This is a genomic window from Lentibacillus juripiscarius, from assembly GCF_042685205.1.
GTDB lineage: Bacteria > Bacillota > Bacilli > Bacillales > Amphibacillaceae > Lentibacillus > Lentibacillus juripiscarius.
The window spans coordinates 1-57,671 of record NZ_JBHUNA010000038.1; the positions used below are offsets into that span (position 1 = coordinate 1).

At 47.5% G+C, this 57,671-nt stretch carries 51 protein-coding genes, 1 tRNA gene and 2 riboswitches (1 of these 54 running past the window's edge); of the genes, 19 read left to right on the top strand and 33 right to left on the bottom strand.

Translation table 11 applies throughout. The features are described 5' to 3' along the window. The first annotated feature begins 260 nt into the window (after positions 1-260). From ACFSUO_RS14215 to ACFSUO_RS14230, 4 genes are all read left to right on the top strand, one after another. Positions 261-1,043, top strand: coding sequence for an ABC transporter ATP-binding protein (locus tag ACFSUO_RS14215; protein WP_382395241.1), 783 nt, complete (start codon positions 261-263; stop codon positions 1,041-1,043). Further along, positions 1,027-1,788 carry an ABC transporter permease gene (locus ACFSUO_RS14220; protein WP_382395243.1) on the top strand — a complete coding sequence of 254 codons (762 nt, stop codon included), beginning with the start codon at positions 1,027-1,029 and terminating at the stop codon, positions 1,786-1,788. The genes ACFSUO_RS14215 and ACFSUO_RS14220 overlap by 17 nt, the downstream gene beginning before the upstream one ends. A 120-nt stretch (positions 1,789-1,908) precedes the next feature. Next, positions 1,909-2,901 (top strand): ABC transporter substrate-binding protein, encoded by a 993-nt coding sequence (locus ACFSUO_RS14225; protein ID WP_382395245.1) that lies wholly within the window; start codon positions 1,909-1,911, stop codon positions 2,899-2,901. A gap of 187 nt (positions 2,902-3,088) precedes the next feature. Beyond that, entirely contained in the window at positions 3,089-3,649 is a 561-nt protein-coding gene (locus ACFSUO_RS14230; protein ID WP_382395247.1) for a hypothetical protein, read from the top strand. Between the two features lie 86 nt (positions 3,650-3,735). Here the strand turns inward: ACFSUO_RS14230 and trpB are convergent, their stop codons facing one another. The 11 genes from trpB to ACFSUO_RS14285 all read right to left on the bottom strand — a co-directional run bounded on the left by trpB (position 3,736) and on the right by ACFSUO_RS14285 (position 16,394). Further along, positions 3,736-4,902: a tryptophan synthase subunit beta gene (gene trpB / locus ACFSUO_RS14235; RefSeq protein ID WP_382395249.1), complete on the bottom strand. Its 1,167-nt coding sequence runs from the start codon at positions 4,900-4,902 to the stop codon at positions 3,736-3,738. A 217-nt stretch (positions 4,903-5,119) separates the two neighbouring features. Then, the gene (locus ACFSUO_RS14240) at positions 5,120-6,319 is read right to left on the bottom strand and encodes a M20 metallopeptidase family protein (RefSeq protein WP_382395251.1); all 1,200 of its coding nucleotides are present in this window, start codon (positions 6,317-6,319) and stop codon (positions 5,120-5,122) included. A gap of 52 nt (positions 6,320-6,371) precedes the next feature. After that, positions 6,372-7,772, bottom strand: a complete 1,401-nt coding sequence (locus ACFSUO_RS14245) for a YfcC family protein (protein WP_382395253.1) — start codon at positions 7,770-7,772, stop codon at positions 6,372-6,374. A gap of 282 nt (positions 7,773-8,054) precedes the next feature. Further along, a riboswitch (Lysine riboswitch) is annotated at positions 8,055-8,228 on the bottom strand. 329 nt (positions 8,229-8,557) lie between these two features. Further along, positions 8,558-10,105 carry an L-glutamate gamma-semialdehyde dehydrogenase gene (gene pruA / locus ACFSUO_RS14250; protein WP_382395255.1) on the bottom strand — a complete coding sequence of 516 codons (1,548 nt, stop codon included), beginning with the start codon at positions 10,103-10,105 and terminating at the stop codon, positions 8,558-8,560. A 159-nt stretch (positions 10,106-10,264) separates the two neighbouring features. After that, positions 10,265-10,564 carry a hypothetical protein gene (locus tag ACFSUO_RS14255; protein WP_382395257.1) on the bottom strand — a complete coding sequence of 100 codons (300 nt, stop codon included), beginning with the start codon at positions 10,562-10,564 and terminating at the stop codon, positions 10,265-10,267. 126 nt (positions 10,565-10,690) lie between these two features. Beyond that, positions 10,691-11,635: a ribose ABC transporter substrate-binding protein RbsB gene (gene rbsB / locus ACFSUO_RS14260; RefSeq protein ID WP_382395259.1), complete on the bottom strand. Its 945-nt coding sequence runs from the start codon at positions 11,633-11,635 to the stop codon at positions 10,691-10,693. 23 nt (positions 11,636-11,658) lie between these two features. Beyond that, entirely contained in the window at positions 11,659-12,594 is a 936-nt protein-coding gene (locus ACFSUO_RS14265; RefSeq protein WP_382395261.1) for an ABC transporter permease subunit, read from the bottom strand. A 2-nt stretch (positions 12,595-12,596) separates the two neighbouring features. Continuing rightward, complete coding sequence (locus ACFSUO_RS14270) at positions 12,597-14,096, bottom strand: sugar ABC transporter ATP-binding protein (protein WP_382395263.1); 1,500 nt, start codon at positions 14,094-14,096, stop codon at positions 12,597-12,599. An 18-nt stretch (positions 14,097-14,114) separates the two neighbouring features. Continuing rightward, on the bottom strand, positions 14,115-14,510 hold the full coding sequence (gene rbsD, locus ACFSUO_RS14275; protein WP_382395265.1) for a D-ribose pyranase: 396 nt from the start codon (positions 14,508-14,510) through the stop codon (positions 14,115-14,117). Beyond that, positions 14,507-15,403 (bottom strand): ribokinase, encoded by an 897-nt coding sequence (gene rbsK / locus ACFSUO_RS14280; RefSeq protein WP_382395267.1) that lies wholly within the window; start codon positions 15,401-15,403, stop codon positions 14,507-14,509. Before rbsK ends, rbsD begins: the two co-directional genes overlap by 4 nt. A gap of 4 nt (positions 15,404-15,407) precedes the next feature. After that, entirely contained in the window at positions 15,408-16,394 is a 987-nt protein-coding gene (locus tag ACFSUO_RS14285) for a LacI family DNA-binding transcriptional regulator (RefSeq protein WP_382395269.1), read from the bottom strand. A 332-nt stretch (positions 16,395-16,726) separates the two neighbouring features. Between ACFSUO_RS14285 and ACFSUO_RS14290 the strand changes: the two genes are divergently transcribed. Then, positions 16,727-17,878, top strand: coding sequence for a putative glycoside hydrolase (locus ACFSUO_RS14290; protein ID WP_382395271.1), 1,152 nt, complete (start codon positions 16,727-16,729; stop codon positions 17,876-17,878). Positions 17,879-18,152: 274 nt separating this feature from the next. Here ACFSUO_RS14290 and ACFSUO_RS14295 read toward each other — a convergent pair whose 3' ends face one another. Next, on the bottom strand, positions 18,153-18,944 hold the full coding sequence (locus ACFSUO_RS14295) for an SDR family oxidoreductase (protein WP_382395273.1): 792 nt from the start codon (positions 18,942-18,944) through the stop codon (positions 18,153-18,155). Positions 18,945-19,188: 244 nt separating this feature from the next. On the opposite strand from ACFSUO_RS14295, the gene ACFSUO_RS14300 reads away from it, so the two are divergent. From ACFSUO_RS14300 to ACFSUO_RS14315, 4 genes are all read left to right on the top strand, one after another. Further along, positions 19,189-19,261: transfer RNA gene (locus ACFSUO_RS14300), tRNA-Ala, on the top strand. A gap of 247 nt (positions 19,262-19,508) precedes the next feature. Continuing rightward, a complete protein-coding gene (locus ACFSUO_RS14305) occupies positions 19,509-19,757 on the top strand; it encodes a hypothetical protein (protein ID WP_382395275.1) in 249 nt (82 codons plus the stop codon). Between the two features lie 276 nt (positions 19,758-20,033). Then, on the top strand, positions 20,034-20,597 hold the full coding sequence (locus ACFSUO_RS14310) for a nitroreductase family protein (RefSeq protein ID WP_382395277.1): 564 nt from the start codon (positions 20,034-20,036) through the stop codon (positions 20,595-20,597). A 234-nt stretch (positions 20,598-20,831) separates the two neighbouring features. Beyond that, the gene (locus ACFSUO_RS14315) at positions 20,832-21,308 is read left to right on the top strand and encodes a hypothetical protein (protein WP_382395279.1); all 477 of its coding nucleotides are present in this window, start codon (positions 20,832-20,834) and stop codon (positions 21,306-21,308) included. 70 nt (positions 21,309-21,378) lie between these two features. Here ACFSUO_RS14315 and panD read toward each other — a convergent pair whose 3' ends face one another. From panD to ACFSUO_RS14335, 4 genes are all read right to left on the bottom strand, one after another. After that, positions 21,379-21,765 (bottom strand): aspartate 1-decarboxylase, encoded by a 387-nt coding sequence (gene panD / locus ACFSUO_RS14320; protein ID WP_382395281.1) that lies wholly within the window; start codon positions 21,763-21,765, stop codon positions 21,379-21,381. A gap of 157 nt (positions 21,766-21,922) precedes the next feature. Next, the gene (locus ACFSUO_RS14325; RefSeq protein WP_382395283.1) at positions 21,923-23,380 is read right to left on the bottom strand and encodes an amidase; all 1,458 of its coding nucleotides are present in this window, start codon (positions 23,378-23,380) and stop codon (positions 21,923-21,925) included. A 101-nt stretch (positions 23,381-23,481) separates the two neighbouring features. Continuing rightward, the gene (locus ACFSUO_RS14330) at positions 23,482-25,269 is read right to left on the bottom strand and encodes a flavin monoamine oxidase family protein (protein ID WP_382395285.1); all 1,788 of its coding nucleotides are present in this window, start codon (positions 25,267-25,269) and stop codon (positions 23,482-23,484) included. Between the two features lie 48 nt (positions 25,270-25,317). Then, positions 25,318-26,790, bottom strand: coding sequence for an aldehyde dehydrogenase family protein (locus ACFSUO_RS14335; RefSeq protein WP_382395457.1), 1,473 nt, complete (start codon positions 26,788-26,790; stop codon positions 25,318-25,320). Positions 26,791-27,130: 340 nt separating this feature from the next. Here ACFSUO_RS14335 and ACFSUO_RS14340 point away from each other — a divergent pair, with 340 nt between their 5' ends. Together ACFSUO_RS14340 and ACFSUO_RS14345 are read left to right on the top strand one after the other, a co-directional pair. Next, entirely contained in the window at positions 27,131-28,831 is a 1,701-nt protein-coding gene (locus tag ACFSUO_RS14340) for a thiamine pyrophosphate-binding protein (protein ID WP_382395287.1), read from the top strand. A 258-nt stretch (positions 28,832-29,089) separates the two neighbouring features. Further along, complete coding sequence (locus ACFSUO_RS14345) at positions 29,090-30,574, top strand: diguanylate cyclase domain-containing protein (RefSeq protein ID WP_382395289.1); 1,485 nt, start codon at positions 29,090-29,092, stop codon at positions 30,572-30,574. Between the two features lie 99 nt (positions 30,575-30,673). Here ACFSUO_RS14345 and ilvA read toward each other — a convergent pair whose 3' ends face one another. The 8 genes from ilvA to ilvB form a co-directional block, all read right to left on the bottom strand. Further along, positions 30,674-31,621, bottom strand: coding sequence for a threonine ammonia-lyase (ilvA, locus tag ACFSUO_RS14350; protein WP_382395459.1), 948 nt, complete (start codon positions 31,619-31,621; stop codon positions 30,674-30,676). An 84-nt stretch (positions 31,622-31,705) separates the two neighbouring features. Next, complete coding sequence (gene leuD, locus ACFSUO_RS14355) at positions 31,706-32,290, bottom strand: 3-isopropylmalate dehydratase small subunit (protein WP_382395291.1); 585 nt, start codon at positions 32,288-32,290, stop codon at positions 31,706-31,708. Between the two features lie 449 nt (positions 32,291-32,739). Then, positions 32,740-34,152 carry a 3-isopropylmalate dehydratase large subunit gene (gene leuC, locus ACFSUO_RS14360; RefSeq protein ID WP_382395293.1) on the bottom strand — a complete coding sequence of 471 codons (1,413 nt, stop codon included), beginning with the start codon at positions 34,150-34,152 and terminating at the stop codon, positions 32,740-32,742. A gap of 17 nt (positions 34,153-34,169) precedes the next feature. Continuing rightward, positions 34,170-35,276, bottom strand: coding sequence for a 3-isopropylmalate dehydrogenase (leuB, locus tag ACFSUO_RS14365; protein WP_382395295.1), 1,107 nt, complete (start codon positions 35,274-35,276; stop codon positions 34,170-34,172). A 234-nt stretch (positions 35,277-35,510) separates the two neighbouring features. Beyond that, on the bottom strand, positions 35,511-37,055 hold the full coding sequence (locus ACFSUO_RS14370) for a 2-isopropylmalate synthase (protein WP_382395297.1): 1,545 nt from the start codon (positions 37,053-37,055) through the stop codon (positions 35,511-35,513). Beyond that, positions 37,042-38,088, bottom strand: a complete 1,047-nt coding sequence (gene ilvC, locus ACFSUO_RS14375) for a ketol-acid reductoisomerase (RefSeq protein ID WP_382395299.1) — start codon at positions 38,086-38,088, stop codon at positions 37,042-37,044. The genes ACFSUO_RS14370 and ilvC overlap by 14 nt, the downstream gene beginning before the upstream one ends. A gap of 54 nt (positions 38,089-38,142) precedes the next feature. Continuing rightward, complete coding sequence (ilvN, locus tag ACFSUO_RS14380; protein ID WP_382395301.1) at positions 38,143-38,661, bottom strand: acetolactate synthase small subunit; 519 nt, start codon at positions 38,659-38,661, stop codon at positions 38,143-38,145. Further along, positions 38,658-40,361: a biosynthetic-type acetolactate synthase large subunit gene (ilvB, locus tag ACFSUO_RS14385; RefSeq protein WP_382395461.1), complete on the bottom strand. Its 1,704-nt coding sequence runs from the start codon at positions 40,359-40,361 to the stop codon at positions 38,658-38,660. The genes ilvN and ilvB overlap by 4 nt, the downstream gene beginning before the upstream one ends. A gap of 773 nt (positions 40,362-41,134) precedes the next feature. Here ilvB and ACFSUO_RS14390 point away from each other — a divergent pair. Continuing rightward, positions 41,135-41,365, top strand: coding sequence for a hypothetical protein (locus ACFSUO_RS14390; protein WP_382395303.1), 231 nt, complete (start codon positions 41,135-41,137; stop codon positions 41,363-41,365). 38 nt (positions 41,366-41,403) lie between these two features. Here ACFSUO_RS14390 and ilvD read toward each other — a convergent pair whose 3' ends face one another. Together ilvD and ACFSUO_RS14400 are read right to left on the bottom strand one after the other, a co-directional pair. Next, entirely contained in the window at positions 41,404-43,095 is a 1,692-nt protein-coding gene (gene ilvD / locus ACFSUO_RS14395) for a dihydroxy-acid dehydratase (protein ID WP_382395305.1), read from the bottom strand. A gap of 144 nt (positions 43,096-43,239) precedes the next feature. Further along, positions 43,240-44,202 (bottom strand): bile acid:sodium symporter family protein, encoded by a 963-nt coding sequence (locus ACFSUO_RS14400; RefSeq protein ID WP_382395307.1) that lies wholly within the window; start codon positions 44,200-44,202, stop codon positions 43,240-43,242. 185 nt (positions 44,203-44,387) lie between these two features. On the opposite strand from ACFSUO_RS14400, the gene ACFSUO_RS14405 reads away from it, so the two are divergent. Then, positions 44,388-45,494 carry a branched-chain amino acid aminotransferase gene (locus ACFSUO_RS14405; protein ID WP_382395309.1) on the top strand — a complete coding sequence of 369 codons (1,107 nt, stop codon included), beginning with the start codon at positions 44,388-44,390 and terminating at the stop codon, positions 45,492-45,494. A gap of 138 nt (positions 45,495-45,632) precedes the next feature. Here ACFSUO_RS14405 and ACFSUO_RS14410 read toward each other — a convergent pair whose 3' ends face one another. From ACFSUO_RS14410 to ACFSUO_RS14425, 4 genes are all read right to left on the bottom strand, one after another. After that, positions 45,633-46,235 (bottom strand): queuosine precursor transporter, encoded by a 603-nt coding sequence (locus ACFSUO_RS14410; RefSeq protein ID WP_382395311.1) that lies wholly within the window; start codon positions 46,233-46,235, stop codon positions 45,633-45,635. 115 nt (positions 46,236-46,350) lie between these two features. Beyond that, on the bottom strand, positions 46,351-46,848 hold the full coding sequence (queF, locus tag ACFSUO_RS14415; protein WP_382395313.1) for a preQ(1) synthase: 498 nt from the start codon (positions 46,846-46,848) through the stop codon (positions 46,351-46,353). A gap of 92 nt (positions 46,849-46,940) precedes the next feature. Continuing rightward, positions 46,941-46,987: riboswitch (PreQ1 riboswitch) on the bottom strand. 211 nt (positions 46,988-47,198) lie between these two features. Beyond that, positions 47,199-48,197: a proline dehydrogenase family protein gene (locus ACFSUO_RS14420; protein WP_382395315.1), complete on the bottom strand. Its 999-nt coding sequence runs from the start codon at positions 48,195-48,197 to the stop codon at positions 47,199-47,201. Between the two features lie 279 nt (positions 48,198-48,476). After that, positions 48,477-48,773: a hypothetical protein gene (locus tag ACFSUO_RS14425; RefSeq protein WP_382395317.1), complete on the bottom strand. Its 297-nt coding sequence runs from the start codon at positions 48,771-48,773 to the stop codon at positions 48,477-48,479. A 187-nt stretch (positions 48,774-48,960) separates the two neighbouring features. Between ACFSUO_RS14425 and ACFSUO_RS14430 the strand changes: the two genes are divergently transcribed. Continuing rightward, positions 48,961-49,455, top strand: coding sequence for a GNAT family N-acetyltransferase (locus ACFSUO_RS14430; RefSeq protein WP_382395319.1), 495 nt, complete (start codon positions 48,961-48,963; stop codon positions 49,453-49,455). A 52-nt stretch (positions 49,456-49,507) separates the two neighbouring features. Here ACFSUO_RS14430 and ACFSUO_RS14435 read toward each other — a convergent pair whose 3' ends face one another. Then, a complete protein-coding gene (locus ACFSUO_RS14435; protein WP_382395321.1) occupies positions 49,508-49,663 on the bottom strand; it encodes a hypothetical protein in 156 nt (51 codons plus the stop codon). Positions 49,664-49,917: 254 nt separating this feature from the next. Continuing rightward, positions 49,918-50,859 carry a carbohydrate kinase family protein gene (locus tag ACFSUO_RS14440; protein ID WP_382395323.1) on the bottom strand — a complete coding sequence of 314 codons (942 nt, stop codon included), beginning with the start codon at positions 50,857-50,859 and terminating at the stop codon, positions 49,918-49,920. Between the two features lie 115 nt (positions 50,860-50,974). Here ACFSUO_RS14440 and ACFSUO_RS14445 point away from each other — a divergent pair, with 115 nt between their 5' ends. From ACFSUO_RS14445 to ACFSUO_RS14455, 3 genes are all read left to right on the top strand, one after another. Continuing rightward, entirely contained in the window at positions 50,975-51,961 is a 987-nt protein-coding gene (locus tag ACFSUO_RS14445; protein ID WP_382395325.1) for a LacI family DNA-binding transcriptional regulator, read from the top strand. Between the two features lie 336 nt (positions 51,962-52,297). After that, the gene (locus tag ACFSUO_RS14450; protein WP_382395327.1) at positions 52,298-53,719 is read left to right on the top strand and encodes a sucrose-specific PTS transporter subunit IIBC; all 1,422 of its coding nucleotides are present in this window, start codon (positions 52,298-52,300) and stop codon (positions 53,717-53,719) included. A gap of 123 nt (positions 53,720-53,842) precedes the next feature. Beyond that, positions 53,843-55,306: a glycoside hydrolase family 32 protein gene (locus ACFSUO_RS14455; RefSeq protein ID WP_382395329.1), complete on the top strand. Its 1,464-nt coding sequence runs from the start codon at positions 53,843-53,845 to the stop codon at positions 55,304-55,306. A gap of 212 nt (positions 55,307-55,518) precedes the next feature. Here the strand turns inward: ACFSUO_RS14455 and ACFSUO_RS14460 are convergent, their stop codons facing one another. Beyond that, positions 55,519-55,746, bottom strand: a complete 228-nt coding sequence (locus ACFSUO_RS14460; protein WP_382395331.1) for a gamma-type small acid-soluble spore protein — start codon at positions 55,744-55,746, stop codon at positions 55,519-55,521. 265 nt (positions 55,747-56,011) lie between these two features. Here ACFSUO_RS14460 and ACFSUO_RS14465 point away from each other — a divergent pair, with 265 nt between their 5' ends. Continuing rightward, entirely contained in the window at positions 56,012-56,887 is an 876-nt protein-coding gene (locus tag ACFSUO_RS14465) for an ATP-binding protein (RefSeq protein ID WP_382395333.1), read from the top strand. Positions 56,888-56,897: 10 nt separating this feature from the next. Continuing rightward, positions 56,898-57,671: the beginning of a vWA domain-containing protein gene (locus ACFSUO_RS14470; RefSeq protein ID WP_382395335.1), read on the top strand. Its footprint extends 1,143 nt past the window's final position; the window shows 774 of its 1,917 coding nt (coding positions 1-774); the start codon lies at positions 56,898-56,900; its stop codon lies beyond the right edge, outside the window.

Consider the following 57,671-nt stretch of genomic DNA (forward strand, 5'->3'; position numbering starts at 1 on the left):
ATTTATTTGATGAAAATGTAATTTGGCGAAACCGCTTGGGCGACAAACAATTGCACTTTTCTACTAAGTTTCAATGAATAATTCAGGTTTATGGATGACCTTATAAGAAATACTTCGGCACTCGCTATAAAACAAGGCGAATGCCGATTTTTTTTGGGCAATTTACCTATTGGTTTTTTTGTATATCCATGGTAAAATGCTTAAAACACATATTTCCGATAAAGATAATATGAATTAATTCGGAGTAGGGGTGAAGAGGTATGTACCTGGACATTGATAACGTCAGCAAGTCTTTTCAGCGCCATGGAGAACAGCCGCTCACGGCGCTTGAAAATATTAATCTTTCCATTGAAGAGGGGGAATTCGTATCCTTACTTGGCCCATCCGGCTGCGGTAAGTCAACATTGTTGTCCATGATTGCCGGACTGTCTCACCCATCTTCCGGCACCGCCAAGCTTGCCAATCAGGAAATAACGGAGCCGGGGCCGGACAAAAGCATGGTTTTCCAGGAACCGGCTTTATTTCCATGGATGTCGGTAAAAGAAAATGTCACGTTTCCATTGCGCAAAAGTATGAACAAACAGGATAGAGAAAACGCTGCCCGCCTATACCTGAAAATGGTCCACCTCAGCCAGTTTGCCGGAAATTACCCGCACGAACTCTCCGGCGGCATGCAGCAGCGGGTTGCCATTGCAAGGGCACTGGCCATGGATTCCAAACTGCTCCTGATGGATGAACCGTTCGGGGCATTGGATGAACAGACACGCCATGTACTGCAGGAGGAAGTAGACAAAATCTGGCTGGACACCAGAAAAACGATCGTATTTGTCACCCACAGCATCCGCGAAGCTATTAAACTATCGGACCGCGTGATCATTATGAGTGCCCGGCCAGGAACCATCATCTCTGATTTTAATGTGGACTTGAACAGACCAAGGCAGCAAAAAGATATGGCACTTCTTGAGGAAGAAGTTATGGCCATGTTGAAAACAGAAATCGACAACGTCATGAAAGAGGAGTTGCAGCATGCCGGTAATCATTAAACGCACGTTATTTTTTATGGCACTTATTTTGATTTGGGAGGCAGTTTTCCAGCTCGATTTTTGGCCCGATTCCATGATACCAAGTCCATTTACTGTCGCAACAACTATTTATGCGGGGTTCGCGGACATGACGCTTGTCTATGATATTTTGGCCAGTTTCCGGCACCTTCTCATCGGGCTTTCCATTTCACTTGTAATTGGCACACTGCTTGGTGTGCTGCTCGCCAAGGTAAAAATAGCTGATGAAACGCTCGGCACGATGATTTTGGCCTTGCAAAGTGTGCCGAGCATTGTCTGGGTACCATTGGCAATTATCTGGTTTGGGTTCACTGAAGCATCCATCATCTTTGTTGTTATCATCGGTGGGACATTTGTCATGACAATGAACATGCGCATTGGCATTAAAAACGTTGCCCCGATTTATCTGAAAGCAGCAAGAACGATGGGCTCGAAAGGTATGGATCTTTTTATGAAGGTAATCGTTCCTGCCTCCATTCCGCATGCGGTTACCGGTGTTCGGCTGGCGTGGGCCTTCAGCTGGCGGGCATTAATGGCGGGGGAAATGCTTAGCACAGGCCCGGGACTCGGCTACACGCTCAGTTATGCATCTGATTTTAATAATATGAGTCTTGTGATCGGGATCATCATCATCATCGGCGTTATCGGCTCTATCGTCGACCAGCTTATCTTCCAGCGCATGGAAAATAAAGTGCTGAAACGTTGGGGCATGGAAGAGGCAGCGTAACACCAGCATCCGCCCCGCTTTTAAGGGGAATTATCAGCAGCCGATTCATTGAAATCAATCGACCAGCAAAGGCAGGATTCATCGTTTCCATTTCAAAACATCAGAAAGGGGATTTTTAAGTTGAAAAAACTTGTGGGAATTTTTATGATTGGAGCTCTTCTTATCCTGGGAGCCTGCGGTGGCAGCAGTGAAACATCAGGCGATGGCGAAAAAGAAACAGTCACCATCGGCCACTTTCCAAACTTGAATCACGCACCAGCAATGGTAGCCAAGCAAAAAGAAATGTATGAAGACCACCTAGGTGACAATGTCAACGTAGAGTATCAAACGTTTCCGGACGGTTCTACATTTATGAAAGCACTGGCATCCGGTGACATCGAAGGCGGATTAGTCGGGCCAGGGCCTGCCATGAACAGCTTCATTTCCGGTGTAGACGTTCAGATAATCGGCGCATCATCAACCGGCGGGACCGTTATCGTATCCCGTGACGGAAGCGGTATCAAGTCATGGGAAGACATTAAAGGGAAAACATTCATCTCACCGCGCGTCGGATGCACGCATGATGTACAGTTTGAGACATACATGAAAGATAAAGGAATCACCTCAGATCGGATTGGCGGATCTATGAAGCATGTGACCGGCGAACCTGCGCGTTATAAGTCCATGTTCGAAAAAGGAGATGTGGATGTTGCGACAGCACCCGAACCATGGGCGTCCGTTATGGAAGCAAAAGTGGATGCCAACGTCGTCATCCCGACCAGTGAAGTATCCTTTGGTGAAACATTGCCAGCTGCCGTATTCGTAACATCATCTGACATGGCCGAAAACAACAGTGAGCAAATCCAAAAACTAATCGACGCCCACAAAGAAGCTGTCAAGTATGTTAATAATAATCCAGATGAAGCAATCGACATCACCATCAATGGCATTGCCGACATCACCGGCCAGGAACTCGAAAAAAGTGTCATGGAAAACGCCTGGAAACGCACCAACTTCACCTATAAAGTAAACGAAGAAGTCATCCAGGAATTTGGCAACTCTTCCTATGATCTGCAATTCCTGAAAGAAAAACCCGACTTCACCGGATTCGTCAACAAAACCTTTATTCAATAGGGACATGGTGACAGTACATTGTCCCACCAAGAAATATAAATCAAGGCGCCGGTACCGCAAAAAAGCTGTTGATCCAAAAAAGGGTTAGCAGCTTTTTTCTTTATTCTTTTCTCAATCTTTGTGCCCTATTACATAAAATCCCCCGTTACGAACAATCTAATGTTGAAAAAATAAAGGAGGTACTTTGATGAGCAATCAGTTTGAAGACTACGTACAAAATGTAATATCTGCTTGGCCAATCGTGCAAAAAGAAGGTGCCATGCTAACCATTGAAAAATATGGCTACCCCCAGGAGGCTACAGAAAGTCTTTTGATTTGGTATAATAATGGACCGTGGAAACGAACAACGGTATTCCGTGACGCGTACACACACAACTGGCCTTCCCCACATCCGGATTTTCTCGCAAACACTATTGATTATAAATTACCGGAAGAGGCTTATTCAAAAATTGCACGTTATGACGGAAGTGGGTATGCTTTCCGTACAAGAGGAGAGCTAACCGTAAACTGCGATAAGGAAGAAAATAACATTTTATCTTTCAACATCATCCATGATATTGCTACTGGGAAACGATCGGTCGATGAGGCAAAATTGTTTTACACGAACACATGGGATAACTACTATCTCCACAATATACCGTCACCTTATATGGAAAAATTGCTATTTACACCACAAGGGTATACGGCAGATCCTGACGTTCCAACAACACAGGTTGTACCCGGATATCTAAAGGGGAAAAATTTTTAGTAGCATGCAACGGTAATCGTTGGGATTTCATATAAAAATAAAACAATGGAAGAGGGTTTTTTAACCCTCTTCCACACTTTTTCCATTCATCCGAGCTTTTCAAACACTTGCTGGACGTCTTTATCGCCGCGTCCAGAGAGGTTTACAATGATTGCTTCATCTTTGGGCAGTTCTTTTGCCAGTTTCATTGCTTGTGCCACTGCGTGTGAACTTTCCAGCGCTGGGATGATGCCTTCTGTTCGGGACAGTTCCCGGAAGGCTTCTAGTGCTTCCTCACCGGAAACGGTCACATACTCAGCCCGGCCGCTCGTCTTCAAATGGCTGTGTTCCGGTCCGACACCAGGATAGTCTAAACCGGCCGCGACGGAATAAGTTGGCTTCGGTTCGCCATTCTCATCAAGCAGCGTGATGCATTTAAACCCGTGGATCACAGCAGGTTCCCCTTCCGTGATGGTCGGTGCCTCCGCCGGTTCCGCACCGATAAGCCGTACATCCTCTTCGTCAATATAATGTGCAAACGCGCCAATCGCATTGCTTCCGCCGCCGACACAGGCAACAACGGCAGCTGGAAGTTTTCCTTCTGTTTCCAGTATCTGCCGTTTGGACTCCTCACTGATGACCGACTGGAAATACTTTACCATACTTGGATATGGATGCGGACCGACTGCAGATCCCAGAAGATAAAATGTGTTCTCATGGTTCGCCACAAGATCCCCGAGCGCCTCATCGACGGCATCTTTCAGGCGGCCCTGCCCTTTTTCAACCGGGATTACTTCCGCGCCAAGCAGTTCCATCCTGAAAACATTCAGTGCCTGCCGTTCCGTGTCCAGTTTGCCCATATAAACCGTGCATGGCATACCGAACATCGCCGCGGCCGTTGCCGTTGCAACCCCATGCTGACCTGCACCGGTTTCAGCAATAATCCGGCTGGCGCCCATCCGCTTCGCCAAAAGGATCTGGCCAATCACGTTATTAATCTTATGTGCACCCGTATGGTTCAGATCTTCCCGTTTCAAATAAATCTTTGCCCCGCCGATTTTTTCCGTCAGGTTGCCTGCAAACGTAAGCGGATTTTCACGGCCGACATACGCATCCATATAGTACCTGAACTCTGCTTCAAATTCCGGATCATCGCGGTATCGTTCAAATGCATCGGCAACTTCCGATAAAACGTTTTTTAAATCATCCGGGACGTAGCTGCCCCCGAATTCACCGAAATAACCTGTTTCTGCTAGTACCTCTTTGCTCGTCATAACTCAACTCAACTCCTCTAAACTAATCTCGGCATTCCAATTTTACAAAATACTTGTAAACTATTGTATCATGCTGCCTAGATTTTGCAACGTTATTTATGACAGTACCATCCAATCGAGCTAAACGTTTCAATTCGAGCGAGATCCATCCCAAATCGAGCGATGCGCCACTCAATTCGAGCGAGATCCGCCCCAAATCGAGCAACGCACCACCAAACTACTCCCCGTCCGGCTTTATCTCTCCGTCCGACAAATAATTCAATACGGAACTGATGAACACTTTCCCGATATTCAGCATGGCACGCTCATCCGCATTGAACATCGGATGGTGATGCGGGTAGACGGCACCAATATCTGGATTTTGTCCGCCTGCAATAAAGTAAACGCCAGGGATTTCTTCCTGATAATAAGCGTAATCTTCACTGCCCATCATCGGTGCCATTTCATGAACATTGTCTGCTCCAACAACCAGCCTGGCCATTTTTTCAATCCGCCCCGCTTCTTCCGGATCATTATACATCGACGGGCAGTCGCGGATGTAATCGATATTTACACCAGCCCCGACTGCTTCACATGTTGATTTGGCAATCTGTTTCAGTGCATTCTCAACCATATCCCGCACTTCCGCATCATACGTACGGACCGTTCCTCTAATCACGGCTTTATCGGGAATGACGTTATTCGCCCCTCCACTCTGAAAAGAACCGACCGTGACAGCTGCTGCCTGCTGCGGGCTGACGCGGCGGCTGACAATCTGTTGCAGGTTCACAACAAGCTGGCTTGCTGTCACGAGTGGATCAACAGTTGTATGCGGCGATGATCCATGACCGCCCTGGCCCAATACTTCAATTTCAAAATCATCCTGCGCCGATGAAGCATATCCTTCACGGACGCTTACTGTTCCGAACGGCTCATCTGCCATCACATGCGCACCATAAATCATATCCACACCGTCAAGACAGCCATCATCAATCATAAATTTCGCGCCGCCTGGTGTTATTTCTTCAGCAAACTGATGAACAAACACAATCGTTCCCGGAATTTCGTCACGTACACTGCTCAACACCTTTGCCACACCTAACAGTCCTGCCGTATGCAGGTCGTGGCCGCATGCATGCATAACCCCAGGTACCTGAGATTTATAATCGACATCCTTCTCATCCTGGATCGGCAGGGCGTCAAAATCAGCCCGCAGTGCAATTGTTTTGCCGGGTTTACCGCCTTTCAGCGTGCCAACAACCCCTCTGCCGCCGACACCAGTACGGACGTCAATGCCCAGCCCTTTCAGGAATTCGGCAATTTTTTCCGGTGTCCGTTCTTCGTGATGTGATAACTCAGGATGCATATGCAGGTCACGTCGAAAATCAACCATCTCCGGGTATTGCTCTTCCAATTTTGCAAATAAACTTTCTATCATTGCTTGTTCCTCCTCTAAAGTTCGCAACTACCGTTCATTCCTGTCCATTATATCAGGAAACCCAAAGAAACATGTGTGCAATGGTCACAAAAATTGCCCCAATCGCATACTGAATCACAATCAATGGCCAGATCCACTTGAACCATTTCACCCAGGATATGCGCGCCATGGCCAGTCCTGCCAGTAGCAAACCACTTGTCGGAGCGATAATATTGGAAATGCCATCCCCCATTTGATAAGCGAGGACTGCCGTTTGCCGGCTGACACCAAGCAAGTCAGCGAGCGGGGTCATGATTGGCATACTTAATGCTGCCTGTCCGCTGCCGGATGTCACAATAAAGTTTAACAAGGACTGTGTAGCGTACATGCCAATGGCTGCAAACTGGGCTGGCATACCGGAAACAAAATCAGTAATACCATACAAAATCGTGTCAATAACGCTGGCATTTTGCAAAATGACAAGAGCACCATATGCAAAACCAACAACTAGCGCCCCAACAACTAGCTCCTCGCAGCCTTTCACGAATTTTTCCGCGATCTCATTGACTCTCATGCGATTGACAACGCCGATGACCACTCCCATAACAAGAAACAATGCGGCAATCTCCGTCATATACCAGCCATGCTGAATAATGCCATACCCCAGGACAACCAGCGTCATAACCAATACAGCAAGTGTAGCCCAGTGCCGTTTTGTTAGTGTTTGCTGATTGATTCCATCTGTGTCAAGATTCCGCATTTGGTCTTCTTTATAGACAACACTTTTGGACGGATCAGCTTTAATTTTCCGTGCATACAGCATCACATAGACAATGCTGACCACTATGAAAACAATCCCAAAGACAATTCTTGGACCCATTCCCGAAAACAGTGGTAAACCTGCTATCCCTTGAGCGACCCCTATCGTAAATGGATTGGCAAAAGCAGTCGTGAAACCTGCCGAAACCCCAACAAGTACGCTCGCTGTTCCCACAATCGAGTCAAAACCAAGCTTCATCGCAATTGGAATCATAATCAAAATAAAGGGCAATGCCTCTTCAAACATCGCGAAGCTGGCACCGGAAACACCAAAAAAGAGCATAACAACCGGAATCAGATAGATCTCTTTCCCCATAACTTTCGAGGAAATACTGCCAAGTGCCGCTTCAATTGTGTTGGTTGCCTTGAAAATACCAAATGAACCACCAACAATAAAAATAAAGAATATAATAGCTGCAGCGTCCACCATTCCCTGATGAACAGCCTGAAAAATTTCCATAAACCCTGCAGGAATTGCCTCCACTGGATGATAACTTCCATCAACGACAACCGTTTGACCATCATCATTCGTTGTCCGGTCATATTCACCGCCTGGAATGAAATACGTGCTGACGGCTATCAGAACCATTAGCGTAAACAAAATGACAAATGGGTGCGGTGCTGTAAATAGCCTCTTACGCTTAATTTTCTCCATGCCTGTTCCCCCTAAAGATTAGTAAACTGTTATATTTGCATCAGACAAACACATTACTAGCACTATTTATTGCCTTGCTAAAAGGCTCTCGTTGCACTTATGCACTTTCTTAACTGCCAAAAAAAACACCCCCTGAAATTAGGGAGTGCACGGATTTTCTAAGCGGGAGGGGAATTGACAGCTGCCAGATTTCGGAACGGGTGGAAAAACATTCCCGAAATACAAAAAAACAATGACAGGAAAATAACCAATCATTGTTTCACCAACTATCGTTATCCTCCATCGATCAGTAGTTCTCCATGCACTCATAGCATGACAGTACACCCCTTTTTCAGAAATGCACCAGCGATGATAAGCCCGACACTCATCATGCTTCGGCAAACAATCCTTTCCGCAGCGATCACCGTTGTCATCCTCGCACTGCCTACTCATATTGCCTGCACCTCTACCTCACCGAACTGAGGTTGCCTATGTAATTATATCGTTTACTATACGATAGATTTGCTGATGATGCAAGGGTTTTTTTAAAGAAGTCTTTCATTCTCTATGGTTAGCGTAGCAAAGATAACAATCTTTTTAGAAGACAGCCTTAAGAAAGATGTGAACTTTATCATTCTAGTTGTGAACTTTAGCGGGATCTATTGTGAACTTTATCATTTCGCGCGTGAACTTTAGCAAACTTACTGTGAACTTTAGCATCCTGCAGCTAACAGCATAAATGCGGCACCCCTCCGACAAAAAATGAGCGGCAGTTGATTAAACCACCGCTCATTTATTAAATTCACTTACCAGGATTCCGAAATTGTTTTCGGAGCCAGGAAGTTCAAGAGGTAATCCGGTCCGCCGGCTTTGGCGTCAGTACCGGACATTTTGAATCCGCCAAACGGCTGATAGCCAACAATGGAGCCTGTGCAGCCGCGGTTGAAGTAGAGGTTACCCACTTCAAACTCATGACGGGCACGGTTCAAGTGTGCACGGTTGTTGGAAATAACCGCACCAGTCAGGGCATACTCGGTATTATTGGCGATATCCAACAGTTCGTCAAAGTCTTTTGCTTTAGCAAAGCCGACAACCGGGCCAAAGATCTCTTCCTGCATGATACGTGCTTCCGGATCAAGGTCTTTGATCATGGTCGGATAGATAAAGTAGCCTTTGGAATCGTCGGTTTCCCCGCCAAAGACGAGTTCGCCTTCCTGTTTGCCTACTTCGATATAGTCTTTGATTTTATCAAACTGTTTCTGGTTGACGACGGCACCCATGTAGATGTCTTCTTCGCCAGGGTTGCCTACTGTAATGCCTTTTGCTTCTTCAACGGCTTTTTCAAGCACTTCATCATAAACATCCTGATGAATGATGGCACGGGAGCATGCAGAGCATTTCTGACCCTGGAACCCGAATGCAGAATCAACAATTGATTTTGCCGCTAAATCAAGGTCAGCATCTTTATCAACAATAATCGTATCCTTGCCGCCCATTTCTGCGACAACGCGTTTCAGATGTGTCTGGCCTTCGTGTACTTCTGAAGCACGCTTATAAATGCGTGTGCCAGTTGCACGTGAGCCGGTGAAGTTAATGAAATGCGTATCTTTATGATCAACTAGATAGTCACCAATATCTTCCGGATTGCCTGGCAGGAAGTTGACAACGCCACTTGGCAGGCCAGCTTCTTCCAGAATTTCAACCAGTTTGTAAGCAATAACCGGTGTATTTTCGGATGGTTTCATCAGTACCGGGTTACCGGCAACAACCGGTCCTACCGTTGTTCCGCATACAATCGCAAACGCGAAGTTCCATGGCGGAATAACGACACCGGGACCAAGCGGCTGGTAAAAGAATGTGTTATTCTCACCTGGACGGTCATTGATTTCACGGCCTTGTCCAAGACGTAGCATCTGACGGCCATAATATTCCAGGAAGTCTATGCCTTCTGCTGTATCCGCATCAGACTGATCCCATGGCTTGTTCGCTTCATAAGACATCCAAGCAGAGATTTCATGCTTGCGGCGGCGCGCAATGGCAGCGGCCTTGAACAGCACTTCCGCACGTTCTTCAGCAGTCCATTTCTTCCACTCTTTAAACGCATTTTTAGCAGCATCCATAGCTTTTTCGACATGCTCTTTTGTCGCCATTGATGCCCTTCCGATAACCTGTTCTTTATTCGCAGGGTTGACGGAAATCAGCTTATCATCGGTATAAACTTTCTCACCGCCGATAACCAGCGGATAATCTTTGCCTAGTTCACTCTCTACTTTTTTGAGAGCGGCTTCATAATCGGCGCGGTTTTGCTCATTGCTGAAATCAGTAAATGGTTCATGCTTGTATGGCAATACCACATGAATACCCCCTTCTCCTATTTCGATTAGTACGTCGATTCATTAATAGTTTACTATATTTCTATTTGAAAACGCAACCAGAACAGTTTATGATCTTATCCGAAAAAAGCAGCGGTTTGCCCGACATGGCGGCCGCTGCTTTTTTCGATACCACGAACGTTATTCATGCTTCTCACTATGAACTGTTTCCTCATGAAAAATTTCCACGTCCGTATGATCATGAGTATCACAATAATAGACAACTGATTTCAGTTTGTGGGATATGTCACAAGTCCGCGTTCGCTGTATAAGATTTTTCCAGTACGTGTATTCATGGGACCCCGCATCGACCGTTTCGACATGTGTACTGTACTCTACCCAGTTGTGCGCCTCACTGTTTTCCTTCGCTGCTGCTGTACTGAACCCGGGATGAAGGCAGACCAGCATGATCACAGTCATTTGTATGCTAAGCCATCGCATTGTCATCACCACTCTATAGTTTAAACTCCATGCTTAGGTTGGCTTATTGGCGCCAAAATATACCATCACCTTCAAATCAAAAAAAGAGCCACATCACCGTGTGACATGACTCTTCTCAACTTTCACTTATTCCGTTACCATTTTCAGTTCAACCGGGATGAATTCATCGATGTATTCCCCGCCGGCAACGCTCGCTGCTGCTTCAATTGCTTTTTCGCCAATCACTTCCGGCTGCTGGGCAATCGTAGCATCCATAGTACCTTCTTTTACAGCGGCACGGGCGTCATCCGTGGCATCAAAGCCGACAACGATGACATCTTCCAGCATGCCGTTGGATTGGAGTGCTTCTACTGCTCCAAGTGCCATTTCATCGTTGTGAGCAAATACAGCATCCATGTCATCCGAACCCTGAATGATATTTTCCATGACAGTCAGTCCTTCAGAACGGTTAAAGTTTGCTGTCTGTTGGGCAACAACTTCCAGACCATCAATGGAATCCACGATATTATGGAAGCCTTCCCCTCTTTCTCTTGTCGCAGATGCACCGGGTACACCCTGGAGCTCAACCAATTTTCCACTTTCTTCTAACTGTTCAGCGATAAACTCGCCAGCCATTTCCCCGCCGGACACGTTATCAGACGCAATGTGAGTGGCCACTTCTCCGCCGGCTGCACTGCGGTCAACTGTAATGACCGGCACATCTTGTTCGTTCGCTGATTCAATCGCGGTTGCAACAGCCTCGGAATCAACAGGGTTCACCAGTAATACATCAACATTTTGCTGCAGCAGGTCCTCAATATCGCTCAGCTGTGTGGACGCATCATCCTGTGCATCGGTTACCACTATATCATAGCCAGCCTCGTCTGCAGCGGCCTCCGCACCTTCACGCAAGGTAACGAAAAACGGATTGTTCAGTGTAGAAATGGACAGGCCAATTTTAATCGAATCATCTGATTCCCCATCTGAACTTTCTCCACTGTCTTCCGATGAACCCGGACTGTCTGTGGAACAAGCCCCTAATACCAATACCAAAACTGCCAGTAATCCCAAACCTTTCAGCCATTTAGCCATCTTTAACTCCTCCTTCAAATAGTTTAATTTGATTTTCTATCCATCAACACTGCAAGCAGTATGACGCCGCCTTTCACAATCTGCTGATAGAACGACGAGACATTCAACAGGTTCAGCCCGTTATCGATAACACCGATGATCAGTGCTCCGACGAGGGTTCCGAAGATGCGTCCGCGTCCCCCCATCAGACTCGTTCCGCCAATAACGACTGCTGCAATGGCATCAAGCTCAAACATTTGGCCGGCAGTAGGCTGTGCTGAGTTCAGCCGGCTCGTTAAAATGATTCCCGCCAGCACCGAGAGCATTCCGGTCAGCGAGTACACCCATATTTTCACCCGGTCCGCTTTAATACCGGACAATATCGATGCTTCCTCATTGCCGCCGACCGCGTACACTTGCCGGCCGAAGACGGTTTTTGTTAAAATGAAATAGAGTACTAGAAATACACCAAGCATCAAAATGACCGGAAATGGAATGCCGAATACATAGCCGCCGCCAATCATTTCAAACACAAAACTATCGGACAGTCCCGTTATCGGCATGCCATCCGTATAAACAAGCGTCGCACCACGGTAAATGGTCATCGTCGCCAGTGTCGCAATAAACGGCGCTACTTTCCCTTTCGTAATGATCAGCCCGTTGACAGCACCTAAGCCAAGGCCAATCAGCAGTCCGAGGAAAACACCCAGAACCGGATCCATGCCGCTTGCCAGCATGCCCGCTGTCAGTGCACTTCCGAGCGCCAGGAGTGAACCGACAGACAAGTCAATGCCCGCCGTTAAAATAACAAACGTCATTCCAAATGCAATCAGCGCATTAACCGATATTTGCCGCAATAAATTAAGGATATTATCAATTGTAAAAAAGTCCTCACTCAGTACACTTAGAAAAAGAACCATGACGATGAGCCCAATTAACGGCCCCAGTTTAGAAAAATCCTGAAAAAGTTTCGCTTTCATTGTTATTCACCCCCTGCTGCTGCAGCCATAATCTTTTCCTGGTCTGCTTCTTCTCTGTTCAGTATTCCCGCAACGGTTCCTTCGTGGATGACCATAATCTGGTCACTCACACCCAAAATCTCGGGCAGTTCCGAGGAAACCATAATAATGGCCACACCACTTTCCGTCAGTTCATTCATGATTGAATAAATTTCTTTTTTAGCGCCGACATCCACCCCACGGGTAGGCTCGTCCAATATGAGCAGTTTTGGACGGATCCCGAGCCACTTGGCGATGACTACTTTTTGCTGGTTACCGCCGCTTAACGATTTTGTTTCCTGACCTGAGCCGGTCGCCTTCACACCCAGCCGATCCATCAGCTCCTGCACCAGCTGCTGCTCCCTTTTGGAGGCGATGACACCATTACTGGAAACTGATTTCAAATTTGTTAAAGCAATGTTATCGCGGATAGAGAATTCCGTTAATAACCCCTTGGATTTCCGGTCCTCCGTAATGAAGCCAATTCCCGCCTTGATTGCGTCGGACGGATGCCTGATTGTCAGTTCCTCTCCATTAAGACGCACACTTCCACGCTGTTTTTTCGCATAGCCGAAAATCGTTTCCATGATTTCCGATCTGCCGGCGCCCATCAATCCAGCCACACCGAGAATTTCTCCTTCCCGGACCGAAAAGTGTATATCGTGAAACTGCCCTTTCCTTGCCAGATCGTTCACTTCAAAAATAACGTCACCGGCTGTATGCTTCCGCTCCGGAAAACGTTCGCCAAGTTCCCGCCCAACCATCATTTTCACAATCGATTCAAAATCAAGGCTATCAATCGATTCCGTCCCGATATATTGGCCATCACGCAAAACCGTAATCCGGTCGCAGATTTGAAAAATTTCTTCCATCCGGTGGGAAATATAAATAATAGCAACACCCTGGCTCTTCAGGGACTCCACCACCTCAAACAGATTTTCAATTTCACGATCTGTTAGTGCAGCAGTCGGCTCGTCCATCACGATAAGCTCGGCATTCGTGGATATCGCTCTGGCAATTTCAATCATCTGCTGTTTTCCAACAGATAAATCACCGGCTACTTCATCCGGGTCAATGTTGGAAACACCCAGTTTTCTCAAATAGTCCGTGCATTGTTTCTTCATTTCCTTCTTGTTCAGAATGCCTGACTTGCCGTACGTGATATCTTTCCCGAGAAACATGTTTTCTGCAACCGTCAGATGCGGGATTATATTCAATTCCTGGTGGATAACCATGATCCCCTCTTGTTCCGCTTCTTTCGGATGGGAAAAATGCACCTCTTTTCCGTTCAGCTTGACCGTGCCGCCATCTCGTTTATGAATGCCGGTCAGTATTTTGATCAGTGTAGATTTACCGGCCCCATTTTCGCCGACTAATGCGTGCACCTCTCCCTGCTCAATCGAAAGGTCCACCTTTTTCAAGACTTGGTTGCCGGAAAAAGCCTTCGTAATCCCCTGCATATCAATAAATGGTGTTTCCGCCATGATTGCACCTCCATTCATTTAAAAAATGACACCCGAATGCACAATCGCATTAGCGTATGGACTTGCCTCACCGGTTCGAATGACTGCCTTGGCATCGTTTGCAGACCGTTTCAAATCTTTGTGTCCGATATAGCGGATTGGTACATCGTGAAAATATGCGGTTAATTTGTTGTGCACTGGGGAATTGGATAGTTTCACTTCCTCGGCCAGCGTCAGTTCTTCCACAGCCATATGTTCAGAAATGGTCATCAAAACTTCTAAAAAACTAGGCGTTCCAAGTTTTAATGACAAATCAATACAAGGCGTATGTTCCGGGATGGGCAGCCCGCAATCAGCGATCATAATGGTATCGGTGTGTCCCATTCTGGCCAGCACCGAAGCGATATCACGGTTTAATGGCCCTGTTTTCTTCATTCTGATGTCTTCCTTTCCTGTAAAAATGCTTCGACTGCTTGTTTTTCCGGCATGCCGCCTTGTGCACCAACTTTTGTTACTGACAGAGCCGCTGCCGCGTTGGCCGTCCGAATCGCTTCATCCGGTGCCGTTCCCCGGGCAAGTTCTGCTGCCAGCGCGCCGTTAAATGTATCGCCGGCACCTGTTGTATCCATTACAGACATATCATAGCCAGCCACATGCCGCTCCCGGCCGTTTTCAGTAAAACTGGCACCACTGGCACCTCGGGTAATAATCAATTTTTCCCGGATTGTTTCATAGAGCGGATCTTCTGCAAATGCGGCGGCCTCCAGTTCATTCGGTGTCAGCCATGCACAGCCTTTTAGCACACTCTCCGGCAGCTTTTGGTATGGCGCCGGATTGAGGATGACCGGAACACCGATTTCCGCAGCGGCTTCTACCACAGCCACAATCGTTTCCATCGGCACTTCCAGCTGCAGGAGCACAATGTCACTGCCAGCAATCAAGTCACGGTGACGCTTCACCAGCTCTGGCGTTACAAGGTTATTAGCCCCTGGTGCAACAATGATTCGATTATCCTGGTCAGACAGGATGATCGTTGCCGTTCCTGTAGACGTCTCTGCTATCGTATCGATTCCTTCCGTTCGAATCTGCTCGTTTTTCATATTAGCAAGAAGTGTTTGACCAAACACATCATCCCCAACCGCCCCGATAAAATGGACATTGGCACCCATTCGGGCTGCGGCAGTCGCCTGGTTAGCCCCTTTTCCACCAGGGTTTGCAAAAAATTCATTCCCCATAACGGTTTCGCCCTGCTGTGGGACTTTGTCTGTTGTAACGGTTAAATCCATATTCATGCTGCCAACAATGCACACACTCGGCTCAGCATTCATCCAATCAGTCCTTTCGCCTTGTCGATTGCCGTTCCACCAGTTGAACCGGACATTCCTCGGTTATCATTGCCGGTGCCTCATTTTCGATTTGGGTGATGACCATATCGGCAGCCCTTGCCCCAATATCATAAATCGGCTGTGCCATCGTCGTCAGTGCTGGTGTAACCTTTTTACCAATAGAAATGCCGTCAAAACCAATCACCGACAAATCATCCGGCACCTTCCTGCCTAGTGCAGCCGCGGCATGCAGTACACCTACACCCATCAGATCATTGCCGGCAAAAATACCATCCACCTCAGGACAATCGCGCAATAGATTCATAGCCGCTTCCCGTGCCGTGTCAAAATTGTACGCACCCGAAGCCACATAACTGCTGTTAAACCAGTCCTCGTGCATAACCTCATCAAGGTAGCCGCGCAATCGGAAAACCGCATTATCCGCGTGTTCTGGTCCGCAAATATGGGCAATCCGTGTGCAGCCGACCGATTTCAAGTGCTGCACCGCCTGCCTGCTTCCACTGCGGTTATTTACCGTGACAGAGGATATGGAACGGCCAGTGATACGGTCCAAAGCAATCATCGGCACTGTAATTTTCTTCAATTGCTCTTCGGAAATCGAGCTTGAGACAATGACAAACCCATCAGCCGACTTTTGCTGCAATGCGTTCAAATAAGCACTTTCTTTATTGGGGTCATTGTCCGTATTGCAGAGGACAAACGAGTAATCACGCTGGTTTGCAACATCTTCCACCGCCCGGGCCAGCTCCGGAAAAAACGGGTTCGTAATATCCGGAACAAACAGCGCGATCATTTTGGAACGCCCTTTAAAAAGGCTCCGGGCCACATCGTTCGGTACATAATCCAATTGTTCAATCGCTTCTGTTACCCGTTGTTTTGTCTCCGCATTCACATAACCATTTCCATTAATAACCCTGGAGACCGTTGCAGTCGAAACACTAGCAAGCTTTGCCACATCACGGATTGTCGCCATCGTATAGCCCTCTTCGTCTTGTTTTTTTATGTTTATTGTAATGAAATATATCTTCTTGTGTAACGGGTTACACAGCAAGGTAAAAAAATTATTATAGGGGGATGCCTGTAACCCGTTACATATATAGTAAAACGGTTCCACCCACCTGTCAATTATGAAATTGCTGCAGATTTTTCCACTGGACAATCTGCAGCCAATGCTACTACATAAGAACGGCGGCTGATGTCCACGCTACAACTGGGTGAATGAATATGCGAATGAAGTTAACCGTCCTTTGCCTCGCCCTCTTTCTGCCGGGATTTTTGGCAGGTTGTGCAGGCATTGAAACGCAAATGACTAAACAGCTGAACATCCAGCACACCGATTACCACAGCGAAAATACTTCCGAGAACCAATCCAAAAAGCGTCCGGAATTTTTGGCTGCGGACAAAGAAGATAAAGGTCAGACAAATTCGAGCAGCACGAACAACATCAGACGGCAAACGCCCAAGGAAAATATCAAACGTACGGACATCAGGGGAATTTACCTGAACCGCAATGCTATTAAAAGTGATGCCATTGACGATTATATTGATCTTGTTCAATCGACTGATCTAAATGCCTTTGTTATGGATGTAAAAGATGACAACGGTAAACTGACCTATGATTCAAACGTGCCGATTGCCGAGGAAATCAAGGCAGACGGCAATCCGTCAGTCGATGATATGAAAGCACTGCTCGACCGTCTGGAAAAGGAAGGGATTTACACCATCGCACGAATTGTCGTTTTCAAAGATCCATTTCTGGCTGAACAAAAAGAAGAATTTGCGATCAAGCGTAAAAATGGTGGTGTCTGGCAGGATGAGCAGGGAATCAAGTGGATTGACCCGTACAAAAAAGATGTCTGGGATTACATGGTTTCCATTTCCGAGGAAGTGGCATCATACGGATTTGACGAAATTCAATACGACTATATCCGCTTTCCAGCCAATGCAAAAACGGCAGACCAGAACATAACCTTTGATAATCAAGAAAACATGGCCAAAGATGAAAACGTGTTGTCTTTTCTGCAGTATGCGAATAAACGCCTTGAGGATTATTCCGTCCAAGTTTCCGCTGATGTGTTCGGATTGGTAACAACAGCCAAAGATGACATGGGAATAGGACAATTGTGGGAGCGGATCGCACCAAATGTCGACTTTATCTCCCCAATGACTTACCCGTCACACTATGGACCCGGCTCGTACGGTATCGAAAATCCAGATGATCATCCGTACGACATCATGAAACAAGCCATCCAGGATGCAAAAAGACGAAATGAAAAACTTGAGGAAAAAGGCATTAATACAGCATTCATCCGCCCGTGGATACAAGATTTCGACTTTGGACGCAAATACGAAAAACGAGATATCCAAAACCAGATTAAAGCACTGGAAGAACTCGGGATACGGCAGTACCTCGTCTGGAATGCAAGAAGCAAGTATACGAAAAACGCTTATGAATGATGGGCTGATTGAGCGGGGATGCGGGCGGTATTTCCCCACCATATAAGGGCTGTGCTTTGCTCGGGCGGGGACATGCTCGGGGTCTATCCACCCGTTTGTGGTGGATATCGACCTGTTTAGCCGAAGTATCAACCGGTTCGGCAGAGGTATCAACTCGAAAATTAAAGATATCAATCCGAACCGGGAGACAAAAAGCCGGTTCCTCCCTTCTGCCTAACATGCACCAAAAGAGAGTTCCCCGGCTCTGCACCAATAAAATAGCACTTCAACACACTTATAACGCCTTGACCATGCCTCCATCCACAAGCAGCGACTGCCCTGTCATATAGGTGTTCGCTGCTGAGCAAAGGAACACAGCCAGTTTTGCAAATTCCTCAGGCTCCCCATACCGCCCAATTGGGATTTGCTCTTCGATGGAGGCCTTCAAGTCCTTTACCTCCATGTTAAGTGCATCCGCCTTCATATTATCAAGTGATTGCACTCGGTCCGTCGAAATCCTTCCCGGTCCTATCGTGTTGATTAAAATGTTGTCACCGGCCAGTTCCTGCGACAGGCTTTTCGACAATCCGGTTATCCCTGCCCTGAATGTATTGGACAGGATCAAATTATCAATCGGCTGTTTAATGGAAGACGAGGCAAAATTGATTATATGGCCGCCTCCTCCCTTTCGCATATGCGGCAAAACCTCTCGGATAGCCCGGATAAAACTAAGCAAGTTAAGTTCAAAGGCATGCTGCCAAGCCTGATCGTCAACGTCATCAAACGCCCCTGCCGGTGGACCACCCGTATTATTCACTAAAACATCAATCCCATCGTTCGTCCAGGCAGCATCCGCAACAAGCTGTTTGATCGAATCATAGTTCGTCATATCACAACGCCCATACGATACTTGCTTGTTTCCGGTTTCTGCTATAATCGCTTCCGCCGTCTGTTCCAACGCCTTTTCGTCCCGGCTTGCCAAATACACCCGCGCACCTTCTCTTGCAAACTGGGCCGCAGTTGCTTTCCCCAGTCCTTTACTGGAAGCTAATACCAACACCGATTTGTTATTGAGTCCGAGATCCATTAAATCATCTCCTTATTGATTTCCTTTAAGTTGTTTTTACTCTAGCATAAATTGGCAGTTGATAAGATTCCAGTAATCCGAAATACTGAAAACTCGCACCCCGACAAATTCCGACTTTATTTGACATAGATTGCCCGGGAAATAATTGTTGTTAAATCATTGGCTCAGAAACAGAAAATTTAAAATTTATATATCCCCCTTGAAATTATGCGGACAAGTGGCTATAATAAATATCGGAATCGACGGGGCATTAGCTCAGTTGGGAGAGCGCTTCGCTGGCAGCGAAGAGGTCATCGGTTCGAGCCCGATATGCTCCATACCAAAAATTTAACTCCTGTACGCATTAATGAAATGTTGTACAGTACGCTAAAACGTCTCTTTTCATAAGAGGCGTTTTATTTGTGACGTCAGAAAGTATAGATTATCGATGACCTTACTTGGCACTTACTAGGACGAGGGTGGGCCTATAGTTTTTCTAACAGGTCTGGATAAACGAGTAAACAGCCTTTTTATAACAAGAAACTTTTTTGCCATGTTATCGTAATAAGCATAGGAGGCGATAAAATGAAAAACTATATTATTTTCATAGCAAGCTTTCTACTCTTTTTCTTCATTACCCAATGGGCACTCGGTGTCTTGTATACTATGGTATATACCCCAAATATATCAGAAGCTTGGAATAGGAGCGGTGACCTATCGCAAGGAATTGTTATAGCTAAAGGTTCTTCTAATCTCATTACACTTTTAACTGCTGGTGTAGCGGCAACAGCAGCTTATTTCATTCCCAGGGCGTTCAAGCGTTTTTCTAAGTGACAGTTACGTGGCGAGGAGAAGGGTATAACGCCTTTTTCTTTGTGGATCCATACATGCTGCAAAAGGATAGGCGGTCGACGTATTTTTACTTGTTCCTAATTTCGTGTCTAATGTTACCGTTCATGTTTGGCTCAAACGGATATTTTGATTTCAAAATACAATTTCATTATAATGACGGTCAGTTGAATATTTTATTGCAATATAAGAAAACGTTGGTCGATTTATAAAAGAAGACTTAGGGAAAGCCAGGATTTTCAACAGGAGGATGTACATATGATGACTACAGACATACAACAATTCCGCCAGGCGGATCACGATATTGACTCGATTTACGTAAAGCGCTGGTCGCCTCGGTCATTCTTAGAAAAAGAAGTACCTGAGGACGTGCTTTTAAGAGTATTTGAAGCGGCTCGGTGGGCACCGTCTGCTATGAATATCCAGCCGTGGCGGTTCATTATTGCACGCACGCAAGAAGATAAGGAAAAATTTCATTCTTTTATAATGGATGGAAATCGGAAATGGTGTGAAAAAGCACCCGTGCTAGCACTGCTTATTTCCGATAAGCAAAGTAATACGCACGCTTTTGACACCGGTGCAGCCTGGGGCTATTTGTCCCTGCAGGCGGCAAAAGAAGGCTTAATCACTCATGGCATGGGTGGATTTTATAAAGACAAAGCGCGCGAACTGTTAAACATCCCGGATGAATTTGATATCCAGGCACTTGTGGCAATTGGTTACCAAGGGGAGAAAGAAGCCCTAGACGAACAACTGCAGGCACGCGAAAAGCCATCCGACCGCCGACCAGTGCAGGAATCGGTGATGGAAGGAACATTTGTTTAATAAAGGTGTCTTTCGCATCACACACTTGTGATACGGACTCCGCACTTCAGCCCTAAACAGACCGGTATCGTTGCCGGTCTGTTTTGTTTTCGCGGGTATTCCGATACAATATACGCCCACCCCTACAATCGAATTTCCCCTTTAAATTTGTGTGATTTCCAGCACAAATCTATTCAGTGTAGTTGTGCTATAATCGTTTCACCAAAGTTTTGCAATCATGGCCCGGAGGATCTTATGAATAAATGGTTTTATTTTAATTTTCTGTTGCTTGTACTTGGCGTTTGGAATATTATCGAACGCGTTCAGCTCCCGTTTTTCCCTGTGCATATTGCATTCGGGGCGCTTGGGCTGTTCTTTTTCCTGTTTAACTGGACACGGCATGCGGTGTTCTCCACTATGCGCAACACATCGAATAAACAGACGAAAATAAGATTGGCCAATATCTCCAAAAAAATTGTCCCATATCATCGTTGGATTGGAACGACGGCGCTTATTTTAATCAGCATCCACGCATCGCTCGTCATCCGTCTGTTCGGACTGGACCTGACAAACGAGAAACTGACAAGCGGGCTCTTGGCCGGCACTGTGCTGACGGCGATGGTTGCCAGTGGCTGGCTGCGGCTGCTCTGGCCGTCTGTCAAAAAAAGGATGACCCATATATGGCTCGGAATTTCATTGTTTCTTTTGGTTGCAGTTCATTTGATTTTGTGAATTTTCGATGCAGGGGTCCACGCAAAAAATCCAGCCGATCTGCTGTCAGCTGGATTTTTCACCCTTAGGATTAGATTTCTTCCGGCCAGTGTAGCTGATGGTCTTCTACACTCGTAATCTCGTTCTGTTCATTGACAAAAACGACCCGTGGCTTTAGATTGGCTATTTCCTCTTCGGTCATGAGACCCTGGCTGAGTATGATAACCAGGTCGCCCGGGGAAAATAGATTGGCTGGAGGGCCGTTTAGACAAATTTGCTTCGATCCCTCCGGCGCAGGAATGGCATATGTTTTCCACCTGGCCGCATTTTTTAGATTGGTAATCTGCACCATCTCGTATGGCTTAATATCCGCCTCCTTCATTAATTTCGCATCAATTGTCACACTGCCAACGTAGTCAAGATCAGCCTCTGTGACAGTAGCTCTATGGATTTTCCCCTTGCACATCAGGCGCTGCATGCATGGTTCCTCCTCTATAATTTTGATTGATATCTACCATGGTATGATGTAGATCCGAGAATAATACAGTTGTCGAAAATGAAAGTTCTTATCAAGGGTGACTAGGACAGGCTCTACGTCCAGAATTCTTCTTGCCAGGAAACATTGATACAAAAAACTAATCCAGTTTCATACTGCGAACATACCCTCTGACATTATCCTCCACTATTTTGCCCAATTGGAAAATTGCGCTTTCATTACCATTCATACTTATAATCTGAACACCGATTGGCATTTCATTTTCATCTGTGCCAGCCGGAATGGTTAAGGATGGAAGTCCCCAGACATTTGCATACGCAACATATGGCATGTATTGCAGAAATGTTTTACGGATTGAAAAGATCTCCTGATATACTTTTCCATGTGTTGGCGCTCCTGTATGATAAACCGGAAAAATTAATAAACGATTTTTAAGATAATCGGCCAGCCTATCATCACCTTGTTCCACAATATTTTCTATTTCTCTTGTTCTGCTTGCCGATGGTTTGAATAGTTTCGCTCCGATAAGTGCCCATGACAGAAACGGATGAATTTGTGTTTTTTTGGTCAGCTTTTCTTTAGCATAGGCAGCTAATACGTTTAGCCGATCATTATTAAATACTAGCTTTTCCATTTCCCTTCCACCATCCATCGACATGATCTCCTGCCATAATCGCGCACTACTTCCAAAATATGGTGGAATGGAGCGATTTACTGAAAAAGAGGTACGTAAAAATTGTTCCATTCTATCAAGCATGTCTTTTGTTTTTTTGGATAAAGGAACATTCGTGTCTTCAGATAAAATCTCAATGTTGACATCATCGAGTGATTGTTCAGCAGGAGGTGTATCAGCAATAATCCCATACAACAGTTCCATATCACGGACTGATTTCCCCATCGGTCCCATTCCCGACATTCTTTCTTGCAGCGCATGACTATTTGAGGGAAAATGCCCGTCAGCTGATACTTGGAATTTGCCTGGTTTAAACCCAACAACACCGTTAAAATGGCTTGGAAAACGAATGGAGCCCCCAATATCGGAACCAATTCCGGCGGCTGCTCCCCCCGCTCCGAGCAATGCACCTTCTCCGCCGCTGGAACCGCCCGGAGTTCTTGTCACGTCCCACGGATTATTCGTTCTGCCATATAATTTATTATCCGTTTCCTGGCAAAAACATAACATTGGTGTGTTTGTTTTTCCTAAAATAATAGCACCAGCACTTTTTAATTTCTTAATAACCTTGGCGTCTTCTCTAGCTATTAAATGCTTCCTGCTTACTAATCCGCCAGTCATTTTCATGTTTGCAACCTGGAACGCTTCCTTCACACTAATTGGAACACCGAATAATGGTCCTTTATCCGCCTTCTCCGTTTGGTTGTCCTTTTCCAAGGCCTCGCTTATAGCTGCATCGTATCGATCTTCAACAATAGCATTAATGAGGGGATTTATTTTTTTGGCATGTTCAATAAAGGTGCTAACCACTTCAAAACTAGTGATTTTCTCACTTTTAATAGCATTCGCAATAGAAATAGCATCCATATTTAGTATGGTTTCCTGCGAGAAGTTGGGCTTGAAATTTTTTACGTTCTCACTCATTTGTTCACAACCACCTTTCAGAGACAATGGCAAAGAATGTGGGAGCGGGCTCCTTGTCTTATTTATTGCACCCGTTTAAAGGATCCTGTCCCCATATCCCACTAGAATCCTAGATAATAGCTGGTACTGAGCCAGGTTGGCCATTGGAGGTGGTAGGATTCTTGGAGCATCTTTTCTGTTTCGCAGAACGCGCCTTCAATCCAGCCCTGTTTTCCGGAGTAGGCATCCCCAACAATATGGATGGCTTCATGCGGCAGTGGATGACGCATAAATGGCATGACTGCTTCCATGGCAACGCCTGTCCGCCAGTTGTGATAGCCGCCGCCATACGGGGCGCGGGACCAGTCTTTGATGCGTGCGGTATAAGGCTCAGGGACATGGTTTCCATGCACTTCGCTTAATTGGCTTCGTGCCTCGTCGACAACATGTTTCGGTGCTTTTTCACCTGGCAGGGTGTGCGGTTCTTTTACAAGCAGGCCGCGATCCTTTTCAGCAGCTGCCGAATAACTGCTGGCTCCCGTTCTGTCAGGGCTTGCAGCACCGGCTGATTCCTGTTCCCCCTCATACTGGATAAGTGCATTCCAATAGGGGACGGTGCTGAGATCGTTATAGCTCGCCAGCAATAAGGAATGGTTGTTTGATGGGTCTGTCCCAAAGTAATAGCACTGGCTCATTGGTAAATCGGTGGATGCCTTGCCTTCCTCAATGCCGTGGTCCTCTTTCCACCATGGGTAGGTGAATCCCATCAGCAATTTAAACGACGGAATGCTGAATACTGTATCGATATTCTGATTCAACATGGGCGCTGCATCCGATTGAAAGAAATAACTGTTCCGGTCCAAAAGTTCCAGCGAACGCTTCGGCATGGCCAGAATAATAGAATCGGCATCGACCGTCCAGTACGCTTGTTCTTCTGTGTTATAAAATGTAAGACGATAGCGGCGCGGACTGTCTGTCGCTTTGGTGAACGTCTCCAGCCGATTGCCCGTCCATAGCTGTGCCCCTTGGCTATCCGTAAAATCTTTTGCCAGTGAATAGGCAATCTGATCGTAGCCGCTTGTCATCGTTCGGTACGTTCCTTCTCCGTCACTGCCAATCATATACGATACCGCTACAGCCGCATTCCAGTTCATCGTATTGGAGTAATACCCTTCCGTATCGGCGATAAAAGCATACCCTTCCTGTCCTGCCTGGTCTTTGATCAGGTTCCAGAACCCAATGTCACGAACCTTCATGCCATAGAAAGGGCTGCCTTCCTGATGATATGTCCAGTTGACGTTGATATCGTCCCATTGGCTGGCAGTCAACCTGAACGCATACTCGTAATCGTTCACTTTTTCAATTCTGTCCCCGTAGTTGGCAACAAACCACGGATCGGCCATCAGCACATGGTAGACAATTTTGTGCAGAAGCTGATCAAAACGGAACCCTTTGTCTGTCTCACGAAGGTTATAAGGCACATCCAGCCGTTCCCCTCGCTTTTGAGCATCTATCCAGTCACTGCCTTTAAAATGCTGGCCGCGGAGATAATATGTATATTCGGCTGGATCCCCTGATGGGAAAGGAGTATGATCAAGCTGAAAAATATCTTCTATAAGTGTGGCGGTTATTTGGTGGGACGTATCATAATGCATGCCACCAAGCTCACCAGTTACATTCATATCCGGCAGTTCGATTGACTGCAGCCGTCCGCCAATTCGATCATCTCCTTCAAAAATATGAATGGATTCCGGGGGCTGGCTGTCACCTCCGTATGTACCGGACAGCAGGCGATATCCGGCGTACAGTCCTGAAATTCCACCGCCGATCACCGCCACATCAATTGATAAACCTGCTTCCTTATCGTTTCGGTATGACAATTGCTCCATTTCCATTCTTGAATTCTTCATAACAGCCTCCTTATGATTGTTTTTTGTAAACACGTTCTCAAAACTGCTTTATTCGGAAAACCATCCGGTTGGTTCTGGCTGCAGGTTAATGTTGATTTGTTTTACTTCCTGGAATTCCTCTAGTCCATATTTCCCCAGTCCGCGGCCAATTCCGCTTTGTTTATAGCCGCCCCATGGGAAATCGTTAAAGTTGGTGTGATAAGTATTTACCCACGTGATTCCGGCACGCACTTTTTTAATAACCCTGAGCGCTTTGGCACTGTCCTGAGTGAAAACACTTCCGGCCAGTCCGTAATCTGTATTATTGGCTACCCGGATAGCGTCCTGTTCATCCTTGAATGTCTGGAACACCGCGACTGGGCCGAAAATTTCTTCCTGAACAATGCGCATCGTTTCCGTTGTATCTGTAAAAGCAGTCGGTTCCACAAAGTAGCCGTCTTTTAATGCACCAGTCTGTACGCGATTTCCACCGCAGACAAGGTTCGCTCCTTCTTCTTTGCCTTTAGCGATATAGGACAGCACTTTATTCATATGATCTTCACTGACAAGCGGTCCCATTTCGGATGCTGGATCACTGCCGGGGCCGACGGTGATTTTCTTTGCCCGCTCCGCAAACCGCTCGACAAAGACATCATGTATGCTTTCCTCAACTAAAATACGCGACCCGGACGAACAGACCTGTCCAGCACCGAAATAAATGCCGAACAATGCGTGATCAACGGCGGTATCCAGGTCCGCGTCCTGAAAGACGATATTCGGTGACTTTCCGCCCAGCTCCAGTGAAATTTTTTTCAAGTTGCCGGCCGCGGATTTCATAATGGCCCGTCCTGTTTCCGTTCCGCCTGTAAATGAGATTTTGTCAACATCATGGCTTGTCGCCAGTTCATTCCCGACAACAGCACCATGTCCCAGCAGCAGATTAGCAACTCCGTCCGGAAGCCCTGCCTCATCGAAAATCTCGAACAGCTTTACGGCCGTAACCGGTGTGATTTCGGATGGTTTCAAAATTACGGTATTGCCGGCAGCCAGTGCAGGAGCCATCTTCCAGACACTCATCAGCAGCGGGAAATTCCACGGGACAATCAGGCCGCAGACACCGACTGGCTCATGGACGACCATCGTGTGGGTTGATTCTGGAGCATCGACTGCCTGTCCCTCCGGTGCGCGGATCAGTCCTGCGTAATACCGGAAACAATCGGCTGCTTCGGTTACGTCAAAACTGGCTTCCGTATGTGTTTTGCCGTTGTCGAGCGTTTCCAGCCGCGTCAATTCGTCATGATTCTCGTCCAGTTTGGCAGCAATCCTGTATAAATATTCTGCCCGTTCGGCAGGTGCCATTTCCGGCCATTCTCCATCCTGGAATGCTCTTTTGGCTTGGCTGATGGCCTCCTTGGCATCTTCGGCTGTACCTTCCGCTGCCTCAGCGATCACTTCCCCATTCGCCGGGTTAATGATGTCTCTTTTATTGTCTTTGCTTGGATTTTTCCATTTTCCGTCAATGTACATGGTTAATTGCATCATGCTGTTTGATCCATCTCCCCTCACGTTGTTTGTTTGCATGTCTCGTAAAAGCTTGGGGCATTAGGCTTGAACAGGTCACAACACCAGCTTCATCCATTTAAAATATTGCCCTTTTTCTAATAATAATCAGTTTAGCCGTTCTTTCCAAAATCGTCAAACCGCGATGTGAGCGAATCCGGAAAAAGTTGACAAGCTATTTGTTCATGTTAAGATACTTTACTAAAGGTTCACATGGGTCCGCCTACTGTGAATTAAATTAAAAATCTGAATTACACGAGGAGGCGAGTTTAATAGATTCATAGCATTACGCCACATAGAAACGAATCATGGAGGTTACGAGATGAACACGACAAAACAGAAAACAAATACACCGTCAGACGTGATTGTGCACGAGCTGGTACAAGCCGGTGTGGAAGTTGTTTACGGCATTGTCAGCATTCACAACATGCCGATTTATGATGCAATTGTACGGGAAGGCAGTATACGGCTTATTGCCGCACGTGGTGAAAGCGGTGCGGTTAATATGGCGGACGGCTATGCGCGGGCAACCGGAAAGCTTGGCGTTGTTCTGACAAGTACCGGGGCCGGAGCCGGAAATGCGGCTGGCGCACTGACCGAATCGTGGAACCAGGGTACACCGCTATTACATATTACCGGCGAGGTTGCTTCTGACTATGTCGGAACCGGCAAGCGGTACATTCATGAGTGTAAAGATCAGCTTGCCATGATGGAAGGTGCTTCCAAAAAGGCGCACTTGCTGCAGCAGCCTGAACAGACAACTACACTCATAAAGCAGGCAATCAAGGAAGCGGCCACCCCGCCTTTAGGGCCAATCACCGTTTCCATTCCCACTGATTTGCAGACGTCCATCATTCCGGACAATACGATTCTGGAAGCAAGCAGCCCAACAAAAACAATAGCATTCGAAGACGAAGCCGATACGTTTGACCTGCCTAATACACTTATTCAAAAAATTACACAAGCCAAGCGCCCGGTCATTTGGGCCGGCGGCGGCGTGATTGCTTCCGGAGCTAGTGATGAGCTCAGCCAACTAGTGGAACGATTGCAGCCGGCCGTGATCACCAGTGAATCGGGCAAAGGCGCCATCCCGGAAAATCACCCGCTCTGCATTGGCAATTTCACTACGGAGGCAGAAGTAGAAGCCCTGTTCCGGCAATCTGACTTGCTGATAAGCATTGGCACTCATTTCCGTGGGGAAGAAACGAATGATTGGACATTGCCGCTGCCTGATGAGCACATTGGGATCAACGCGGAACCGGACGCTCTCAACCTTAACTATACTGTGTCTTATGGACTTGCTGGCGACGCAAAAGATATTCTGCAGCAGCTCAACCGGAAGCTGGAGGAACAGCCTATCGCACCGGATCAAGCGTATGTGGAAGAAGTAAAAACCGTTCGCAGCAATGTGCGCGCAGCACTACAGGATGCAGTCGCCCCGTACGACCAATTTGCTGATGGAATGCGCCGTCTGATGCCGGATGACGCAATCCTCGTACGCGACGTAACGATGCCCGCCTACATATGGGGGAACAAACTGATCGAAACATATAAGCCACGGACATCCATTTTTGCTTCCGGCGGCGGGATCGGTCAGGGGCTGCCAACAGCAATCGGCGCTCAGATAGCCGATGAAGACCGTACTGTCGTACTGATTGCTGGAGACGGCGGATTCATGGTCAATGCCGGAGAACTGGCTACAGCCGCCCAGGAGAATCTCCCACTTATCATCGTTTTATTTGATGATGGCGGCTATGGTATTTTACGCTACCTGCAAACTGCCGCTTATGGAAGAACCAAAGCGGTAGATCTGAACTATCCTGATTATGCGAAGTTATGTGAATCAATGGGCTTCACAGCGGAAAGGGTCGAATCCGCCGACACCTTTGTCCAGGCCTTTGACAACGCCATCAAACAAAGGAAGCCAGCCATGATCATTGTCGACATGGAAGCAGTCGGTCCAACGAATCAACCATACAAAGAATCAGAAGCATACATCAACTCCTTCTGCCCAGGCAACTGAGCGGGACATGGGGACAGGCTTACTTGTCCCCCGTGTCCTTTCTTTTTTGTCCACTCACCTCTTTAATACATCTTCTTTACTTTGCTTATTCTCCAGCAATGTGTTCATCTGTAATACAAACTCAAAACAGCTACACACAGAACGATGCTTTCAATGCTAGCTGGGACGATGAACCCTGCGCCCCATCGTTTTTTGACAATTTTTGTTGTTTTGGTTTATAGTTAAGGGATAAAAACGGTTTTTTGCTGGGGTGAGGAGATGCTTAACGAGGAACCTTATTACATAACGGAGTCGAAGCGGCTGTGCAGGGAAAACGGGATGGATCCCTATGTCATGTCGCGTCCGGAAACATTTTTAACCGAACAGGAGTTGCTGGATAAACGGGAATCATACAGTGAGATTTTATCGGTTGTCAGTTTTTTCTCCAATAAACTGCTGGCTTCATTGAAAGGGACACCTATTTTAGTCGTCATTTCCGATGTGGATGGTTTTCTTTTAGACATTGATGGGGACGAAACGATAAAAGCGACCACCGATCAGTTCGGAATTATACTAGGCAGTCAGTTCACCCAGAAAGATACAGGCACCAATGTTGTCAGCCTGACCTTGCAGGAGAAGCGTCCGATAAGTCTGATTGGCAAGGATCATTACCATAAAATGCTCGAGGATATCGCCTGCTATGGTGCATCCTTTCAGTATACAGACGAAGATGATCTGCTTGGCAGCGTGTCAATTATGATGCCAATCCAGTACCAGAATCCGCTGTTTTTGACGATGCTGTCCCAGATGGTTGACTCGATCGAGCGGGAATTGCTGCTCCGAAAGCAAAACCGAAAGCTTAACATTATGAATCAGATTATGCTGAAACGGACGAGCAATGGCATTGTCATCACCGACGAATACGGCATCACGACCGAATTAAATGACTATGCCCAAAAGATTTCACATAATGGCAGAGCGTCTGTCATCGGCAAAAATATTTGCACATCCGAATTGACAGGTACCTATTTTCAAAGAGTTATAGAAAACGAGGCGGTTTTCGAGAATGAACTTCTCCAGTTCACTAATCAGAAAGGAGAGCGTGTTGTGTGCCTGTTCGATGCACAGCCAATCTACGAAAATGGCAAAATGATTGGCGCGTTTGGACAGTTTCGTGATATTTCCGAACGCCATCTGCTGCAAGAGAAATATAACTACCTTGCTTACCATGACGACCTGACAGACATACCGAACAGACGGTACATCAAGAAAGAAATTGAATCCCACATCCAATCAATTGAAATGGGAACCAGCGGAAAACTGGCGATTCTATTTCTGGACCTGGACCGTTTTAAAATTATCAACGACAATTTCGGCCATTCCAATGGGGATGAACTTTTAAAAGAAGTAAGCAAGCGGCTGATCGGATGTCTTGGAGAGCGTGATATCCTGGCGAGAATGGGCGGAGACGAATTTATTTTTCTATTGCAGGATTTCGACTCTAATCACTATGTCGAGGAAAAAGCGAAAGGGATTCTCAAGCAATTCCATGAGCCGTTTCAGGTTGCCGGAAATGAACTGCATATGACCGCAAGCCTTGGCATTGCCATTTATCCGGACTATCCCGTTTCCCCGGAACAGTTTATGGTGTATGCGGATAATGCCATGTACCAAGCAAAGTCGCAAGGCAAAAATCGTTATGTTTTCAACACCTCGTCTCATTTGGATTCGGTGTCCTCTACTCACGTAAAACACTGTCGATGAAACAGCTGGAATAAACCGAGACTTGGTGACAGGCTCCTTGTCCCGGTGGTGCAAAAACAAATGGGACAGTAAGCCTGTCCCCATGTTCCACTCAGCATTCTAGGCTGAGTGGTGGTGTTTGCTGGCGAGCTGCTGAAACATTGGGAGTGTGCTGATGTCCATGTTGCCGCCGCTCACGATGATACCGCAGTGTTCGGATTTGATGTTGCTGTTGTGTGCGAACAATGCGGCCAGTGCTGCGGCGCCGGCTCCTTCCAGCAATGTTTTGTTGCGTTCCAGCATGTAAACGGTGGCCGCGGCGATTTCCTCATCGCTGACCGTGACAATGTCGTCAACATAGTTCCTGATCAGCGGTAATGTTCGCTCACCCGGCTTTTTCACCGCAATTCCCTCTGCAATCGTTGATACCTTGTCAAGACGGGTCACTTGCCTGTGACAATAACTTTTATACATGGCTGATGCACCAGCAGCCTGGACGCCAATCACCTTGACGTACGGATTTTTATGTTTGGCAGCGGTCGCAACTCCACTGATTAAGCCACCGCCGCCGACCGGTACTATAATCGTATCAATCCGGTCTTCCTGCTGCAGCATTTCGGTTGCAATCGTCCCTTGGCCTGCCATAACGTCATAATCGTCAAATGGATGAATGTACTCTGCTCCTGTCTGCATTTGCCGTTTCATCGACGCTTCGTACGCTTCCTGAAATGACTCGCCAGTAAGCACAACCTCCGCACCATATGCCCGCGTGGCATTAACTTTAGCCGCGGGTGTTTTTTCTGGCATGAAAATGGTTGCCCGTGCGTTCAGTTTCGCCGCCGCATTTGCCACCCCCTGGGCATGATTACCTGCCGATGCTGCAATTACCCCTCTCCCCAGCTGTTCATCCGATAGCTGCATCAGTTTATAACTGGCGCCCCTGAATTTGAATGCACCAGTTTTCTGCTGATTCTCCATTTTAAAATATACATGTTTTCCCACTAATGCATTGGTTGTTGCTGATTTCATGATTGGTGTGCGGTGGACCACGGTTGCCAGCTGGTCCATTGCCGCATCAGCCACGTCGCTTAGTACGTAATTCCCAACAGATTCACTCTCCTCCATCATGATTGTTATTGTCACCCATCTTCTTTATGATTCTATCGCTTGTTCATACGCGGCAATCTTCGCTTCGTGTTTCAGTGTCAGTCCGATTTCATCCAGCCCGTTCAGTAAGTTTTCCCTATGGTAGTCTGGAATGTCGAATGACACTTCACGTCCATCATCTTGGACAGTTTGTTTCTTCAGATCAACCGTCAGTTCCAGCTCTGACTTCTCCGCCTGCTTCATCCATTGCTGCACCTGCTCTTTGTTCATCGGAACTGGAATGATGCCATTTTTCAGTGCATTATTGTAAAAAATATCAGCAAAACTCGGTGCAATGACGACGCGGAACCCATAGTCCAGGAGAGCCCATGGTGCATGCTCCCTGGACGATCCACAGCCAAAATTCTCCCCGGCCAAAAGAATCGAGCCGTTCTGGTAGGCCGGATTGTTCAGTACAAAATCCTCCTGCATGTTCCCCTCATCATCAAACCGCCAGTTGTAAAACAGAAACTGGCCGAATCCAGTCCGTTCAATTCGTTTCAAAAATTGCTTCGGGATGATCTGGTCCGTATCAACATTGGATCGATTCAGCGGAACCACCTTACCCTGATGCTCCTGAATTGCTTCCATGAAGCCGCCTCCTAACTATAAAGTGAAAGAATGAATTTCATAAATACTTTTTTGCTTAATATACGAACTTATAATTGAAAATACACTTAATCATTCGTAATCTACCTTAGAGAATTGGAACGGAAGGCGGACGACTCCTGCGGGATAAGAGGCCTAGATGAGACCCCGCAAGGCGTTAGCCTGAGGAGGCTCATCAGCCGCCCGCGGCAAAGAAGACACTGCGAAAGCGACCAAAGGAAGCTTAAGCAGATGTCGCACTTGTACCCGGAGTGGTGAAAGCGTCCGCCTGAAGTGGAAATCAAACGCAATAACCTAATTGTTCGTATTTCAAAGGTAGATATTGAATTATGAAATTCACTCAGTGAAACTTTAATCAGTGGGGGCGTTTCCATCCCCCACCTTCACGTATTTGGTTACCCACGGTTAGAGGTGGGCGGATTACAGCCCGTTCATGCGTGATAGACGCCTGCTGCAAATTTCCTTACATCGACAAAATGCCCTTCAATTGCTGCGGCGGCCGCCATTTCCGGGCTGACTAGATGCGTACGTGCGCCATTGCCCTGCCGTCCTTCAAAATTCCGGTTCGATGTCGATGCACACCGGCCGCCCGGCGGAACTATATCATCATTCATCGCGAGACACATGCTGCAGCCAGCTTCACGCCACTCAAATCCGGCGTCCTTAAAAATCGTATCAAGTCCCTCTTTTTCCGCCTGCAGTTTGGTTCCGAACGACCCTGGTACGACAATCGCACGGACTCCGTCGCTCACTGATTGGCCTTCCACTATCCTGGCCGCTTTGCGCAGATCGGTGATGCGAGAGTTGGTGCACGAGCCGATAAACACATGATCAATGGCAATCGACTGGATCGGCTGGTTTTCCTCCAGACCCATATACTCCAGTGCCCGTGCGACCTCATCAGGATTCTCCGACTCGCTGACGCCCGGGGTACTGGCATTAACCGGTACACACATGCCAGGATTCGTGCCCCAGGATACTTGCGGTTCAATTTCTTCCGCTTTAATCGTCACTGTTTCATCGTATGCTGCGCCTTCATCGGTCGCCAGATTCAGCCATTCCGCTGCTTTTGCATCGAATGCTTCCCCTTGTGGCACATTCGGTTTATCCCGCAAAAATTCCACTGTCGTCTCATCCGGGCTGATTAGGCCCGCTCTTGCACCGGCTTCAATCGACATATTGCAGACGGTCATGCGCCCTTCCATCGATAAATTGCGGATCGCTTCCCCTGTATATTCAATGATATGGCCAGTGCCAAAACGCACACCGAATTTAGAAATGATCGCCAGAATCAAGTCTTTGGCCGTTACTCCAGTACCAAGATCGCCTTCCACATGGACATTCAGCGTTTTCGGCCGCTCCTGCCACAATGTCTGGGTTGCCAAAACATGTTCAACTTCACTCGTGCCAATCCCAAAGGCCAGCGCCCCGAAAGCACCGTGCGTGGACGTATGACTGTCACCGCACACAATCGTTTTGCCCGGCTGGGTCAGGCCAAGCTGCGGCCCGATCACATGAACGATTCCCTGGTCAGGATGAAACATATCCGCCAATGTGATGCCAAAATCCTTACAGTTTTTGCGCAACGTTTCCATTTGTTTTTTGGAAATATCATCTTTGATAACATCTCTGTTTTTCGTTGGAACATTATGGTCCATCGTCGCATAGGTCAAATCTGGGCATCTGACATTGCGGTTACTCAGACGCAGCCCCTCGAAAGCCTGTGGGGACGTCACTTCATGGATTAGATGCAAGTCGATATACATCAGATCCGGCTTCCCTTCTTCCGCGTGGACCATATGATTTCGCCAGATTTTATCAACAATTGTTTTCGGTTTCCCCATCTCTTCACCTCCACCTGCTAAACAAACATGCCACAAATACTGTCTGAGACACTTTTGACCGTCAAATTTTCGACTACAGCATCGGTCACTTGCTGTGTGCCGGTAACCTGACCGCCTTGCGTGTCAAGATCTGCTGTACGATAGCCCTGATCCAGACATTCACGAACCGCCCGCTCGATGGCAGCGGCTTCCGTTTCCATCCCGAACGAGTGACGCAGCATGAGCGCTGCAGAAAGAATGGTCCCGAGCGGATTCGCCATTCCCTGCCCGGCAATATCCGGAGCAGAACCATGTACTGGTTCATACAGGCCTGTGCCATCCGAGCGTATGCTTGCAGATGGCAGCATACCGAGCGATCCGGTCAGAACGGACGCTTCATCACTCAAAATGTCACCAAACATGTTTTCCGTCACCATGACATCAAACTGGTTCGGGTTGGTAATCAGCTTCATTGCTGCTGCATCTACCAACAGATGTTCCACGGCCACATCCGGGTAGTCCTGTTTCTTTTCTTCGACGATCTCACGCCAGAGCCGGCTTGATTCCAGCACGTTTGCTTTATCAACAGAAGTCAGGTGCCGGCGACGGAGACGGGCACTCTGGAATGCTTTATCAATGATCCGCTCCATCTCTTCCCGCTGATATGCAAGTGTATCGACGACCGCATTCCCATTGTCCCGACGCTCACTTGGCGTGCCAAAATAAAGCCCGCCCGTCAGTTCACGAATGATTAAAATATCACTGCCTTCAATGACACTTTCTTTTAAAGGCGACGCGTGCAACAGGGACGGAAAACCTTTAACCGGACGCAAATTGGCGAACAGTCCCAGTGCTTTGCGAATACCAAGCAGCCCTTTTTCCGGCCGTCTATCAGCAGGCACCCCATCCCACTTGGGGCCACCGACAGCGCCAAGCAAGATGGCATCGGCGTTCCGGCATGCCTTAACGGTTGTATCCGGAAGTGGTGTCCCAAATTTGTCAACCGCGTCCCCGCCGATTGCGTGCTCCTCCATGGTGAACGTGTGGCCGAATTCACCAGCCACTGCTTTTAATACCTGTACAGCTGACTCGACGATTTCTCTACCAATACCATCTCCAGGAAGCAGAATAATGTGCTTATTCATGAACTTCCCCTCCTTTGCGCTGTTGTTTTAAAGATCCAACTGAGATACATCTGATTTTTATGCTAAATATTATTGCTTTTTATTGAAATGAAAACTACTATGCATGCTCTGAGCAGCCGAATACACGTAGACTCCTGCGGGAAGTGCGAGGTAGGCAAGACCCCACAGGGCCTTGCCCGAGGAGGCTTGGCACTCGCCCGCGGAAAGCGAAGTGTATTCGGGCTGCGGACTCATTTACTTAACCGCTTCGGTTTCGTTCGATGGGCTCTTCTGGATAAAATAACGGTTGACCGCGTTCAAAAAGGCGTTGACGGAAGCTTCCAGTACGTCCTGTGCGGTACCCCTTCCATTCATGGTCTGCCCGTTGACGGCAAGCTGCACGTGCGATTCCGCAAGTGCGTCCTTGCCGCGTCCGACGGAATTTAGCTGATAATCAGCCAGGTGCAGGTCTTCCTCGATCAGCGTATCCAACGTCTTATACAGCGCTTCAACACTGCCCTGACCCGTACATGCCGTCTCCACTCTGTCCCCGGCTGGTGTCGTCAGAGAAACGGTCGCCGTCGGAATATTGGCCGTTCCGTACTGGACCTGGAACATTTCCAGCTGATATTTGTTAATGGCGGACGTTTCGGTCTGAATTTCCATCAAAATCGTATACAAATCATCGTCGGTTACTTCCCGCTTATGATCCGTCAATTCTTTAAACATTTCGAAGGCTTCTTTCAGTTTATCTTCAGACAGTTCTACCCCCAGTTCGCTGACACGATCCTTGAACGCATGCCGTCCGGAGTGTTTGCCAAGAAACAGCGTGTTGGCCGTGACTCCCACCATTTCAGGGGTGATAATTTCATAGGTTTCTTTATTTTTCAGGACGCCATCCTGATGAATCCCTGCTTCATGCTGAAAGGCGTTGCGGCCGATGACTGCTTTATTAGCCTGCACATACATGCCGGTCAATTTGGCAATCAGATCACTCGTCCGCTTCGTCTCATCCAGCTTTAAACCGGTGCTGTACGGATAATGATCAGCACGGACTCTTAAGGCGACAGCGACTTCTTCCAGTGACGCGTTGCCGGCCCGTTCCCCAATGCCGTTAATCGTCCCTTCAACCTGAGTCGCACCATTTTCAACAGCAGCGATCGAGTTGGCAACGGCCATGCCCAGGTCGTTATGACAATGGCACGACAGCTCCACTCTATCAATGTTCGGGACCGTTTCACGGATATAGCGGAACATGTCACCATATTCAGCTGGTGTCGTGTAGCCAACCGTATCCGGAAGATTAATAACGGTAGCACCGGCGTCAATCACTTGTTCAATAATCTGGGCTAAAAAGTTCCAGTCTGAACGGGATGCATCTTCTGCCGACCATTCCACTTGCGGAAACTTCTCCCGAGCATAACTGACCATGCTGACGGCGTTGTCGATAACCTGCTCTGGTGTTTTTTTCAATTTATACGTCATGTGAATCGGTGAAGTAGCCAGAAATAGGTGCAACCGCGGTTCTTCCGCATATTTCAGCGCTTCCCACGCTGTATCGATATCTCCCTTAGCAGTACGGGCCAGCCCGGTGACCGATGTGCCCTTAATCGTCTCGGCTATCGCCTTGACTGCTTCAAAGTCACCCTGGGAGGAAGCAGGGAATCCTGCCTCCATCCGGTCCACACCAAGCCGCTCCAGCTGTTTGGCAATTTCCAGTTTTTCCAGCTTATTCAGATTAACGCCAGGTGACTGTTCTCCATCCCTAAGTGTCGTATCGAAAATTTTAATTTGTGACATGTGCCTTCACATCCTTTTGTTCATTCTTTTCGTCTTTTTGCAGTGGCTGTTTGACAAAAGGCATTAATTCACGAAGCTCCTTTCCGACTTGTTCAATCTGGTGTTTGCTTTCTTTAGCATTAATAGCGTTGTATTGCGGCCGGTTTGCCTGGTTTTCAAGGATCCACCCTTTCGCAAATTCACCGGACTGCACTTCTGCAAGAATTTCCTTCATCCGCTCTTTCGTTTCGTCATTCACAACGCGCGGCCCGGAAACGAAGTCACCCCACTGGGCAGTATCCGAAATCGAGTAGCGTACATTTTCCAGTCCGCCTTCATACATCAAGTCAACAATGAGCTTCATCTCATGCAGGCATTCAAAGTAGGCCACTTCCGGCTGGTATCCGGCATTGGTCAGCGTTTCGAAGCCGGCTTTAACGAGGCTGGTCAGCCCGCCGCACAGAACAGCCTGCTCACCGAACAGATCGGTTTCGGTTTCTTCCTGAAAGCTCGTTTCCAGAACACCAGCCCTAGCTGAACCAATGCCTTGTGCATAAGCAAGTGCCAGTTCCTTCGCATCACCGGTAACATCCTGGTAAACACCATACAGGGACGGAACACCACCGCCATCTTCATATGTGCGCCGTACCAGATGACCTGGTCCTTTTGGTGCGACGAGGAAGACATCTACATCGCTCGGCGGGACAATCTGGGAAAAATGAACGTTAAAGCCATGCGCAAATGCAATAGCATTACCGGCATCCAGATTCGGCTTGATGCTTTCTTCGTAAACGGCTGTCTGATGCTCATCAGGCAATAGAACCATGACAACGTCGGCCTGTTTAACAGCGTCAGCTACTGGAAGTACCTGGAACCCATCTGCTTCAGCTTTTTGCTGGGATTTGCCCGGTCTCAAGCCGACAACGACATCATAGCCGCTCTCCCTTAGGTTCAATGCGTGTGCATGCCCTTGTGATCCATAACCAACAACCGCCACTTTCTTCGCCTGTAATACCTCTTTTTGAATATCCTTTTCGTACAATACTTTTGACATAATCCTCATCCTCCTTTAATTTTTAGCTTTAACCAATGAATGATTTTAAAGTTTTCATACAAGGTGTGTGTTTAAATCGGTGACGTCCTGGGGCTGCTGTCCCCTCAGGAATGCTGTTACACCGGTGCGTGCCAGTTCTTTGATGCCATATGGTCTTAACAGGGCAATCAGTGCCTCGACTTTATCTGGTTTGCCGGTAACCTGCACTGTCAGGCTATCCTTGCTGACATCGATCAGCGACGCCCGGAATGGGGTGATGACGCCCTGTATTTCCGCCCGCACCTGGCCGCTGCCGCCAACCTTGATCAGGGCCAGTTCTCTCGCCACCATCGCCTTGTCGGTAATGTCTTTTACTTTCAAAACATCAATTTGCTTATTCAGCTGCTTGGTAAGCTGTTCTAATTTTTGACCGTCAGCGACGTGCACAACAAACGTCATCTTGGAAATCCCTTCACGCTCCGACTTGCCGACCGAAATACTGTCGATATTGAACTGGCGTTTATGGAGCATACCGGTTATCCGGTTGAGCACCCCGCTGTGGTCCTGAACATCAGCCGTGATTACACGTTTCATCTTGTCACCCCTATCATTTCATGAATGCCTTTGCCTGGAGCGATCATCGGATAAACACATTCCATCTGGACTACTCGGCAATCAACAACAACAGGACCATCATGGGCAAACGCCTGTGTGAGCACATCCGGCAGATCGGCTTCGTGCTCTGCTTGCATGCCTCGAATGCCGTAACATTCCGCCAATTTTACAAAATCAGGGTTTTCAGAAAAAATAGACTCTGAATACCGCTCCTCGAAAAAGCTTTCCTGCCATTGCCGAACCATGCCAAGGGATTGATTATTGACGATGATCACTTTAACGGGCAACTTCCGTTCTTTAATGACCGATAATTCCTGACTGGTCATTTGGAAACCGCCGTCCCCGACAACAGCAACAACCAGTTCATCCGGTGCGGCAATTTGTGCGCCGACTGCGGCCGGAAAACCGAAGCCCATTGTGCCAAGACCACCTGATGTCACCCAGCGATTCGGTTTATCGAACGGATAATACTGGGCGGCCCACATTTGGTGCTGGCCGACGTCTGTTGTTACAATTGCCTTCCCGTCTGACTCCCGGTAAATTTCTTTCATCAGCCATTGCGGCGAGATCCGCTCTTCTGCATGATCATACCAGAGAGGATATTCCCGCTGGCTCTTCGTTAATGTTTCCAGCCATGCTTCATGTTTTTGGGCTTCCATGTTTTTGGCGAGCAGTGCCTTCACTGCTTCATAGGCATCGGCAACGACCGGGATTTCCGTTTCCACGTTTTTGCCAATTTCCGCTGGGTCAATATCGATATGAGCGACTTTCGCATTCGGGGCAAAATGCTTCAGATTGCCGGTGAGCCGGTCGTCAAACCGTGCCCCGATATTGATAAGCAAGTCGCAGTCGTATATGGCCATGTTGGCGGTGTAATTCCCATGCATGCCTGCCATTCCAAGCGACAACTCATGCGTTCCAGGAAAACTTCCGAGACCATGCAGCGTATTGGCTACCGGCACCCGGTGTTTTTCGGCAAACTCTTTCAGTTCATCGGCCGCTTCACTGAACACAACACCCGCCCCCGCCAGAATCAGCGGTTTTTTCGCTCGGCCCAACGCATCTGCCAGTTTGGTAATCTGCAGCGGGTTCGGCTTCCGGTTCGGCTGATAGCCAGGCAAATGGCAATCTGCATTTTCATCTACACTACGGGTGGTAACTTGCTGGGAAATGTCTTTCGGAATGTCTACTACCACCGGCCCCGGACGCCCGGTTGATGCGATATGGAATGCCTCACTGACAACCCGCGGCAGCTCCTCCAGATCCCGGACCTGATAATTGTATTTCGTAATCGGTGTGGTGATCCCCAGCACATCCGACTCCTGAAATGCATCCGACCCGATCACATTGGTAGCAACCTGACCGGTAAAGATAACCAGTGGCAACGAATCCATCATTGCATCGGTGATTCCTGTCACCAGGTTGGTCGCCCCCGGTCCGGATGTTGATAGCACCACGCCCGGTTTCCCGGTTACCCGTGCATAGCCTTCAGCCATATGCACGCCACCCTGCTCATGTCTGGTCAGTACATGGGTGAACGGTGTTTCATTCCGGTACAGGGCGTCATAAATCGGCAGCACCGCCCCACCCGGATAACCGAATACGGTATCAACATTAGCCGCCGCTAACGCCTGGATCAGTACATCCGCACCGGTTACCTTTTCTTCCACTTGTTTCATGTCACGCTCAGCCTCTACACTCACTGTGCTCGCCTCCTTTTAAATTTTGGAATAACCGGGCATTTCCTTGTGCCCTGTCAGCGTGCACGATGACCTGACAGATGTTAGAAAACTTGGCTTATCGCGAAGCCTTAGTTGCACTTATGCAGTAAGAACGTATTTATACTTTCTTAACTGCAAAAAAGACCCTTCTCTCCCCAAAAGCTGCATCACATCATTACAGCATCGTTGGGGAGAAAAGAGTCCTCTTTCCACGGTACCACCCAGTTTCATAGCATCCTCACGAATACTACCTTGCCAGCTGACAATTCCGCCAGCTGCTTTTTGATAACAGGTGCAGGCTAGCACCCGGCTCTGCCTAGTAAGAAGTCCCGTTCGACAGAGCACTCGGGGATGATGTCAGAACAACATGCACTTCCGGGCTTCCAGCAACCCCGGCTCTCTGGGAGTGCACGCAGCATGTTCTTTTATTCCCGTCATTGTATTTCGTTTTATTCTTTTTTCAATCGCCAAGTAGGCTGATGGATAATTTGTACGTGATAATTTATATTGCGAACAATCATATAACGCTTTTCGCAAAGAGTCAACAGTATTTTTAAATTTTTTTGATACTTCACATAAGTCGAAAAAGTTGTATGCGCTTACATCGTTTGCGTGGCAAAAGGGTACTGAAATGTTTCAATTTTGTTACAAAATTGAAAAAGGGCAGAACAAGCTGTGCCAGTTAGAGAAGGTGTAGCTTGTTAGCCCCAGTCGATATCGGATCTTGAGCGGTGGGTATAAACCCATTTGAGAGGGGATATCGACCGGTCCAGGGGAAATATCAACCGGACCTAGTGAGATATCAACCGGTCGACGGCGAATATCAACCCGATCTGGTGAGATATCGACCGGACCTGGCGAAATATCGACCGATCGATGGCGAATATCAACCGGTCGGCGCTGGATATCAACCGGTCGCCCCGATTGGCAGCCTATGTGGCAAAAATATGCTAAAAAAATAACTCCAGCGCTCTTTGCTGGAGTTATTTTTCCCTATTTTCTAGTCTTCGCTATCCAAAAAGTCGGTGACGGCACCTTTGGAAGAGCTGGATACGTTATGGGCGTATTTGCCGAGTACGCCTTTTTTATACAAAGGCGGTGCGGTCCATTCTGCTTTTCGCCGGATTAATTCCTCGTCAGAGATAGCAGCGGATATTTCTTTTTTCTCTGAGTCAATCGTCACGCTGTCGCCTTCCTGCAGCAGTGCTACGGGACCACCGGCTTGTGCCTCCGGGGCGATATGACCGACGACCAGCCCGTGTGTCCCGCCGGAAAAGCGTCCATCCGTCAGCAGGGCAACTTTCTCCCCGAGTCCTTTTCCAACAAGCAGACTGGAAACGGACAGCATCTCAGGCATGCCTGGTCCGCCTTTCGGTCCGACGTAACGGATGACTACCACATCGCCTTCCTGTACGTCGTTGTGCCTGATTGCCTCAATCGCTTCCTGTTCGGTGTTAAACACACGTGCCGACCCGGTATGACGCTTTACTTTCACGCCGGAAACTTTGGCAACAGCCCCATCCGGTGCTAGATTACCTTTTAAAACAATAAGCGGTCCATCCGTTCGCTTCGGCTGATCAAACGGAGCGATAATCTCTTGTCCTTCCGTGAGTGATGGAGCCTCCGCCAGATTTTCAGCAATGGTTTTCCCAGTAACGGTCAGGCAGTCCCCATGCAAATACCCTGCCTCATACAAAAGCTTCATAACGGCCTGTACACCGCCAACCCGGTGCAGATCCTGCATGACATATTTTCCGCTTGGCTTCAGGTCGGCCAGGTGTGGTGTTTTTTCCTGGATCCGGTTAAAGTCATCAATCGAGACGTCTGCACCAACGGCATGGGCCATTCCGAGGAGGTGCAGAATCGCATTCGTCGAACCGCCCAGTGCCATCACCACGGTAATGGCGTTCTCAAATGCTTCTTTCGTCATGATATCTTTCGGATAGATGCCCTTTTCCAGGAGCTTGTAGACAGCCTCCCCAGCCGCAGCACAGTCTTCCGTTTTTTCGGCAGATTCGGCTGGGTGTGATGAGCTTCCGGGCAGGCTCATTCCCATCGCTTCCACAGCCGATGCCATCGTATTCGCCGTATACATCCCGCCGCACGCACCTGCACCAGGGCAGGCACGGCATTCGATATTTTTCAGTTCTTCATCGCTGATATCGCCATTGTTGTGCTTGCCGACCCCTTCAAAGACAGACACAATATCAATGTCTTTGCCATTATGTGAGCCGGGCGCAATCGTTCCGCCGTAACTAAAGACAGCCGGCACGTCCGCATTGGCAATTGCAATCATGCAGCCGGGGATATTTTTGTCACACGCGCCAATGGCTACAAATCCATCAAGGTTCTCTGCCCCGACAACCGTCTCAATTGAATCAGCAATTAGGTCACGGCTCGGAAGCGAATAACGCATCCCCTGTGTCCCCATGGAGATGCCATCAGAAACAGTAATCGTATTGAAAATGAGCGGTGTGCCACCTGCTTCCCGGGCACCTTTCTTCGCACTGACAGCAAGGTCGTCAATGTGAATGTTGCACGGCGTCACCTCGCTCCACGTGCTGGCAATACCAATCATCGGCTTTTGAAAATCATCATCCGTAACACCGACCGCCCGCAGCATCGCACGGTTCGGAGCACGCATTGTATCATCGCTGAACACATGACTTTTAATACGCAAATCTTTTTCCATCTTGCAGACCACCTTTCGTTTCGAGTAATTATAGACTTAATTTTCACACCGTTCAATATTTTTGTATTTTAAAGCTGTCACCGGCTAACCGGGGATTTACGTCTAAAATCAGGTCCGGCGCCTCTCCTGAAAACATGCGATCGGTCAGCCAGCTTTCGTATGCTCGTCATCAGCCGAATCTTGCCTGTCTTTTTTCCCCCACCATGTTGCCAAAACAGGTCCGGATATGTTGTGCCAAACACTGAACAAAGCACTCGGGACAGCAGCGGCTGGAGCAAAATGGGCTAATGCCAGCGTTGATCCAAGGCCAGAATTTTGCATGCCCACCTCAATCGAGATTGCTTTCTGATCACGGAAGTCAAACCGGAACAACTTGGCGAGCAGATACCCGACCAGAAGCCCCAGCACATTATGCAGCACAACCACACTGAAAATGAGCAGCCCTGTCGTCAGAATTTCCTCCCGGTTGACCGCAACAACAGCAGATGCTACTGCAACGATTCCAATAACGGACACGAGCGGCAGCACCGCAACGCTTTTTTCCACTTGCCGGCTGAACAATAGCCGGATAACCACCCCGAGGACAACAGGAATCAGGACAATTTGCACAATCGACAGGAACATATCCCCGGCCGATACCGGCAGCCATTTGCTTGCAAACAATAACGTCAGTAACGGCGTAAGGATTGGTGCAACAACGGTCGACACGGCAGTGACCGATACCGACAGTGCCGTATTCCCTTTAGCCAGGAATGTCATGACATTCGATGCCGTTCCCCCGGGACAGCACCCAACCAGGATGACGCCCGCTGCAATCTCTGCGGGAAGCTGAAAAAGAGAGGCTAGTCCAAATGCAAGCAACGGCATAATCGTATACTGCGCCGCCACGGCAGTAAGCACACTTTTCGGCGCACGGATGACTCCCTTAAAATCATCCAGTGTCAGCGTCAGCCCCATTCCAAACATGATGATCCCCAAGAGCAGTGCAATATGCGGGGCAATCCAGGCAAAACTGTCCGGTGACAAAAGACTCAGCACCGAAAACAAAATCACCCAGACCGCAAATGTGTTCCCCGCAACATGGCTCACTTTTTCCAACGTTTTCATACCATCCATCCCCTCCTGCAAAATCTATTATTAAATAATTTCAGATTTTATCATAAGTGCAAAAAATTTGGAAGCATCTGTCGGTAATATTATGTTTATTTTGTGAAAAGTTTCATTTTGGGCTTGCTTTTAAAGAAAATATATTCTAAGATGGAATACAACTTTTTACACAAGGGGATGGGGACATGGAGAAGGAACATGCTATTCAAATAGATCTCTGTTCTACACGCAAAGAAAAACCGCGCGCAGACCAGCTAGAGTTTGGCAGAACGTTTGCCGATCATATGTTTGTTATGGACTACACAGAAACGAAAGGCTGGCATGATGCACGCATTGTTCCGTATGAGCCGATTACGATCGACCCATCAGCAATGGTCTTCCATTACGGCCAATCCGTTTTTGAGGGAATGAAAGCTTATCTTACGCCGGAAGGAAATGCGCAGCTGTTCCGGCCCGAACGCAATTTCAAGCGAATGAATCACTCTAACAGCCGCCTGTGCATTCCACCGATTGACGAGGAATTTGCACTAAAGGCACTTCAACAATTAGTGGGACTGGAAAAGGAATGGATTCCGGAAGCTGAAGGAACTTCTCTGTATATCAGGCCATTTATTATTTCCACCGAAGCTTTTCTCGGTGTTGCGCCATCAAGCCATTATAAATTCATGATTATATTATCGCCGGTTGGTGCCTATTACAAAGAAGGCATCAATCCGATTAAAATCGCTGTTGAAAACGAGTATGTCCGTACCGTGAAAGGCGGAACAGGCGAAGCGAAAACCGGCGGAAACTACGCGGCAAGTCTGAAAGCTCAGGAAACAGCAGAAGAAGGGATTGCCCAGGTGCTCTGGCTGGACGGTGTCGAAAAGAAATATATCGAAGAAGTCGGCAGCATGAACGTATTTTTCAAGATGGGTGGAAAAGTCGTGACGCCCGCCTTAAACGGAAGTATTCTCGAAGGGGTCACCCGAAACTCGGTCATCCAGCTTCTAAAACACTGGGACGTTCCGGTTGAGGAGCGTAAACTTTCCATGGATGAAGTATTCCAGGCGCATCAGGAAGGCAAGCTGGAAGAAGCATTCGGCGCAGGAACCGCGGCTGTTATTTCGCCAATCGGACAACTCGTCTGGGGCGAGCACCATCTTGATATCAACAGCGGCAAAACGGGTGCTATCGCTAAACAGCTGTATGATACCCTGACCGGCATCCAGTATGGCAAAACCATGGATCCATTTGGCTGGGTAGTACCAGTGGAGGAACAAGATAAGCAGACGTTGAAAGCTACCGTGTGAACGGGAAAGTCCCGATTAGAAAAGAGTCGCACGGCGTATATCGAAGACAGCAGAAAAAGGTAAAAAACCCCCCTGGCACGATAGAGATGCCAGGGGTTTTGTTTGGTTGGCTTTCTCGGCGAGGGGGGGGTTCGGCAATCATCTTTTCCGACCTGCCGTCTTGACAAGCAGATACACAATCGGGGTATCGATCAGTGCAATTCCTAGCTTGACCAGATACTGCGTGACGACCATGCCGGCCAGTACTGAAAATGGAACAATTCCCCAGAAAGCGACGGTGATGAACAAAACAGTATCAATAAGCTGGCTCGTCATCGTCGATAAATTGTTGCGAAGCCAAAGCTTTGATTCACCGTGTCTTGCTTTTAGACGGTGGAAAATGCTTACGTCAAGGTTCTGGCTTGCGATATACGAGATCAGACTTGCCGCAATCACCCTGAAACTCCCGCCGAGCACTGTTTCAAATTCCGCTTGTAATGCGAAATCAGAGGCGGCCGGCAGCTGAATTGCTACAAAAATGAACCCAAGTGCAATCACCTGTGTCAGGAAGCCCGCCTGAACCGTCCTCCTTGCAGCGTCCTTGCCATAGACCTCCCCAATAACATCGGTAATCAGATAAGTGACGACATATACAATCACAGCTGCAGGCAGGACGACTCCCCCGATGCTGAACAGCTTCACACCTAAAATATTGGATAATAATAACAATCCCACAAATAATGCGTTCAAATATACAAACATCCAGCCTCTCCCTTTCGTTGCTCTATCACGTTATATTGGACCGGTACTCTGACTATATTGCAGGGATTTGCCGGTCACTTAGAGCAGGAACGAAAGGATTCCAAGCCACCCTCTATTACCGGTTGTCGATTTTTTCCGGGTACAGATCATGATTCATGAGCCGATGCGCGGCCATCTCCTCAAATCGTGTGCCAGGCTTCCCGTAATTGCAAAATGGATCGATGGAGATGCCGCCGCGTGGTGTGAATTTTCCCCACACTTCGATATAACGCGGGTCCATCAAATCTATCAGATCGTTCATGATAATATTCATACAGTCTTCGTGAAAATCACCGTGATTACGGAAACTGAACAGATAGAGTTTCAAAGATTTGCTTTCGACCATTTTGGCATCCGGGATATAGCTGATATAAACAGTACCAAAGTCCGGCTGATTCGTTTTCGGGCAAAGTGTCGTAAATTCAGGGCAATTGAATTTGACAAAATAATCCCGGTTCGGGTGCTGGTTTTCGAATGTCTCAAGAACTTCCGGCGTGTAATCAAACTGATACGTGGTGCCCTGGTTACCCAACAGGGACAGTTCCCCCAGATTTTCATCGCGTTTTCCTGTCATGGAATAACCTCCTTCCAGTGTAAAGTGCGTGTTCAACCTTTTAAAATAAAAAAACCACGGCCTAAGGCACATGGTTTTCGCATCACAGTCATCTGTCCTTAGTTTTTTAGAGAGGGTTGAAGCTAAGAACCTCTTCCGTCCGATCAAACGGATATGCAATTATCCAGTTCACGGAATCTATCATATATCGGAAAACGACACATGTCAATGCACGCGAAAATAATAGCTAGGTGAATCTGTTAGCCACCCCGGCCCGGATATACCGTTTAAACTATACACAAGCTGCAAAAAATCATGAGAACCTTAGAAGCCACTCATTTCCAATTTATGGTGGGACAAGGAGCCTGTCTCTATTTTTTTCTGCGCCAAAGGGTGAGGGCGGTTGCGGCTGCTATGGCTGTTCCGGCGATGACGGGGCCTTTTTTCAGCCTATTATCCTCAGTGTACAGGGCATCTTTCATAATCAGGTTCATATTTTGTGGGCGTTCGGCCAGGCGGCGCATAAAATAGCCGAACCAGTCATCACCAAACGGGATGTACGTGCAGAAATTATATCCGTTCTCTGCCAATTTATCCTGCATATCATTACGAAAACCGTAGAGCATCTGGAATTCAAACTTATCCGTTCCGATGGCATTCTCATCTACAAACGCTTTCAATTCATTGATAATATGGTGGTCATGGGTCGCAATGGATGTAAACGTGTTGCCCAGCAGGCGCTGTTTGGCCAGTTTAATAAAATTACGGTCAATATCCTGCTTATCCGAAAACGCGACCTCTTCACTTTCCTTATACGCCCCTTTAACAAGCCTGATGCGCATATCCTTCAGCCTGCTCAGGTCCTCTTCCGCTCTATAAAGATACGACTGGATTACGGTTCCAACATTGTCATAATGCTCACGCAGCTCGTTCAATACATCCAGCGTCGCCTCATAATGGGAATAGTCTTCCATATCAATATTGACGAAAATAGAATACTGTTTTGCCGTATCAAGAATGTCTTTCATGTTTGCAATGCAGTAATCCTGGTCAATATCCAGTCCCAGCTGGGTCAACTTTACCGATAAGTGGCAATCCAGATTCTGCTTATTAATTGTATCCAGAATAGCAAGAATTTGCTCTTTGGCCTGGTTCGCTTCACCTTTATCGGATACAAATTCCCCAAGATTATCAAGGGTGCAGCTGATGCCTTTCGCATTCTGTTCCTTCACAGCATCGACCACACTCTGAATAGTGGTTCCTGCGACAAATTTGTCAGCACCAAGGACGAATCCCCATTTTTTCGCCTGTGCATTTAAGAATTTACTATTTGATAAACCGATAAAAAAATCCCGTGTCACATTCGTCATGCTGAAAACTCCTTCAGTCCCAATTTTATATGTCTGTTCCGTGCAACCGCATTCATCTTTATTAAAAAAATGGCCGCATACTATAACTGTAATCTATCATTTTTTCACAAATCTATTATACTACAAAAATAGACAAAAATTAATATATTTTTTCAAAAAGTAACTGAGATACGTGAGGCGAGTTGTGTTTGTTGTGGAATCGTTCGTTGAGTAAACAGCAATCCTTCCTGTACTGCGAGGCCGGTACGTGACAGCCTGGTTAAAAACTACCCGACATAATTATGACTGAAGGACACTGCGAAGTTTGCGCTCGTGCTGCGCATTTTTGCTTGAGAGATAATCAACTGTTTCCTGTGTCTCGGTCAAATCAACGCGGAGGCCATCTACCTTTTTTTCCAGCTTATCAAACCGTCCGTCCACTTGATCAAAACGCTCGTCCATTCGTTTTTCCATCCGTTTTTCCATCACTTGCATCTCATTGTTTAACCGTTTTTCCATCGCTTGCATCTCTTCCCTGATAGTACGGGAAAAGTCGTTCAAAGCACCTAAGGTTTGCTGTAATTCTGACTGTTCCATACTTTCCACCTCCCATTTAGATTAACAATGCTTTCTTGTCCAGTTTACATCATTTGAATGAATGGCACCAGTCAAATAATGGAAGTAACAGCAGCTGTATAGGAGTTGAAGAGGAGACAATTAGTGACGGGACGGTGATGTTCTGGTACCATTAAAAAATCAGAAGAAATTTTTGGGAGGAAGTACGATGCCACAGGACTTACGGCTCAGAACACTGGAAAAAGATGACTTGGAATTCTTGCACAAACTGTACAATGACCCAAATGTGATGGATTATTGGTTTGCTGAATCACACTATTCATTCCAGTTGATTAAAAACCGATTTGAAAATAATCTGGAAAGTACAGAACACCGGCAGTTTATTTTATGTTCCAACGGCGAACGGATTGGTTTTGTTGGGTTATTCTCCATCAGTCAGCGGCACAGAAATGCGGAATTTGCTATTATGATTGATCCTGGACAGCAAGGAAATGGCTATGCGGAACCGGCGACCCGGCTTGCCGTTGACTATGCATTTAAAACCTTGAATCTGCATAAATTGTTTCTTCATGCCGATAAAGTCAATGAGAAAGCAATTCATATTTATGAAAAAGTCGGGTTCCAGACAGAAGGCGTGCTGCGCGAACATGTCTATGTAAACGGCGAATACCACGACCTCGTCACCATGAGCATCTTTCAATAGGGACATGGCTCCTTGCCCCAGTCTGGGACAAGGAACCTGTCTCTGCTGACCCTCAGCGATTGTGCCGTTTATTACGTTTGTTATCTAAATTTAGAAACTCTCTATCCTCTGCAAGTTCCATATCCGGATCTGGTTTTTGTTTGGTGAACCGGTTTTTATTGTTCTGTTTGCCTTTATCCTTGTTCCGGTTCTTGTTTTCCTCAGACATATGCTATGGCCTCCTAAACCAAGTAGTACGTTTATAATTCACCTTTACCAGCAATTTTATGACGACCAATCACTGGCATGAATTGTTTCCACAGAATCACGCCACACTAAAAACTAAACCGGGGAGAAGGCAAGAAAAAAGACAGAAAACTGTCAGAACAGCTCCTTGTCCCATATTCCGCGTGAATTATAATTACCACAAAACACCAGATAAACTTATAAAGATCGCCGTAGCCAGGGAGACCCATTATCCCCCTACAGAAATTCTTTCACTTCTGCGAGTGTCGGCAACGCTTGCATGGCGCCTTTTGTGGAAGCGGCCAGCGCACCGGACACGGCACCGAATTTTGCCATCCGGACGGCTTCTTCGAGGGTAAGCTCGTCCAAATCCTTTTCAAATCGACATAAACCGTACAGCATCCCCGATACAAACGCATCACCCGCACCCGTTGTGTCCACTGCTGTCACATTCATCGCCGGTATATGTACAGATTCCCCGCCGACTGCGATATAGCTGCCTTTGGCCCCGAGCGTAACAACCGTAAGCGGTACATCATATACGGCGAGTTCATCCATCCCCTCCGCAAGTGAACTTTTTCCAGTAATGAATGCAAGTTCATCTTCGGATAGTTTCAAAATGTCCATTTCACCAAGCATCGACACAATCGTCGTGCGCGCGTGCTCCTCGGAATCCCAGAGCATCATCCGCAAATTGGGGTCATAAGAGATGAGCATATCATGTTCTTTTGCCCGTTTGACGGCATATTCAGTTGCTTGCTTTGCCGGATTCTGGATTAAGGAAATGGAGCCTATATGCAGGATTTTATGATTTTTTAAATCGGCTTCATCAATATCTGCCGCCTCAAGAAATCGGTCAGCACTCGGATCTATATAAAAATCGAAACTTCGGTCGCCATCTGCTGTATTAGTTACAAACGTCAGCCCTGTCCGATAGTCGCGGGTGAATGCCATCTGGCTTGTCCGGACACCATACGAAGCAAGGGTTTCCTTCATAAATTTTCCAAGTACATCATTACCTACTTTTCCTACAAAGGTCGCGCGCTCCCCAAGCCGTGCCAAGCCTGCAGCAACATTGGCAGGTGCACCGCCGGGACTACGCTGAAAAGTGGTGTTAGCCGGATCAGCCGGAATAAAGTCGACCAAAGCTTCTCCAAGCATTGCAACCCCCTGTTTCATCGTTTTTGCCTCCTTGTGTTATCATGTTGATAATACTAACTTTACCACTTGGCATCACCATAGGCAAAGACACAGAACCAGTCCACAGCCGACTGCCTGTTAAGGAGGAGAAGCAGTGCATACCATCAAAGAAATAGCGGAGATGGCAAATGTATCCAGATCTACTGTTTCCCGCGCGTTAAACAATTCCGGCTACGTCAGCGAGGAAGCGAGAAAAAGAATTGAAGAAGTCGTTGAAAAAACGGGCTATGTGCCGAGTGAACACGCCAAGTCACTTCGCACAAAGAAAACAAAGGTCATTGGTGTTATTGTTCCCACCATTCATACCGAAACATCCGGAAAAATCGTTGCCGGCATAGATAAAGAGCTTGCAAAACATGGCTACCAAATCCTGCTGGCTGCCACCAATCTTGACCAGCAAAAAGAACTCGAATACCTTGACCTGCTGCAAGTGCGCCAGGTTGATGGGATTATCTTGTTGGGAACGAACACCGAACCACAGTTAGCCGAAAAGCTAAACACATTGCCCATTCCCGCTGTCATGATCGGTCAGGAGCTTGAGGGTGTTCCCAGTATTGTAAACGATGATGAAGGTGCGGCAATGGAGATCACATCGTATCTGATTAGCAGGGGCCATACCCGCATCGGATTTATCGGTGTTGATGAAACAGACCGTGCCGTCGGATACATGCGCAAGCAAGGGTACCTCAAAGCCATGGAAAAACATCATCTGCCAGTCGCATCAGAGTGGATGGAGGAAGCCGTCTTTGACATCGACTCCGGACATGACGCCATGGAAAGAATGATGCAGCAAGGCAGGCAGCCAAGTGCTGTTTTTGCTGTGACGGACCGGTTGGCAATAGGCGCAAAAAGCTTTTTGAAAAAAGCCGGATTCATAGTGCCTGCAGATATTGCGGTTGCCGGGATTGGCGCATCCGAAATTGGACAATATTCAGATCCGCCATTAACAACTGTTGATTACCAGAATGAACACGCTGGTGCGCATGCCGCCAAACAAATCCTGCTGCAGACAAATGACACTGAACAGCCATGTGAAAAAATTATGCTCAACTATAGACTGATTAGCCGTGATAGTGTATGATAACTATATGGAATCGATTTCACTCTTCGCCAGAGTGTCTCCATCAGCTGGTAAGAGAATCACAAAAACGAAGAGCTACCCGCTGCTTCATTCAAGCTTTACCGGGCATTTGCAGCAGCCATTTGCATCATCTGCTGGTCAGGCTAGGCAAGGGACATTTATAGGATGAAAAATACTTTTATACGTATGATGGAATCGATTCCAGAGCGAATGCTTCCATACGGGAAGAATCAGATTTATCCTCCCTGGTTAAAAACTAGGGATCCCTTTTTTCTTTTTTGTGGAATCGATTCCGCACACCTAAGATATACAATCATTGTAAAGGAGTGAATGAACTTGGCTGAAAATAAAAAAATTGCCAAAGAGCTTGTTGAAGCCATTGGCGGAATGGAGAATATCCAATCCGTCGCCCACTGCGCCACCCGGCTCCGTTTTATGGTAAACGATAAAGAACAAATCGACCAGGAAGCGGTAGAAAATGTTAATAAAGTGAAAGGTGCTTTTTTCAACTCTGGTCAGTACCAAGTCATCCTTGGTACAGGTACAGTGAATCAAATTTATGACGAAGTGGATAAACTCGGTGTCAACGCAACGGATAAGTCCGAACAGTCCAAGTCGGCAGCCAAAGACAAAAATGCATTGCAGCGTGCCATCCGGACATTGGGCGATGTGTTTGTGCCAATCATCCCGGTCCTTGTTGCCACCGGCTTGTTCATGGGTGTTCGCGGGCTTGTTATGCAAGAGCAAATCTTGGCCTTGTTTGGCATGACACCGGCCGATATCTCAGATAACTTTCTGTTGTTCACGCAGATTTTAACGGATACAGCATTTGTATTTTTACCAGCGCTAGTGGCGTGGTCAACATTCCGAGTATTCGGCGGAACTCCCATTATCGGACTTGTCCTGGGCTTAATGCTCGTCAGTCCGGAACTTCCGAATGCATGGGATGTGGCAACCGAAATAGAGCCCCTGTACTTTTTTGGATTTATTCCTGTTGTTGGTTACCAGGGCGCGGTATTGCCGGCCTTTTTCGCGGGGATTCTCGGCGCCAAACTGGAGCAGTTCATACGTAAACGGGTTCCGGAATCACTCGATCTGATTGTTACACCATTTTTAACGTTATTGGTTATGATTATCGCTGCCTTGTTTGTGATTGGACCTATTTTCCACACGGTCGAGGAATATATTCTGCAAGGAACGCTCGCTGTGTTGAACTTGCCATTTGGCATTGCCGGCTTTTTGATCGGTGGATTGAACCAGATTATTGTGATCACTGGTGTGCATCATATTTTCAACTTAATGGAAATTCAGCTGCTGGAGAACTTCGGCAGCAACCCTTATAACGCTATCATCACGTCATCTGTTGCAGCCCAGGGCGGTGCGGCACTAGCTGTTGGGATGAAGACCAAATCAAACAAACTGAAAGCCTTGGCTCTGCCTTCATCTTTTTCCGCGTTTCTTGGTATTACGGAACCGGCCATTTTCGGGGTGAACCTGCGTTATGTGAAACCGTTTGTCGCCGGGCTGATCGGCGGTGGGGTCGGCGGATTCACCGCATCGATCCTTGGGCTTAAAGGAACTGGCATGGCCATTACAGTTATTCCTGGAACACTTCTATACCTGAACGGCCAGGTCTTGCAATATATTCTCGTAAACATCATTGCGATTGTCACGGCTTTTGTACTGACATGGCTTTTCGGTTTCTCTGACAATGAACGAAAAGAAACGGAAGCGAATGCAGAAAACAGGCCTAGTTAAATGAAATACCCGGCATTCACCGAAAGTGCGTGTCCAAAAAGAAGGATAATTTTCACCGGAATTTTTGAACATCCTTTGAAGGCCGATGGGTGCCGGGTTTTTTTTAGAAAGGATGCATCACGAATGAATCAACCAACAGCCCTTATCCATGAAGCCTGCCGCCATCTGGCTGATCGTCAAGAGCTTGTGGCAGCTGATCCTTACCGCCTTCATTACCATCTGATGGCACCGGTCGGTCTGATCAATGATCCGAACGGGTTTATTTATTTTCAGGGCCGGTATCATTTGTTTTTTCAGTGGAATCCATTTGAAACGAAGCACGGGAAAAAATTCTGGGGGCACTTTATTTCCGAAAATTTGACCCATTGGGAACTTGTGTCGCCGGCATTGGCGCCTGACGAATGGTATGACAAAGACGGGTGCTATTCGGGAAGTGCCGTCGTGAAAGATGATAAGCTTTATATCTTCTATACCGGCAATGTAAAAAATGAGGATGGAGAGCGGGAATCCTATCAGTGTCTTGCTGTGTCTGAAGACGGCCATCACTTTCACAAAGAAGGGCCTGTCATCCACGTACCGGACGGGTATACCGCCCATTTCCGGGATCCAAAAGTATTTTATAAAAATAACAGCTGGCAGATGGTTATCGGTGCCCAGTCAGAAGATCGCGAAGGTGCTGTTGTCCTGTATACATCACCGGACTTAAGGAACTGGACCTTTCAGGGAAAACTCGCTAGTGCAGACAGTTTCGGCGAGGAAGGTCTCGGCTACATGTGGGAATGCCCGGATTTATTTGAACTGGACGGTTCCGATATTCTGATTATTTCCCCACAAGGACTAGAACCGGATGGCTATTATTACAACAATATCTTTCAGGCTGGCTACCTTTCCGGGAAAGTTGACAATAAAGCCCTTTCCTATGAGCACGGGGACTTTACCGAGCTGGACCGGGGATTCGATTTTTATGCGCCCCAGACAACGGAAGCACCCGATGGAAGACGGATTTTAATGGCATGGATGGGCAATGCCGAAATTGGTGGGACAGAACATCCGACCGCCGAATACGGCTGGGTGCACGCCCTTACCATCCCCCGCTCTTTGGAATTCATAGACGGCAGCATACGCCAGCATCCTGTTGAAGAGCTGGAACAGTTACGATTGAGTGGTGTTTCCCATCACCATGTCACTCTGAAAGATGAGGAAAAACAGCTGGAAAATATGCATGGAGATGCTTTCGAATTACAAGTGAGCTTCAGGGAATGGGACGCAGCCAGCTTTCAAATAAGATTCGGCAAAACGACCACATTCACGTATGACGAGGCAACGCGGACATGCACCCTGGAACGAATGCGCTTTGATCAAAAAGGAATGGAAAGCAGGAAGTGTTATTTAGAAACACTGAACCACATCCAGGTGTACAAAGACACCTCATCCGTGGAACTCTTTCTCAACAACGGGGAAGAAACATTCAGCGCCCGAATCTTTGACAGCACACGTGACCCAAACATCACCTTCCACACCAAAGGCCAAATCACCCTCACCGCCTACAAATGGGACATGGGGTCAGGCTTACTGTCCCAGTTCTAGATTTGGTGGATGAGAGGAGCGGGCGTTGGTGAGAATGGAACGGGCTCCTTGGCCCAGGGCGAGACGTGGGAGCAGGCTTCTGTCCCACAATCCCGCCAGTCAAATAGGTTAAAGAAAACAACAAAACACCGGCATTCCGTTTTTTCAGACGGATGCCGGTGTTTTGTTTGAGTCGCTGATACCCCTACTCTATATTCAGCAGCAAACACGCATCACTGCTTATCGTTCCGTGCATTCTCCCCCGATTGCTGATTCTTACGTTTCACTTCTTCAACATCGGTATCGCTGTAAATATTCGTACCATGCCCTCCCGTTGTCCGGGCTATATACGCTTTTGCTTCATTATAAGTCAGTCCGGATCGGCGGCTTTGTTCCTTCATTGCTTCGATATCCGTTCCTGCCGACGTGTACCTGGCATTTGTTTGCTTGTCATTTTTCATTGTGGCACCTCCCTTTTTGTTTTATTTTAGTTTGCACAGAGAGGCTTTTTTTCATGAACGTCGGTCAAAGGACAATTCTCAAAATTGTGCTGCCGCTGCGCCAATTGGTGAACAATAAAATAACTGCACTTCCCGCGCACAAAAATGTGACAATCGATTAATGCAAAACATTAAACTGGATTAGGACCATGGACCGCGTCTCATCCCGTGAAACTTTCATATTGGTTCTGAAGGGGTTACAATGTGTGTGGAAAGGAGTTTGGTTATGACAGTTTTTGCGCAGCTGCCTGAGGGAATCAGGCAATTAGTAAAAGAAAACAGGCAGGATAATCCTGCTTTTAGCGATCTTGTTCGCGGTGGCGGGTATGTGCCGCCCGACAATGAAATGCTGATCGATGCCATTACGGCCCTGAGCATGGGGAAAAATGTTCTTTTGAAAGGGCCGACCGGTTCAGGGAAAACGCGGTTTGCTGAGACGCTTTCCAACTTATTTAATCAGTCGATGTTCAATGTTAATTGCTCGGTTGATCTGGACGCGGAGAGCCTAATGGGATTTAAGACGCTAGCTTACGAAGGCGATAAACAAGTCATCGAATTTGTCCCTGGCCCGGTCACTAACGCCATGAAAAACGGGACCTTTCTTTACATAGATGAAATCAATATGGCCAAACCGGAGACACTTCCGCTCATTAATGGTGTACTGGACTATCGGCGCACCATCACCAACCCGTTCACGGAAGAAATTATCACGGCCAAACATGGTTTCGGCGTCGTAGCGGCAATCAACGAAGGCTATGTCGGCACTGTCCCTTTGAATGAAGCATTGAAAAACCGTTTCGTTGTTATCGACATCCCTTATTTGCAAGGAGAGCAATTGAAGCGGCTGCTCCAAAATGAAAGCCGGCTAAATGACGAGAACACCATTGGTTTATTCGTCCGCCTCTCTGGCGACCTTATCCAGGCCGTGGCACAAGGAAAACTTTCGGAGGATGCCGCTTCTATCCGAGCGCTCCTTGATGCGTGCGACTTAAGTTCCATGGTTCCGCCAAAACGGGCAATCCGCCGCGCCATCGCCGACAAGCTTGATGAGGACCGGGAAAAGACGCTCGTTCACACAATGGCTGAAACACTATTCGGATAGGAGAATCCATATGTATCGTTTTCGCGACACCAGCATTGACACCCGCCTTTTTCTGCAGCTGCAGGATTTGGCCGCTATTTTATCCGGCATTCCTGATTTGACGTTTGATTATGCGTATGGATCGGCCATTGACATGGAAAAACGGCGCATAACAGCAAGTGCCAATTGGGGAATCGGCAGCGAATTGGCAAAAGAAGCTGGGCTCAAAACTGATATACTGCTGCGAACGCGAGGTACACTCCATTATTCCAGCATGCCAGTTATGCAAACGTACATGCAGCAAGCATCCGAATCACAACATCCTAAATTCGCCGGGCAGCTGTTTACGTTATTTGAAAACATCCGCCTGGAGGAACTTGTTAAAAAAGAACGTCCGGGAACTGCTCAGCTTTTCAGCACCCGCCGGGCGTACCTCATCCGCTATTTTACTCAACAGCTGAAAACAAACGTCACACGCGGTTTTGCCCTGGATGAACTGTACTGCTTGATTTGCCTGCTGATTCAGTCCGAGCAGCCGGATCCATCTTTTCCGGGAGCAAATGAGCAGCAATTGAATCAGCTGCTCGCCTTGAAGCCGGCTATTTTTCAGGCTTATGAAGCTCGGAACACTCGTGAAGTCGTCCACGCAGCGGAGTCAGTCGTTTTTCAGCTCGATGAAACCATGGCTGACATGATCAATGACTATTTCATTTTTCCCATTGCCAGGCTTGAAGACTATACATTCGAAACCGCTTTTGATGAACTGACCCGTACCGATCCGCTCGCCAATGACAGCCTGGAGGAA

Bases quoted from the DNA above. Each gene is read 5' to 3' on its own strand.
- ACFSUO_RS14435 (WP_382395321.1), bottom strand. From the start codon at position 49,663: ATGTCTGAGGAAAACAAGAACCGGAACAAGGATAAAGGCAAACAGAAC.
- ACFSUO_RS14430 (WP_382395319.1), top strand. From the start codon at position 48,961: ATGCCACAGGACTTACGGCTCAGAACACTGGAAAAAGATGACTTGGAA.
- ACFSUO_RS14420 (WP_382395315.1), bottom strand. From the start codon at position 48,197: ATGACGAATGTGACACGGGATTTTTTTATCGGTTTATCAAATAGTAAA.
- ACFSUO_RS14285 (WP_382395269.1), bottom strand. From the start codon at position 16,394: ATGGCGACAATCCGTGATGTGGCAAAGCTTGCTAGTGTTTCGACTGCA.
- ACFSUO_RS14340 (WP_382395287.1), top strand. From the start codon at position 27,131: ATGAACACGACAAAACAGAAAACAAATACACCGTCAGACGTGATTGTG.
- ACFSUO_RS14345 (WP_382395289.1), top strand. From the start codon at position 29,090: ATGCTTAACGAGGAACCTTATTACATAACGGAGTCGAAGCGGCTGTGC.
- ilvD (WP_382395305.1), bottom strand. From the start codon at position 43,095: ATGGAAAAAGATTTGCGTATTAAAAGTCATGTGTTCAGCGATGATACA.
- ACFSUO_RS14270 (WP_382395263.1), bottom strand. From the start codon at position 14,096: ATGGCGGAAACACCATTTATTGATATGCAGGGGATTACGAAGGCTTTT.
- ACFSUO_RS14465 (WP_382395333.1), top strand. From the start codon at position 56,012: ATGACAGTTTTTGCGCAGCTGCCTGAGGGAATCAGGCAATTAGTAAAA.
- rbsK (WP_382395267.1), bottom strand. From the start codon at position 15,403: ATGAATGCTGAGCCGAGTGTGTGCATTGTTGGCAGCATGAATATGGAT.
- ACFSUO_RS14295 (WP_382395273.1), bottom strand. From the start codon at position 18,944: ATGGATCTCGGACTCAATAACAAATCGGTGTTGGTATTAGCTTCCAGT.
- ACFSUO_RS14230 (WP_382395247.1), top strand. From the start codon at position 3,089: ATGAGCAATCAGTTTGAAGACTACGTACAAAATGTAATATCTGCTTGG.
- ACFSUO_RS14370 (WP_382395297.1), bottom strand. From the start codon at position 37,055: ATGTCACAAATTAAAATTTTCGATACGACACTTAGGGATGGAGAACAG.
- ilvA (WP_382395459.1), bottom strand. From the start codon at position 31,621: ATGGACCAGCTGGCAACCGTGGTCCACCGCACACCAATCATGAAATCA.
- ACFSUO_RS14310 (WP_382395277.1), top strand. From the start codon at position 20,034: ATGACTACAGACATACAACAATTCCGCCAGGCGGATCACGATATTGAC.
- ACFSUO_RS14245 (WP_382395253.1), bottom strand. From the start codon at position 7,772: ATGGAGAAAATTAAGCGTAAGAGGCTATTTACAGCACCGCACCCATTT.
- ACFSUO_RS14410 (WP_382395311.1), bottom strand. From the start codon at position 46,235: ATGTTTGTATATTTGAACGCATTATTTGTGGGATTGTTATTATTATCC.
- ACFSUO_RS14325 (WP_382395283.1), bottom strand. From the start codon at position 23,380: ATGAGTGAGAACGTAAAAAATTTCAAGCCCAACTTCTCGCAGGAAACC.
- ACFSUO_RS14455 (WP_382395329.1), top strand. From the start codon at position 53,843: ATGAATCAACCAACAGCCCTTATCCATGAAGCCTGCCGCCATCTGGCT.
- ACFSUO_RS14425 (WP_382395317.1), bottom strand. From the start codon at position 48,773: ATGGAACAGTCAGAATTACAGCAAACCTTAGGTGCTTTGAACGACTTT.
- queF (WP_382395313.1), bottom strand. From the start codon at position 46,848: ATGACAGGAAAACGCGATGAAAATCTGGGGGAACTGTCCCTGTTGGGT.
- leuD (WP_382395291.1), bottom strand. From the start codon at position 32,290: ATGGAAGCAATTCAGGAGCATCAGGGTAAGGTGGTTCCGCTGAATCGA.
- ilvC (WP_382395299.1), bottom strand. From the start codon at position 38,088: ATGTCAAAAGTATTGTACGAAAAGGATATTCAAAAAGAGGTATTACAG.
- trpB (WP_382395249.1), bottom strand. From the start codon at position 4,902: ATGACGAGCAAAGAGGTACTAGCAGAAACAGGTTATTTCGGTGAATTC.
- ACFSUO_RS14215 (WP_382395241.1), top strand. From the start codon at position 261: ATGTACCTGGACATTGATAACGTCAGCAAGTCTTTTCAGCGCCATGGA.
- ACFSUO_RS14400 (WP_382395307.1), bottom strand. From the start codon at position 44,202: ATGAAAACGTTGGAAAAAGTGAGCCATGTTGCGGGGAACACATTTGCG.
- ACFSUO_RS14290 (WP_382395271.1), top strand. From the start codon at position 16,727: ATGACTAAACAGCTGAACATCCAGCACACCGATTACCACAGCGAAAAT.
- rbsD (WP_382395265.1), bottom strand. From the start codon at position 14,510: ATGAAGAAAACAGGGCCATTAAACCGTGATATCGCTTCGGTGCTGGCC.
- ACFSUO_RS14330 (WP_382395285.1), bottom strand. From the start codon at position 25,269: ATGAAGAATTCAAGAATGGAAATGGAGCAATTGTCATACCGAAACGAT.
- rbsB (WP_382395259.1), bottom strand. From the start codon at position 11,635: ATGGCTAAATGGCTGAAAGGTTTGGGATTACTGGCAGTTTTGGTATTG.
- ilvN (WP_382395301.1), bottom strand. From the start codon at position 38,661: ATGAAACGTGTAATCACGGCTGATGTTCAGGACCACAGCGGGGTGCTC.
- ACFSUO_RS14335 (WP_382395457.1), bottom strand. From the start codon at position 26,790: ATGATGCAATTAACCATGTACATTGACGGAAAATGGAAAAATCCAAGC.
- ACFSUO_RS14255 (WP_382395257.1), bottom strand. From the start codon at position 10,564: ATGCGATGGCTTAGCATACAAATGACTGTGATCATGCTGGTCTGCCTT.
- ACFSUO_RS14305 (WP_382395275.1), top strand. From the start codon at position 19,509: ATGAAAAACTATATTATTTTCATAGCAAGCTTTCTACTCTTTTTCTTC.
- ilvB (WP_382395461.1), bottom strand. From the start codon at position 40,361: ATGAAACAAGTGGAAGAAAAGGTAACCGGTGCGGATGTACTGATCCAG.
- ACFSUO_RS14315 (WP_382395279.1), top strand. From the start codon at position 20,832: ATGAATAAATGGTTTTATTTTAATTTTCTGTTGCTTGTACTTGGCGTT.
- panD (WP_382395281.1), bottom strand. From the start codon at position 21,765: ATGCAGCGCCTGATGTGCAAGGGGAAAATCCATAGAGCTACTGTCACA.
- ACFSUO_RS14460 (WP_382395331.1), bottom strand. From the start codon at position 55,746: ATGAAAAATGACAAGCAAACAAATGCCAGGTACACGTCGGCAGGAACG.
- ACFSUO_RS14440 (WP_382395323.1), bottom strand. From the start codon at position 50,859: ATGAAACAGGGGGTTGCAATGCTTGGAGAAGCTTTGGTCGACTTTATT.
- ACFSUO_RS14265 (WP_382395261.1), bottom strand. From the start codon at position 12,594: ATGAAAGCGAAACTTTTTCAGGATTTTTCTAAACTGGGGCCGTTAATT.
- ACFSUO_RS14240 (WP_382395251.1), bottom strand. From the start codon at position 6,319: ATGATAGAAAGTTTATTTGCAAAATTGGAAGAGCAATACCCGGAGATG.
- ACFSUO_RS14405 (WP_382395309.1), top strand. From the start codon at position 44,388: ATGGAGAAGGAACATGCTATTCAAATAGATCTCTGTTCTACACGCAAA.
- leuB (WP_382395295.1), bottom strand. From the start codon at position 35,276: ATGAATAAGCACATTATTCTGCTTCCTGGAGATGGTATTGGTAGAGAA.
- ACFSUO_RS14220 (WP_382395243.1), top strand. From the start codon at position 1,027: ATGCCGGTAATCATTAAACGCACGTTATTTTTTATGGCACTTATTTTG.
- leuC (WP_382395293.1), bottom strand. From the start codon at position 34,152: ATGGGGAAACCGAAAACAATTGTTGATAAAATCTGGCGAAATCATATG.